General features: G+C 64.0%; 55 protein-coding genes, 1 tRNA gene and 2 pseudogenes (2 of these 58 running past the window's edge). 27 read left to right on the plus strand and 31 right to left on the minus strand.

Translation table 11 applies throughout. The features are described 5' to 3' along the window. Together AE618_RS22550 and AE618_RS22555 are read left to right on the plus strand one after the other, a co-directional pair. On the plus strand, positions 1–618 hold the 3' portion of the coding sequence (locus AE618_RS22550; RefSeq protein ID WP_054211326.1) for an FAD-dependent oxidoreductase. The gene continues 771 nt to the left of window position 1, outside the view; the window shows 618 of its 1389 coding nt (coding positions 772–1389); its start codon lies off the left edge, out of view; the stop codon is at positions 616–618. After that, positions 618–1847, plus strand: a complete 1230-nt coding sequence (locus AE618_RS22555) for an MFS transporter (RefSeq protein ID WP_054211327.1) — start codon at positions 618–620, stop codon at positions 1845–1847. The genes AE618_RS22550 and AE618_RS22555 overlap by 1 nt, the downstream gene beginning before the upstream one ends. A gap of 139 nt (positions 1848–1986) precedes the next feature. On the opposite strand, the gene AE618_RS22560 is transcribed toward AE618_RS22555, so the two are convergent. Beyond that, the gene (locus AE618_RS22560; RefSeq protein WP_054211328.1) at positions 1987–3393 is read right to left on the minus strand and encodes an ISNCY family transposase; all 1407 of its coding nucleotides are present in this window, start codon (positions 3391–3393) and stop codon (positions 1987–1989) included. Positions 3394–3636: 243 nt separating this feature from the next. Further along, positions 3637–4257: an acyl-homoserine-lactone synthase gene (locus tag AE618_RS22565; protein WP_349236447.1), complete on the minus strand. Its 621-nt coding sequence runs from the start codon at positions 4255–4257 to the stop codon at positions 3637–3639. Positions 4258–4763: 506 nt separating this feature from the next. Between AE618_RS22565 and AE618_RS22570 the strand changes: the two genes are divergently transcribed. The 7 genes from AE618_RS22570 to AE618_RS22605 all read left to right on the plus strand — a co-directional run bounded on the left by AE618_RS22570 (position 4764) and on the right by AE618_RS22605 (position 10855). Then, the gene (locus tag AE618_RS22570; RefSeq protein WP_082365496.1) at positions 4764–6764 is read left to right on the plus strand and encodes a ParB/RepB/Spo0J family partition protein; all 2001 of its coding nucleotides are present in this window, start codon (positions 4764–4766) and stop codon (positions 6762–6764) included. A 299-nt stretch (positions 6765–7063) separates the two neighbouring features. Continuing rightward, a complete protein-coding gene (locus AE618_RS22575; protein WP_054211330.1) occupies positions 7064–7750 on the plus strand; it encodes a ParA family protein in 687 nt (228 codons plus the stop codon). Between the two features lies 1 nt (position 7751). After that, positions 7752–8105, plus strand: a complete 354-nt coding sequence (locus AE618_RS22580) for a hypothetical protein (RefSeq protein ID WP_054211331.1) — start codon at positions 7752–7754, stop codon at positions 8103–8105. 542 nt (positions 8106–8647) lie between these two features. Beyond that, positions 8648–9508 (plus strand): hypothetical protein, encoded by an 861-nt coding sequence (locus tag AE618_RS22590; protein WP_054211333.1) that lies wholly within the window; start codon positions 8648–8650, stop codon positions 9506–9508. Between the two features lie 207 nt (positions 9509–9715). After that, positions 9716–9994: a type II toxin-antitoxin system RelB/DinJ family antitoxin gene (locus tag AE618_RS22595; protein WP_054211334.1), complete on the plus strand. Its 279-nt coding sequence runs from the start codon at positions 9716–9718 to the stop codon at positions 9992–9994. After that, on the plus strand, positions 9966–10286 hold the full coding sequence (locus AE618_RS22600) for a type II toxin-antitoxin system YafQ family toxin (RefSeq protein WP_054211335.1): 321 nt from the start codon (positions 9966–9968) through the stop codon (positions 10284–10286). Before AE618_RS22595 ends, AE618_RS22600 begins: the two co-directional genes overlap by 29 nt. 137 nt (positions 10287–10423) lie before the next feature. After that, complete coding sequence (locus AE618_RS22605; protein ID WP_054211336.1) at positions 10424–10855, plus strand: MucR family transcriptional regulator; 432 nt, start codon at positions 10424–10426, stop codon at positions 10853–10855. A gap of 216 nt (positions 10856–11071) precedes the next feature. Here AE618_RS22605 and AE618_RS22610 read toward each other — a convergent pair whose 3' ends face one another. From AE618_RS22610 to AE618_RS22620, 3 genes are read right to left on the minus strand one after another with little or no spacing between them, the layout of a single operon-like run. After that, the gene (locus AE618_RS22610) at positions 11072–11434 is read right to left on the minus strand and encodes a helix-turn-helix domain-containing protein (protein ID WP_054211337.1); all 363 of its coding nucleotides are present in this window, start codon (positions 11432–11434) and stop codon (positions 11072–11074) included. Next, positions 11427–13121, minus strand: coding sequence for a type IV secretory system conjugative DNA transfer family protein (locus tag AE618_RS22615; RefSeq protein ID WP_054211338.1), 1695 nt, complete (start codon positions 13119–13121; stop codon positions 11427–11429). Before AE618_RS22615 ends, AE618_RS22610 begins: the two co-directional genes overlap by 8 nt. Continuing rightward, complete coding sequence (locus AE618_RS22620; RefSeq protein ID WP_054211339.1) at positions 13121–13450, minus strand: hypothetical protein; 330 nt, start codon at positions 13448–13450, stop codon at positions 13121–13123. Before AE618_RS22620 ends, AE618_RS22615 begins: the two co-directional genes overlap by 1 nt. A gap of 265 nt (positions 13451–13715) precedes the next feature. Between AE618_RS22620 and traA the strand changes: the two genes are divergently transcribed. From traA to AE618_RS22660, 9 genes are all read left to right on the plus strand, one after another. Beyond that, positions 13716–16874, plus strand: a complete 3159-nt coding sequence (gene traA, locus AE618_RS22625) for a Ti-type conjugative transfer relaxase TraA (protein ID WP_054211340.1) — start codon at positions 13716–13718, stop codon at positions 16872–16874. Beyond that, the gene (locus AE618_RS22630) at positions 16840–17352 is read left to right on the plus strand and encodes a DUF6118 family protein (RefSeq protein ID WP_156330439.1); all 513 of its coding nucleotides are present in this window, start codon (positions 16840–16842) and stop codon (positions 17350–17352) included. The genes traA and AE618_RS22630 overlap by 35 nt, the downstream gene beginning before the upstream one ends. Before the next feature lie 72 nt (positions 17353–17424). Continuing rightward, the gene (locus AE618_RS28175; protein WP_156330440.1) at positions 17425–17598 is read left to right on the plus strand and encodes a hypothetical protein; all 174 of its coding nucleotides are present in this window, start codon (positions 17425–17427) and stop codon (positions 17596–17598) included. Further along, positions 17595–18059, plus strand: coding sequence for a hypothetical protein (locus AE618_RS22635; protein WP_054211342.1), 465 nt, complete (start codon positions 17595–17597; stop codon positions 18057–18059). Before AE618_RS28175 ends, AE618_RS22635 begins: the two co-directional genes overlap by 4 nt. A 5-nt stretch (positions 18060–18064) precedes the next feature. Further along, positions 18065–18484 carry a very short patch repair endonuclease gene (locus AE618_RS27545; RefSeq protein ID WP_082365497.1) on the plus strand — a complete coding sequence of 140 codons (420 nt, stop codon included), beginning with the start codon at positions 18065–18067 and terminating at the stop codon, positions 18482–18484. Beyond that, a complete protein-coding gene (locus AE618_RS22645) occupies positions 18481–19647 on the plus strand; it encodes a DNA cytosine methyltransferase (RefSeq protein WP_248310984.1) in 1167 nt (388 codons plus the stop codon). The genes AE618_RS27545 and AE618_RS22645 overlap by 4 nt, the downstream gene beginning before the upstream one ends. Continuing rightward, complete coding sequence (locus tag AE618_RS22650) at positions 19644–20483, plus strand: Eco29kI family restriction endonuclease (RefSeq protein WP_054211344.1); 840 nt, start codon at positions 19644–19646, stop codon at positions 20481–20483. The genes AE618_RS22645 and AE618_RS22650 overlap by 4 nt, the downstream gene beginning before the upstream one ends. Positions 20484–20551: 68 nt before the next feature. Beyond that, positions 20552–22645: an AAA family ATPase gene (locus AE618_RS22655; protein ID WP_054211345.1), complete on the plus strand. Its 2094-nt coding sequence runs from the start codon at positions 20552–20554 to the stop codon at positions 22643–22645. A gap of 154 nt (positions 22646–22799) precedes the next feature. Further along, positions 22800–23357, plus strand: a complete 558-nt coding sequence (locus AE618_RS22660) for a recombinase family protein (RefSeq protein ID WP_054211346.1) — start codon at positions 22800–22802, stop codon at positions 23355–23357. Positions 23358–23423: 66 nt separating this feature from the next. On the opposite strand, the gene AE618_RS22665 is transcribed toward AE618_RS22660, so the two are convergent. Beyond that, positions 23424–23840, minus strand: coding sequence for a MerR family transcriptional regulator (locus tag AE618_RS22665; RefSeq protein ID WP_054211347.1), 417 nt, complete (start codon positions 23838–23840; stop codon positions 23424–23426). A gap of 78 nt (positions 23841–23918) precedes the next feature. Here AE618_RS22665 and AE618_RS22670 point away from each other — a divergent pair, with 78 nt between their 5' ends. Genes AE618_RS22670 through merB form a run of 5 tightly spaced genes read left to right on the plus strand, consistent with a single transcriptional unit; the run spans position 23919 to position 27195 of the window. Then, entirely contained in the window at positions 23919–24320 is a 402-nt protein-coding gene (locus tag AE618_RS22670) for a mercuric transporter MerT family protein (protein ID WP_054211391.1), read from the plus strand. Positions 24321–24351: 31 nt separating this feature from the next. After that, entirely contained in the window at positions 24352–24690 is a 339-nt protein-coding gene (locus AE618_RS22675) for a cation transporter (RefSeq protein WP_054211348.1), read from the plus strand. 16 nt (positions 24691–24706) lie between these two features. After that, on the plus strand, positions 24707–24967 hold the full coding sequence (gene merF / locus AE618_RS22680) for a mercury resistance system transport protein MerF (protein WP_054211349.1): 261 nt from the start codon (positions 24707–24709) through the stop codon (positions 24965–24967). Then, positions 24964–26400, plus strand: coding sequence for a mercury(II) reductase (gene merA, locus AE618_RS22685; protein ID WP_054211350.1), 1437 nt, complete (start codon positions 24964–24966; stop codon positions 26398–26400). The genes merF and merA overlap by 4 nt, the downstream gene beginning before the upstream one ends. A gap of 27 nt (positions 26401–26427) precedes the next feature. After that, entirely contained in the window at positions 26428–27195 is a 768-nt protein-coding gene (gene merB / locus AE618_RS22690; RefSeq protein ID WP_054211351.1) for an organomercurial lyase, read from the plus strand. A 53-nt stretch (positions 27196–27248) separates the two neighbouring features. Here merB and AE618_RS22695 read toward each other — a convergent pair whose 3' ends face one another. Next, positions 27249–28595: a dihydrolipoyl dehydrogenase family protein gene (locus AE618_RS22695; RefSeq protein ID WP_054211352.1), complete on the minus strand. Its 1347-nt coding sequence runs from the start codon at positions 28593–28595 to the stop codon at positions 27249–27251. 710 nt (positions 28596–29305) lie between these two features. On the opposite strand from AE618_RS22695, the gene AE618_RS22700 reads away from it, so the two are divergent. Beyond that, a complete protein-coding gene (locus AE618_RS22700) occupies positions 29306–29755 on the plus strand; it encodes a hypothetical protein (RefSeq protein WP_054211353.1) in 450 nt (149 codons plus the stop codon). Positions 29756–29771: 16 nt separating this feature from the next. On the opposite strand, the pseudogene AE618_RS22705 reads toward AE618_RS22700, so the two are convergent. The 14 genes and pseudogenes from AE618_RS22705 to AE618_RS29100 form a co-directional block, all read right to left on the minus strand. Then, positions 29772–30359, minus strand: a pseudogene (locus AE618_RS22705) (IS5 family transposase); the annotation flags it as partial. 18 nt (positions 30360–30377) lie between these two features. Beyond that, positions 30378–30791, minus strand: a pseudogene (locus AE618_RS29095) (ATP-binding protein); the annotation flags it as partial. Between the two features lie 261 nt (positions 30792–31052). Further along, the gene (locus AE618_RS22710) at positions 31053–31409 is read right to left on the minus strand and encodes a Mu transposase domain-containing protein (RefSeq protein WP_054211354.1); all 357 of its coding nucleotides are present in this window, start codon (positions 31407–31409) and stop codon (positions 31053–31055) included. A gap of 313 nt (positions 31410–31722) precedes the next feature. Then, positions 31723–32532, minus strand: a complete 810-nt coding sequence (locus tag AE618_RS22715) for a sulfite exporter TauE/SafE family protein (RefSeq protein ID WP_054211355.1) — start codon at positions 32530–32532, stop codon at positions 31723–31725. A gap of 60 nt (positions 32533–32592) precedes the next feature. Beyond that, complete coding sequence (locus AE618_RS22720) at positions 32593–32949, minus strand: winged helix-turn-helix domain-containing protein (RefSeq protein ID WP_054211356.1); 357 nt, start codon at positions 32947–32949, stop codon at positions 32593–32595. A 60-nt stretch (positions 32950–33009) separates the two neighbouring features. After that, positions 33010–33348 carry a YnfA family protein gene (locus AE618_RS22725; protein WP_054211357.1) on the minus strand — a complete coding sequence of 113 codons (339 nt, stop codon included), beginning with the start codon at positions 33346–33348 and terminating at the stop codon, positions 33010–33012. Positions 33349–33496: 148 nt separating this feature from the next. Further along, the gene (locus AE618_RS22730) at positions 33497–34903 is read right to left on the minus strand and encodes an ISNCY family transposase (protein WP_054211358.1); all 1407 of its coding nucleotides are present in this window, start codon (positions 34901–34903) and stop codon (positions 33497–33499) included. 104 nt (positions 34904–35007) lie between these two features. After that, positions 35008–35856 carry an MBL fold metallo-hydrolase gene (locus AE618_RS22735; protein WP_054211359.1) on the minus strand — a complete coding sequence of 283 codons (849 nt, stop codon included), beginning with the start codon at positions 35854–35856 and terminating at the stop codon, positions 35008–35010. A gap of 13 nt (positions 35857–35869) precedes the next feature. Next, positions 35870–36670 (minus strand): TatD family hydrolase, encoded by an 801-nt coding sequence (locus AE618_RS22740; protein ID WP_054211360.1) that lies wholly within the window; start codon positions 36668–36670, stop codon positions 35870–35872. Beyond that, positions 36670–38232 (minus strand): methionine--tRNA ligase, encoded by a 1563-nt coding sequence (metG, locus tag AE618_RS22745; protein ID WP_054211361.1) that lies wholly within the window; start codon positions 38230–38232, stop codon positions 36670–36672. The genes AE618_RS22740 and metG overlap by 1 nt, the downstream gene beginning before the upstream one ends. A gap of 20 nt (positions 38233–38252) precedes the next feature. Further along, complete coding sequence (locus AE618_RS22750) at positions 38253–39323, minus strand: DNA polymerase III subunit delta' (RefSeq protein WP_054211362.1); 1071 nt, start codon at positions 39321–39323, stop codon at positions 38253–38255. 86 nt (positions 39324–39409) lie between these two features. Next, positions 39410–40072: a dTMP kinase gene (gene tmk, locus AE618_RS22755; protein ID WP_432704522.1), complete on the minus strand. Its 663-nt coding sequence runs from the start codon at positions 40070–40072 to the stop codon at positions 39410–39412. After that, entirely contained in the window at positions 40069–41310 is a 1242-nt protein-coding gene (locus AE618_RS22760) for a D-alanyl-D-alanine carboxypeptidase family protein (RefSeq protein WP_082365498.1), read from the minus strand. The genes tmk and AE618_RS22760 overlap by 4 nt, the downstream gene beginning before the upstream one ends. 48 nt (positions 41311–41358) lie before the next feature. Continuing rightward, on the minus strand, positions 41359–42570 hold the full coding sequence (locus AE618_RS29100; RefSeq protein WP_282568527.1) for a septal ring lytic transglycosylase RlpA family protein: 1212 nt from the start codon (positions 42568–42570) through the stop codon (positions 41359–41361). A gap of 411 nt (positions 42571–42981) precedes the next feature. Here AE618_RS29100 and AE618_RS22770 point away from each other — a divergent pair. After that, positions 42982–43071 (plus strand) — tRNA-Ser (locus tag AE618_RS22770). A 220-nt stretch (positions 43072–43291) separates the two neighbouring features. Here AE618_RS22770 and AE618_RS22775 read toward each other — a convergent pair. Then, positions 43292–44158, minus strand: coding sequence for an NAD(P)-dependent oxidoreductase (locus AE618_RS22775; RefSeq protein ID WP_054211365.1), 867 nt, complete (start codon positions 44156–44158; stop codon positions 43292–43294). Next, the gene (locus tag AE618_RS22780; RefSeq protein ID WP_054211366.1) at positions 44158–44781 is read right to left on the minus strand and encodes an FMN-dependent NADH-azoreductase; all 624 of its coding nucleotides are present in this window, start codon (positions 44779–44781) and stop codon (positions 44158–44160) included. Before AE618_RS22780 ends, AE618_RS22775 begins: the two co-directional genes overlap by 1 nt. Positions 44782–44933: 152 nt before the next feature. On the opposite strand from AE618_RS22780, the gene AE618_RS22785 reads away from it, so the two are divergent. Beyond that, positions 44934–45848 carry a LysR family transcriptional regulator gene (locus AE618_RS22785; RefSeq protein WP_054211367.1) on the plus strand — a complete coding sequence of 305 codons (915 nt, stop codon included), beginning with the start codon at positions 44934–44936 and terminating at the stop codon, positions 45846–45848. 152 nt (positions 45849–46000) lie between these two features. Here AE618_RS22785 and AE618_RS22790 read toward each other — a convergent pair whose 3' ends face one another. The 8 genes from AE618_RS22790 to AE618_RS22825 form a co-directional block, all read right to left on the minus strand. After that, positions 46001–47167, minus strand: coding sequence for an NAD(P)/FAD-dependent oxidoreductase (locus AE618_RS22790; RefSeq protein WP_054211394.1), 1167 nt, complete (start codon positions 47165–47167; stop codon positions 46001–46003). Between the two features lie 26 nt (positions 47168–47193). Further along, positions 47194–48825 carry an NAD(P)/FAD-dependent oxidoreductase gene (locus tag AE618_RS22795; RefSeq protein WP_054211368.1) on the minus strand — a complete coding sequence of 544 codons (1632 nt, stop codon included), beginning with the start codon at positions 48823–48825 and terminating at the stop codon, positions 47194–47196. A 104-nt stretch (positions 48826–48929) separates the two neighbouring features. After that, positions 48930–49682, minus strand: coding sequence for an amino acid ABC transporter ATP-binding protein (locus AE618_RS22800; RefSeq protein WP_054211369.1), 753 nt, complete (start codon positions 49680–49682; stop codon positions 48930–48932). A 6-nt stretch (positions 49683–49688) separates the two neighbouring features. Continuing rightward, positions 49689–50543: an amino acid ABC transporter permease gene (locus AE618_RS22805; protein WP_082365499.1), complete on the minus strand. Its 855-nt coding sequence runs from the start codon at positions 50541–50543 to the stop codon at positions 49689–49691. Then, positions 50540–51280 carry an amino acid ABC transporter permease gene (locus tag AE618_RS22810; protein ID WP_054211370.1) on the minus strand — a complete coding sequence of 247 codons (741 nt, stop codon included), beginning with the start codon at positions 51278–51280 and terminating at the stop codon, positions 50540–50542. Before AE618_RS22810 ends, AE618_RS22805 begins: the two co-directional genes overlap by 4 nt. A gap of 127 nt (positions 51281–51407) precedes the next feature. Continuing rightward, positions 51408–52241 (minus strand): transporter substrate-binding domain-containing protein, encoded by an 834-nt coding sequence (locus AE618_RS22815; RefSeq protein WP_054211371.1) that lies wholly within the window; start codon positions 52239–52241, stop codon positions 51408–51410. A 288-nt stretch (positions 52242–52529) separates the two neighbouring features. After that, a complete protein-coding gene (locus AE618_RS22820) occupies positions 52530–54449 on the minus strand; it encodes a hybrid sensor histidine kinase/response regulator (protein WP_054211372.1) in 1920 nt (639 codons plus the stop codon). 32 nt (positions 54450–54481) lie between these two features. Beyond that, complete coding sequence (locus tag AE618_RS22825) at positions 54482–55375, minus strand: Crp/Fnr family transcriptional regulator (RefSeq protein WP_248310985.1); 894 nt, start codon at positions 55373–55375, stop codon at positions 54482–54484. 2 nt (positions 55376–55377) lie between these two features. Here AE618_RS22825 and AE618_RS22830 point away from each other — a divergent pair, with 2 nt between their 5' ends. Next, positions 55378–56082, plus strand: the 5' portion of a protein-coding gene (locus AE618_RS22830) for a response regulator (protein WP_054211374.1). The gene runs 24 nt beyond the window's last position; the window shows 705 of its 729 coding nt (coding positions 1–705); the start codon lies at positions 55378–55380; the stop codon falls past the right edge of the window.

Consider the following 56082-nt stretch of genomic DNA (forward strand, 5'->3'; position numbering starts at 1 on the left):
GCGCGCCTCGTCGAGAGCGGCTTCGTCTCGGCCGAAACGTCATTCCGTTTGGAGCGGATCGAGACGCAAGGCGGCGAACTCCACCTCTCCAGCGATGATGGCCGCACCATAGGGGCCGACGAACTCATCGTCGCCACGGGTTTCAGGCCGAAGCTCGGCCTCCTGCGCGAGCTGCGGGTCCAGCTCGACCCGGCGCTGGAATGCACCCCGGCGCTGGCGCCGCTGATCGACCCCAACAAGCATTCCTGCGGCACCGTCCGCCCCCATGGCGCGGCGGAACTCGCCCATCCCGAGGCAGGCTTCTACATCGCCGGGATGAAATCCTACGGGCGCGCGCCGACCTTTCTGCTCGCCACCGGCCATGAGCAGGTCCGCTCGATCGTGGCGGAGATCGCGGGCGATCGGGAAGCCGCGCGGCGCGTTGAGCTTGTCTTGCCGGAAACCGGCGTCTGCAGTGCGACGCCTGGCGGGACGACAGGTGCGGCGGCAGGATGCTGCGGCGGGCCGGCTCCGGCTGCCGCCGAGGCCTGCTGCGCCGATGATGCGCTGGCGAAGAATGCCGGCAAGCCGGGCTGCGGCTGCGGCACGAGGATCATAAGCGAGGCCGTCGCAGTCTGATGTCGCTCCCTTCAATCGCGACGCCGGCCCTTGGTGGAACCGGCGGCCTGCCTCTCATCCCCGCGCTCGGCGTCACCCAGGTGATCGGCTATGGAGCGCTCTTCTATGCCTTCGCCGTTCTGGCGCCGCACATAACCGAGAGCTTCGGCTGGGCACCGGAATGGACCTATGGCGGCTTTGCTGCCGGTCTTCTGGCGGGCGGGTTGGTGGCGCCGCTGTCCGGCCGCATGATCGACAGCTACGGCACCCGCCTGGTCATGAGCATCGGTTCGGCACTGGCCGGCGTGGCATTGCTGGCGCTGGCGGAGGCGAGGGGGCCGATCAGCTATTTCGCGGCGATGATCGCGCTCGAAATGGTCTCCACGATGGTGCTCTACGACGCCGCCTTTGCCGCTCTGACGCAGGCGCGAGGTGCCAATGCGCGTCGCGCCATCAGCAAGCTCACCCTGATCGGCGGCTTCGCCTCGACCCTGTTCTGGCCGCTGACGACGGTGCTGCTGGGTCAGTTCGACTGGCGCGAGATCTATCGTATCTACGCCATCATGCAGTTCGCGGTCTGCGTTCCGCTGCACCTGTTCCTGCTGCCCGGTCGCGTGCGTCGTGCAGTCGGCGTCGCGCCGGCCCCATCGGCGGGCGAGGTCGCTCCCGACACTTATCTCCATGGCGAGGCGCGGCAATCCGCCTTTCTGCTGCTGGCGCTGGCCTTTTCTCTGCAGGGATTCGTCGTCTCGGCGATGTCGGTCCATATGCTGACGCTGCTGCAGGGGCTGGGCCTGAGCGCGGCGGTCGCGGTCGGGATCGGGGCGATGGTCGGCCCGTCGCAGGTCGCCGGCCGGCTCGTCGAGATGCTGTTCGGCACCGGGCTTCAGCCCGTGACCACCGCCTGGGTCTCGGCCGTGCTGATGCCGCTGGGTCTGATGTTCCTGCTGGTGGGCGGCATGACGGCGACGCTCGCCGGGCTGTTTGCGATCGCCTATGGCATCAGCATGGGCCTGGGGTCGATCGTGCGCGGAACCGTGCCGCTGCAACTGTTCGGACCGGCCGGCTATGGCGCGATGCTGGGCAAGCTCTCCGCGCCGGGCCTGATCATCAAGGCCGCGGCGCCGCTCGTCTTTGCGGTCCTGATCGAGCGCGCGGGGCAGGTGCCGAGCCTGCTGCTGCTGATCGTGCTTTCGACGCTCGCGGCGGTGGCACTGTATGCCCTGGCCCGGAAGGTTGCGCGCGGCTGACAGCCTGGATTGCTTCGGTGCGCTCGCTAGGACGACAGGCGGCAGGGACGACCCAGGATCATATCCCAGCCTCCGCATCTCCTGTTGCAACCGTTTTGAAATGTCTCAGGCTGCAGCAAGTTAGAAATGTCTCAGGGCGCTACGGAGCCTCTGCCGGGGCTGCGGAGAGCCCATGTTTCGCAGCAGCGCCGGCAGAGGCGGGGCGATTGGCGGCTTTCGCCGCGACATGACGGTCGACGAAGGAAATCCGGCCTCGACGCCCCTTCGGTCGAGGCGCATAGCCCCCGGCTTCGCTGTGCGTCTTGGGCGGCACCGGTTTGATCTCGTCCTGGCGCGCTTTCACCCAGGCCAGGGCCTCCGAGAGGCGCTTGTTCTCGACGATCGCCGTGTGCGTGACGCGCTGTTTCTTGTCGAAGACGCGATACGCCAGAGTGACGCCTTTCCAACGCACCTCGAACCGACCGTCGGGAAACTCGTAGGTCTCGACGTATTTGCCGATCAGACCAGCCGTCAACGGCGTCTCGTCCAGAATAATCCGCTTGCTGTCGTAGGACAGGGCGAGTTGCTGAGTGACATAGCGCTGCTCTCGCCAAGCCAGAATCGTATCGAGCTCCTCGGGGTTACGTTCTATCGGGCGATGAAGATCGTTCGGTCGAGCTGGAGCTGAAGCAAAGCGCTCGTTGAAGCGCCCGATAAACGCTGGAAGGTAGGCGTTGGCCGCCTCGATCGTCGATATCCCTTCGAGCCGCAGCTCCTTCACGAGACGGTCCTGCAGCGTGCGGTTCACGCGTTCCACCCGCCCTTTGGCTTGGCTCGAGTTCGCACACAGGATCTCGATGCTAAGCTCGCTCAGAGCGCGCCCGAACTGCGTCATGCCCTGACCACCCTGAGCCTGAGGCTTCGACACGCGAAAGATCGAGTGCTTGTCAGAATAGAAGGCGAGGGGTCGCCCATGGCTCGCCAGATAGCCCTTCAACGCCTCGAAATATGCAAAAGCGCTCTCAGATTGCACGAATCGAAGCGCAACCAGGCGACCTGTCGCATCGTCGATGAAGACGATCAGCGTGCAGCGCGGACCGCGATCCTCAAACCAGCGGTGTTCGCTCCCGTCGATCTGGACCAGCTCGCCAAAGTGTTCGCGGCGGACGCGAGGCTGGTGAAACTGGCGCCGCTGCTTGCGCGAGAGCCACAGGCCTTCCGCGGTCATCCACTTGCGGAGCGTCTCTCGTGAGACCGCCAGGCCGTGCCGTTCGAGTAGCATCTGGCTCGCAAGAGTTGGTCCGAAATCGCGATAGTTCTCCGCGACATAGGCGATCGCCATCTGGCGGACATGCGGCGCTAGCAAACGATTGGAGGGCCGGCCGCGGGCATGATGGCGAAGGCCGGCCGCACCATCATCTGCGAACCGAAGTGCCAGCCGGTGCGCCTGGCGTCGCGTGACGCCCATCACCTCGGCCGCCGCCGTTACCGTCAATCGGCCCGCCATAACCGATGCCAGCACTTCGGCGCGGCGAAGCTCTCTCTCGCTCATCTCGACCCAGCCCATGCCAGACTCCCACGCTCAACGCCGAGGGGGAGTGTGACATTCCTAGTTTGCCACGATGAGACATTTTAACTTTGCGCCTACAATTGCCGAGCTGATAATGGGATTTATGGAACCAAATTCCAAGTCATCCTGGAACACTCGCACAGTAAAAACGCCCTGACTTCACGGGCAGAGCGTTTTTTATTTGCGCGGCTCAATATTCGGGCCGACGATCTGCGCAGTGCGGCACGCGTATATCTCCGATCAATGCCGGGTGGCAAGGACGGGAACAACCAGTCCCCCATTTGTCCGAATCGCCTCCAGCGCTGCGGGTTCGATCGGCAGTAGACCGGCGACGGCGACCGTTACTCCAAGCTTGCGGGGTTTACCGAGCCGATCGAGCGGCCAGCCCGCGCGCCGCAAAATTCTCTCCATGCGTACGTCAGTGACAGTCGCGATGGCTCGCAGGTCACGAGCCCTCCCCCACTCCAGCATTGCAGCAAACAGCATGAAGGTGGCCTGCCTTAAACCACCTTCGGTGATCGTGTCCGTCGCGGTTGTATCGACGCAAAAGCGAGAGCTTTCCGCAATCAAGTTGCAGCTCGGCGCGCTGCCGCCGTCGAGGAGCTCCGGGAACGTGTCGGCAAGCATGTTGGGTCCGGTGGTCGGAAGCAGACGGACAGAGCCCAGCACTGAATTCCCCTCCTTCACGATCAGATAGCTGGCGTCGAGAGCGTCATATCGATCCATCTCGAGGTCGCCAGTCAAGGAAACGGCCCATTCGAGTCGGTCCTTGAAAACCTTCCGTCTCAATCGGTGCATGCCCATCAACAGTCCTACATTCGCACCGCTATTGGCTCGATTCAGCTCCAAAACCTGCATCATGATCTCCGGATATAGAATGGGGCGCGGTCTGGTAGTTCCCGAATGGGGCAATCTTGGGCCGTGGTGCGCGAAGAACTCGCGTCATGCGCGTCTCGGCTTCGCCGTGACCGGGCTCTACTCGGGGCCGAAGCCCCTCCCCGAGCCGCCGATCGGCGTCTCGGCCTTCGGTGACGATCCCTCGCGCGGGCCGGCGCCAGGCGCCGGCAGGAGCCGCGCCGCCGGCGCGATGATGGTGCCTCGAGGGAAGAGAGGCGCGCGGCCCTCTCTCCCCAGCAAGAGCCAAATCGGGTCTCCCCATCCTTCCGCGCCGCAAGCGGCTTGTGCAGGACGCGGCCGAGGATCCGCGTGCCGCGGCCCTTCGCCCGGCGCGTTGCGCGTGGGCGATCCCCCTCCCGATTTGGCTCTTGCCCCCCTCTCTCCCCGCTGCTCGCCGCGAAGGCAGAGGTGCAGGCGGACCTGCACCCTGCCGGGTGACGGGCCTTCGGCCTCAACAAGGAGAGACCACCATGACCACGACGATCGCCGCCACCGCCATTGGCACGCTCACGACTGCCATCCAGCACATCGCCCTATCTAAGCTGGTCCCGAGCAAGGCCAATGTCCGCAAGGTCAATTCGACGGCCGGAATCGGCGAGTTGGCCGACAGCATCGAGGCGCACGGCCTGATCCAGAACCTCACCGTCAGGAAGGCGGCGAAGGGGCAGAAGTTCGAGGTCGTCGCCGGCGCGCGGCGGCTGGCGGCGCTCCGGTTGCTGGCAAAGGAGGGCCGGTTCGACAAGGACATCGACATTCCCTGCAATGTGCTGGCCGCCGAGCGCGATGCCGAAATCTCCTTGGCCGAAAACACCCAGCGTGAGGCCATGCATGTCGTGGACGAGGTCTTGGCCTATCAGCGCCTTGTTGAGGACGGTCTGCCGGCAGACGCCATCGCCAGCCGGTTCGGCCAGTCCGTGGTCACCGTGCGGCAGCGCTTGAAGCTGGCCAGCCTGTCACCGCAGATTCTGGAGGCGATGCGGGCTGACGAGATCACGATCGAGCAGGCCCGCGCGCTGGCGATCACCGACGACCATGGCGCCCAGGAAGCGGCATGGTTTGGCCGCGACGGCTGGAGCCGCAGCCCCAGCAATCTGCGCGCGGCGCTGACCAACGAGCATCTGCGCAGCACCGACCGGCTGGCGCGGTTCATCGGGCTGGAGGCCTATGGGGCTGCCGGCGGCGCGGTCCTGCGTGATCTGTTCTTCGAGAACGAGGCGACGTTCCTGACCGACCGGCCCTTGGCGATGCGGCTCGCGGCCGAGAGGCTGCAAGCGGTCGCGGATGCGGTTCGGGCTGAGGGGTGGAACTGGACGGAAGTTTGCATCGAGGCCGACAGCATCCACCACGCCGGATATGGCCGTATCCATCCGCAGCGTCGCGGTCACACCGAGGCCGAGCAGGCCGAGCTTGCGACGCTTGGCGAGAGCTACGACGCCTTGGCCGAGCAGATCGAGGCCGATGCCGAGGGCGATGCGCAGATCGCCGCCGACGAGGCGCGGCTTTCCGAGATCGAGCAGCGTATTGAGGCGATCAGGATGGCGACCGAAAGCTACATCGCCGACGAGCAGGCTTTGGCCGGATGCATGGTGGCGATCGGCTATGACGGATCGCTGCAGGTGACGCGCGGCCTCGTCAGGGCGGAGGACCGCGCCGCGCTCGACCGGCTGCGTCGTAGCGACGACGCTCATGACGATGGCGACGAGGCCCCTGCCCTCCCCTCCCCGCTCGAAACCACCGAGCCGAGCGGATATTCCGCAACGGTCATCGAGGAACTCACAGCGATCCGCACGGCGGCCCTTCGCGTCGAGCTGGCGCAGCGGCCCAAAATCGCAATGGCGGCGATGCTGCATCCACTTGTACTGGCCTGCTTCTATGGTCGCCATCATGGCCTGCACATGCATTCGGCTGTCGAGATCAGGGGTGAGCGCAAGGCGCTGGACCTCAGCATCAGGCAGCCCGAAGCCTGCCGGGCGCTGTCCAGTTGGACCGAGATCGTCGATGCTTGGGGCTACCGGCTTCCCGGTGATCAGGCCGACCTGTGGCAATGGCTGATCGACCAGCCGATCGAGACGCTGACGGACCTGTTGGCGGTGGTGTCGGCGGCGAACCTCAACGCCGTCACGGCGCGCCACGAGATCAGCCGGGGGCGGATCGCACAAGCCAACCAGATCGCCCGAGCCGTCAAGCTCGACATGCGCTTATGGTGGAGCCCGGAGCAGGAGTTCCTGTCGCGCCTGGCGAAATCCACCATCGCCGGTATCCTGCGCCAGGCCGGGTGCTCCGAGGATGCCGCCAAGGGCATCGAGCGCAGCCCCAAGCCCGAGGCCGTCGCTCAGGCCGAGCGCGAATTGGACGGCAAGGGCTGGCTCCCCTCTCCGCTCATGATGCCAGCGGCGGTTCAGGTCGACGAGCGGGATGATCGCGGCGATGACGCTGGCGCTGGCGAGGTCATGCGAATGGCGGCCGAATAACGCCCGGCTGCGCCAGTCGACCCTATGATGGAACAGCCGCCCGGGCCTCGCGCTCGGGCGGTATTCGCGCGCGGGGACTGCCCCTGCGCGGGATCGACCCGCCCAGGACCAGATCAGGGGCGCCCCAAAGCCCCGCCCCTCATGCTCCCCTCCCAGCCCGAGGATAAGCGCCGCCAGAACCGGCTCAGGTATCGGCTAGCTAGTTGATAGCTAGCCAGTAGCTAGCCGATACTATTTAATGGTTGGTAGCTATCTGTTAGCTACTCGATATTTAAGGTGCGCAAACGGAGGATTCGCCCATGCCAACGATCGCATTTGCCAACCCAAAGGGGGGAGCGGGTAAGACCACGGCCGCTCTTCTGCTTGCATCTGAATTGGCGGCAAAGGGTGCCAAAGTCACCATAATCGATGCCGATCCCGAAAGATGGATATCGCAATGGGGTGCATTGAAGGGGAAGCCCGACAACATTCAGATCATTGGAAACGCTACCGAAGATACGATTGTAGATCAGATCGATGATGCCTCGCGCGATTCTCAATTTGTTGTGGTCGATCTCGAAGGCACCGCCAGTTTGATGGTTGCCAATACGATCGGAATGGCCGATCTCGTCATTATTCCTACCCAAGGTTCGGCAATGGATGCAAAGGGCGGGGCGAAAACAATTCGGCTTATTAGGAATCAGGAACGGATGGCCCGTCGCCGAATTGCACACAGTGTTCTCCTAACCCGGACAAGCGCTGCGGTGACCTCACGCTCCCTCCGCAACGTCCAAGAACAGCTTGCGAAGAGCGGGGTCGATGTGTTCATCACGCCAATCGTCGAGCGCGCGGCATTTCGAGATATATTTGATTTTGGCGGAACCCTGGCGTCGCTTGATCCTCGGAACGTCAGCAACCTCGAAAAAGCCCGCGAGAACGCGCGCGAGTTTGCGGGCGAGGTGATCGCAAAGCTGAAACAGTCAACTCAGGACGAGAAGGTGGCCTGACATGACCAATGAGCGCCCGGACTTGGGGTTTGGCGGAGAGTTGGATGAGTTCGATCCCAAGGCATGGGACTCGGCCGCCACGAAGAAAAGTGTTTCGAGGCCACCCAAGGAAGCCACTATGCAAATGGCCGAGGCTGTCGGGTTCAAAAGCCGCGAACCGAAATTGGCAGCGACGGTCGATCGCAAAATCGATCGGCGGCGGCGCACGGGGCGCAACGCGCAGTTCAATTTGAAAGCTAGACCCGAGACCATTGAGGCCTTCTGCCGGATCGCGGACCGCAAGGGATGGGGCCTCGGTGAAACGCTCGAAGAAGCGGTGCTGTTGCTTGAGCGCGAGCTTTCCGGTGTGAAATAGGCTGTCAATTTTCTGGGTTGCCAGAATCGGACGACTCACACATCGTCACTAGTGCTTTGAGGGTGATTTGGTGTCCGCCTCGCTTCAAAAATCCGCGCCTCGCATGGCCGCCATTCGATCTCGGCGGCATGAAGCAGGATTCTACGAGACGACTGTCTTTGTCCACGAGCTTGCTCGCGAGGCGATGGACAAGGCGATAGCGACGGGACAGTTCAAGTCGCGCAGGGAAGCCATGGAGGCCGTTATCCATGCGGCGTTCATGCCAGAGGGAAGTGCAATCAGTCCGCGCTGACCCCTGAAAAGCGAAAAGGCCCCAGCTTTGGCGAGCTGAAGGCCTTTTGTGACGACTGTGGGAGCCGCCTGTAGAACGGCTCTAAATCTCCCACAGCCGAATCGTTCTGTCAACGCAAACCATTTGGTTTGCGAACGGATTTCTATGTCTTTCGCGCAGGCGAGGGGGTGGGGTCCGATCGTGGACCTGCGCCTGCACGGGATGAGCTTGGAGGGAGGTTTGACGCGGCCCAGCCTTGAAGGAACGGGCCATGTTCGCAGTCGAGATGTTGAGGGTGATCGGGGAGGTGCGCACGCTGTCGCGCCTGGACGAGATCGCCCGGGATCTGTGGAGCGCCTTTGGCGCGGATGCGCTCACGGAGGACCAGGCGCAATCGCTCAGCGAGGCGATCGAGGCGCGCAAGCGCGAGGTAAGGGGGCAGGACCGCGTGGCGGTGCGCGCGCCGACAGTCGCGCTTGAGCGGGCCCTGGACGGGCGCAACAGCATCTTCCCGCCGAAGCGCCGGCCGAAGTCGCCAGATCGCCAGCGTTCGATCGCGCGCCGGCGGCGGCTGGCTGCCTCGGGTCCGCTGCCGCCGCAGATCGCGGCGAAGTTCACCACCGGCCAGCTCGCGGTGATGCGGATCATCGCCGACGAGGTCGAGGGCAGACGCGGGACGTGCGCTTTGACGATCGGCGAGATCGCGGCGCGCGCCGGCGTCTGCATCGCGCTGGCGCGCAACGCCATCCGGATCGCCGAGCGGCTGTTCCTGATCAGCACGCAGTTCCGGAAGAGGGAAGGGCGCCCGCATCTGCCCTCGGTCATCCGGATCATCAGCCAAGCCTGGAACGCCTGGCTCATCATCGGCGGCAAAGTGCGCCGGCACGCCATCAATGCCGAGCGCGAAGCAGGCACGTTACCGTTTCGAGTGCAGACGACGGGCAGCAAATCCTCGCGAAAGATAGGGTCTAGAAAATTAGGCCCCACGGGCACCGATCTATACAGATCGGCTTCTTCTCTAAGCGGACGACCGCAAACGGAGGCGCGCAAAGACCCTCCGGGCGGCCTCCGGCCGTCGCCTAAAGGCGATCAGCGCAGCCTCGCGGCCGACTTCAAGCTCAATTTTGCTTGATCAGAACAAACGGCACTGTCGCAATTGGCTTTTCGAAAAAGCCAAGTGATTTCGGTCGAGTTTGTCGTTTTTGAGGGTGGAAGGCATGCGCCGAGTGCATGTTGTCGTTCGATATGACGATCGTCGTGATGGAGACTGCTGTCAGCAGCCTGCCTTGATAGCGTTGCTCATCTGAGCTACAGACATGCCTTGAAAGAGGAGGCTGTCATGGCTGCAACCGCATTTGTTCGGGCCCGCATCGACGAAGGTTTGAAGGACGAGGCCGCCGCGGTGCTGGCGGAGATGGGCCTCACCGTGTCCGACGTCGTCCGGATGACGCTAACCCGGATCGCCAAGGATCGCGCCTTGCCGCTGGAGTTGAAGGTTCCCAATGCCGAGACGCGCGCGGCCATGGAAGAGTCCCGCGTGCTGATGAAGCAGCGTCGCGCCCGTTTCGCCACCGCCCAGGAACTGTTCGATGCCCTCGACCAAGAAGCCGGCCAGTAGTAAGCGGGCTTCTCTGCCTAGATCGGCAGATTATGCGAAAAGCTTCCTCAAGGATTGGGAGCGTCTGTCGCGCTCGGGCCGATACGACATGGTTCAACTGAAAGAAGCGATGATGCTCCTCATCGCCAATGATAATCCCCTTGGACCGGAATGGCTCGATCATGCCTTGAAAGGCGATTGGGCGGATCATCGCGAGTGCCACATAGGCGGCGATTTTCTCCTGATCTATCAGCTCGACAGCAATTTCATTAACTTCGTCCGCGCCGGTACGCATTCCGAGCTGTTTGGCTGATACCTTGACTGGCCGGGCAACCGGTCTCTCTTTCATTGCCATGGAGTGACGGTTCGGCCTGCCCAGCGTGCCGCTGGCGTTACCGCGCCAGATTCTATTTGTTTTCTCCCTACCGATTTTCGAAGTCAGGAATCCTGATGTCAGACCAGAACGAAGATTTAATCGCGCTGACCGCGTCGATCGTGTCGGCCTACGTGGCACGCAACAACGTGCCGGTGGGCGACCTGGCTAGCGTCATCGCAAGCACCCATGCCGCGCTCGCAGGGCTCGGGGGACCGCCGGCACCCGTCGCTGCCGAGCCGCTGGTCCCGGCCGTACCTATCCGCAAATCGGTGACGCCCGATGCGATCATCTGCCTGGAGGACGGGCGGGCGTTCAAGACGCTCAAGCGTCATTTGAGCACGAGCTACGGCATGACCCCGGATCAGTACCGGGCGAAATGGAGCCTGCCGGCCGACTATCCGATGGTCGCGCCGAACTATGCGGAATCGCGCTCTGCGATGGCGAAGTCGATCGGGCTGGGCCGGAAGGCCGGTGTGGTTGTCCGGCGGACGAAGGCGAAGATCTGAGACCAGCTCACGGTTGGTTGTCGCCAATGAAGCTCTTCCCGAACCAAGCAAAAGCCTATTTGGCTTGGTTGTCGCGAGATTCGTCGTTGGAGTTCCAAGAGATATCAGTTCTCGCGGCTTTGCCGCGACGGCCCGGAGGCGAACGCGCTTTGCCATAGCGCCGTAGCGAGCCGGAGGGCCGCATGTATGAGTTCCCGGCGCTGGCGCCGGGTCCGATCACGTCCTTGGTGTCATCGCCGCCGCGATTCTGCCATCGGCGGTCTTTCGGTCCGCCAGCGCGGCCTTGAGTTCATCATAATCGATCCCGACGCGCTTCGCCGCGCGCCGGAGTTCTGCGTCCGTCAAGCCGACCAGTTCGAACAGGGACTGATCGAGCCGTTCGGCGACCTTTTCGATCGTCCGCAGCGTCGGGTTTCCCCGTCCGCGCAGGAGGTCGAAATAAGTCCCCCGCCCAACGCCGAGTTTTTCGATGAAGCCCTCGGCATTTGGGCTCTGCGCCTCGAGCTGCTGCAGACGGATCGCGATGATCTGCGCGAGGACCGAATGCTCGCCCTCGCGGGGGTTGCGCGCATCAGGCATGGTCGAACAGGCCTTCGAACTCGCGGTCGGCGAAATATCGCAGCTTGCCGGCGATGATGGGCCGCTGGTTGGCGATGAAGAGCATCTGGGCAGTCGAGTGCATGTTGCGGACCTCGTCGGGTGTCATGAGCGGGCGGGCGACGTGCTGCTCGCCATAGGAGATTCCGGATTTTTCGGAATCGAGCGCGCGGCTCATGGTCTGGAAGACGACAGTCTCCTGGCCGGTGAGGTCGGAGACGAGGCGGGCGCTGTCATGGTCATTGACGCCAAAAACCTGGAGGACGCCGGCGTTCGACAGGAAGGTGCCGGCGCGGCGACCGTAGGTGGCGCGGAGCTGATGGACGTCCTGGAGAATGGGCCAGAGCTGGACGCCGTAGCCGGCCATGAGGCCCATGGCGCGCTCGATGGGCGCGAGGTTGCCGAGGGCCGCGAACTCGTCGAGCAGGTACAGGACTGGCGCGGCCACGGCGACTTGCCCAGCCGGCGCGACCTGTGAGCCTGACGGGGCAGGGGAGGGCGCACGCGCCATGTCCGACAGGCTGCGCGTCACCATGAGGCGCAGCCAGCGCGAATAGGTCGCGAGCCGATCGGGCGGCAGAACCAGGAAGACGGTGGCGGTGCGGCGCTTGAGATCGGCGAAAGAAAAGTGGCTCCTCTCAAGCACGGCCGTCATGCGCGGCGAGTCGAGGAAGTGGGTATGGCGCTGCGCGGCCGAAAGGACGCCTGCGGCCTCGCGATCGGATTTGCCGAGATGGCGGTTGGCGGCGCGCGCGACGAGGCCGCCAGCCGCGGTCGATGCCTGCATGCGCTTGAGCAGGGCGGTGAAGGCTTCGGGCGCGAGGGTGAGGCATTCGCGTAGGGTCGCGAGGTTGCGCCGCTTGCGGGGTTCGTCAGCGGCGATCGACAGGATGATCCCGCCGATCAGGGCTTTGGCTTCCTCGTTCCAGTGCGCCTCGCCGGCTTCGCCTGGCGCATCGAACACGAGTGCGTCGGCAAGCGTGGCTGCTTCCTCGGCGACATCGATGTCGTCGGGGTCGAGATGCTGCAGCGGATTGAAGGCGGCCGAGGCGATGCCGGTGACGCCGAAGGGATCGAGCACATGGACTTTTCCGAAGCGGTCCCGCGCTCGCTCCGTCACCCTGGCGTTCTCGCCCTTGGGGTCGATGCAGATGACGGAGCGATCCGCGGTCAGCAGGTTCGGGATGATGGTGCCGACGCCCTTGCCGGTGCGGGTCGGCGCCATCGTGAGAAGATGGGCCGGCCCGTCATAGCGCATCAGCCTTTTGGTGATGGGATCGCGCCCGATCAGCAGGCCGCTTTGGCCGCGCGTCAGCGACGACACCTCATTGTCGTTGGCGAAGCGTGCCGAGCCATGGGTCGCGTCGTCGTCGACCATGCCAAAATTCTCGACCATCGGCTTCATCACGAAGCGCGCCAGCGTCATCAGGCCAAGCAGGCAGGCGAGGAGATTGCCGGCAAGGTGGAGCCAGGTCCGGGCCATGCCGATCGCGTCCATGGCGAGATGGACGCCGAAGAGCAGCGCGAGCGTGACGATGCCGGCGATGGCTCCGACTTTCGCGACATAGTGGATCGCGGCAAGCGGCCCGAAGACAATGCTGCCTAGCGCCCAGAGCGGATCGCGCCAGGCGGCGCGCAGCATGTTCACGAAAGCAATGCGCGCCAGCATCAGGCACGCTCACCCGCAGCGGCAGAGCCACCAGCAGCCTGAAACGCCACAGCAGCCTTCTCGTCGGCCGACAGCGCGATCAGCTCAGGGAACAGCGTCCGGTCGCCCTCGCGGGTGAGAAACCCCGGCAGCTCGCGCTTGAGCCAGGCCCGCAGCCGATCGACGAACTCGGCATCCTTGCTGGTCTCGAGCCGCTGCAGCACGAGCGCGCCGAGCAGCACCTTTCGGCGGGTGTCATTGGCGCGCTCCTGGCGGCCGAGCCTGGCCTGCAGGGTTTTGCGCTGGGCATCGAGCTGGGCCAGCCGCTCCTCGATCGATCGTCTCGCCATAGGGGCGTCTCCATCAGGGTAAGCGCCCGATTCTAACGGCGACACCCTGACGAGCCAACCCCGGGCGCAAAGATTGGAACGGTTCGAGCCAAACCAGCGCGACCGGACATGCCAATCCCGTCGCCGGTCGTCCTGGCACAAAGCGTGCCGCAGGCGGACCACGAGAAGCGTCAGGAGCGGAGCGAATGATGCTTTAAGTGCGCACTTACGAGTTGTTGCACAACTCAGAGCTTGATACCGTTATCGCTAACCAGGGTTTCGTGAATTGGCAATCTACCATCTCAGCATGAAGCTGATCAGCCGTGGCTCTGGCCGTAGCGCGGTCGCGGCTGCGGCGTATCGCGCCGGGGAACGCCTGACGAACGAGCGCGACGGCATCACGCACGACTTCACCCGGCGCGACGGCGTCGAGCATTCCGAAATCGTCTTGCCGCGTGGATCGGAGGCGGATTGGGCCTTGGATCGCTCGGCCTTGTGGAATGCGGCCGAGGCGGCCGAGACCCGGAAAGACGCACGGGTGGCGCGGGAGTTCGAGATCGCCTTGCCGCATGAGTTGAGCGCGGAAGAGCGGCTTGAGGCGACGCGGAGCTTTGCGCAAGGGTTGGCGGATCGCTATGGGACGGCGGTGGATTTTGCGATCCACTCGCCGCATGGCGCTACGGATGTGCGCAATCACCATGCCCATCTGATGATGACGGTTCGGGCTGTCGGCTCCGAGGAGTTTTTGGGCAAGACCTCGATCGAGCGGGAGAACAAGTGGCTTCTGTCGCAGCGGCTGCCGACCTCGTCGATGCAGATGCGCGAGATCCGCCAGTCCTGGGAACAGGTCGCCAATGAGCGGCTTGCGGCTGCGGGGCTTGATGTGCGGATCGATCATCGCTCGCATCAGGAGCGCGGGCTGGAGATCGAGCCGACCGAGCATATGGGGGTGTTCGCCACCCAGATGGAGCGGCGCGGGGTCGAGGTGTCGCGGACCAGGCTCGACGGAGATGCGGCGCGGCGCAATGCCGATCTGATCTCGGAGAAGCCCGAGCAGGTTCTGACGCTGATCACCGGCGAGAAGAGCGTGTTCGATCGGCATGATGTTGCTAGGGCGCTGCATCGCTCGATCGACCAGCCCGAGGCGTTCCAGACGGCATTTGCGAAGGTGATGGCGTCGGATGCCCTGGTCGAGCTTCAGGCCGAGCGGGTCGATCAGAACGGCGAGATCACTCTGGCGAAATATTCGACGAAGGAAATGGTGTCGCTTGAGCGCGGCATGGCTGACGGGGCGATGCGGATGAGCGAGGCGCGCTCGCATGGTGTCGATGGCGCGCATGTCGATGCGGCGTTGGCTGTGCAGGATGCTGCGATCCGGCGCGGGGTTGCGGCTGATACGGCCGGGCAGGTGGCGCGCGGCGCTTTGTCGGAATCCGATCGGGATGTTGCGATCGACCGGGCCGGCCTGAGCGACGAGCAGCGGCGGGCGGTGGAGCATGTCACCGGCGGTGAGCGGATCGCGGCCGTGGTCGGGTTGGCGGGCGCCGGCAAGAGCACGATGCTGGCGGCGGCGCGCGATGCCTGGGAGCGGCAGGGATATGCCGTCCATGGCGCGGCGTTGTCGGGCAAGGCGGCCGAGGGGCTGGAGGAGGCGTCAAGGATATCGTCGCGGACGCTGGCGTCGTGGGAGCATGGCTGGAAAGCCGGTCGCTCCGAGCTGGGGCCAAAAGACGTCATGGTGATCGACGAGGCTGGCATGGTAGGATCGCGTCAGCTTGCGCGCTTCGTCGCCGAGGCGGAGCGCACGGGTGCGAAGCTGGTCATGGTCGGGGATCAGGAGCAGTTGCAGGCGATCGGGGCCGGCGCGCCCTTCCGCGCGATCGCGAAGCGGATCGGGTTCGCCGAGTTGCAGGACATCCGCCGGCAGCGCGAGGACTGGCAGCGTGAGGCGTCGGGCGATTTTGCCCGCCACAGGACGGGCGATGGGTTGTTCGCTTACGCCGAGCGTGGCGGGGTGCGGTTCAGCGAGACGCGTGCTGAGGCGCGGGCGGCGATCGTCGCCGACTACATGGCCGATGCGGCCGAGCGGCCGGAGGGCTCGCGCGTCGCGATGGCGCACCGGCGGGTGGATGTCCGGGCGCTCAATGCCGACATCCGCGCGGCGCGGCAGGAGGCCGGTGAGCTGGCGCGCGGGGAGGGGGAGCAGGGTGCCCTTGGACGCGAGCATGTGTTCGAGACCAATGACGGCAAGCGGTCGTTCGCGCCTGGCGACCGGATCGTGTTCCTGGAGAACAATCGCGAGCTCGGCGTGAAGAACGGGATGCTCGGGACGGTGTCGTCGGTGGAGGACGGCCGGATCGCGGCGGCGCTCGATGGCAAGGGGCGCAATGGCGAGGATCGGACGGTGACGGTCTCGACAAGCAACTATGCCGCGTTCGATCACGGCTACGCAACCACGATCCACAAAACTCAAGGGTCGACGGTCGATCGCGCCTTCGTCATGGCGTCGGGGACGATGGACCGGCATCTCACCTATGTGTCGATGACGCGCCATCGCGATCAGGCGACGCTGTATGCCGGCAAGGACGAGTTCAAGAACGGGATGGAGTCGCTTGCGGCCCGGCTCGGCCGCGACGGGTCGAAGGAAACCACGCTCGACTACGCGCAAGACTTTGCCGAGCGGCGCGGCATCGCCGAGCGGTTCGGGGTGCGCAGCGAGATCGAGGTCGAGCGCGCCGCCGACGGCCGGGCTCGACAGCGCGAGGGCGTCGAAAGACAACGCGCAGATCTCGCGCGTGATTCCGGGGCGAAGGATCCCCCTGCCGATCGGCGTGGTGATCGTGGTCAGCGGCAGGAGCGCGTTGCCGGCGAGGAGGGGCCTCAGCGAGCTGGTCCGACCACGGAGACGCCGGCGGCGAAGCGCAGCATGTTCGCCGGGCTCAAACTCGGGGCAGGGCGTGGCGATCCCCAGGAGGGTCGCGATGCGGCGTCAGGGCAGCAGGGCCGCATGAGCCCGAGCGAACCGACCTCGGGCTCCGCTGACGCGCGGGTGCAGCTTCTGGCCGCCGTCGAGAATTATGCAAAGGCCTATCAGGATGCCGCGCGTATGCGGGCTGCCGATTTGCCCGTCCTCGAGCATCAGAAATTGGCGCTTCGGACAGCTGGATCCGCGATGGACAAGGCTCGGCCGGGCTCGACGCAGGAGATGGCCTCCGTTCTCGAACATGAGAGCCTGAGCCAGCGCGCGATGGCCGAGCTGAGCGGGCCGGCGCTCGCCGCGCAGCTCGTCGCTGGCATGGATCGCGAGAGGCAGCGCCAGGTGCAGCGGGAAGTGGCTGCGCGGGGCATAGAGCCAGACGGTGGTAGTCTGGACCGGTCGGACGCGGCGCGCGAGCCCGATGCTGCGAAACATGTCCGCGAGCGCGACAAGGGCATGGAGCGGTGAGCGTGAGATGAGCGATCAGCACGAGCCGGGCGAGGATGACGCGGCGCGGGCGTTTGAGGCGCTGCGGGCGGAGGTTGCGACATTGCGCCAGGCCGTCGAAGCGCTGCCGGCAATCGTAGAAGGCGCGACGCGCGCGACCGATTACACGCCGACGCTTGGCGCCGTCGCGAAGGTGCTGACCCAAGTCGAGGCCCGCATCGTCGCGATCCAGAACCATCCCGCGTTAAAGATGACGCCCGAGCAGCATGGCCGGGCGATCGGGCGCGCCGGAGCCGACGCATTCGCCGATGCCGCACGGTTGATGCGCGATGAGGCCGATGCGATGAAGCGCGAGCGGCAGCATCTGGCGGGAATTGCGGGGGAAGTGCTGACGCGGCAGGCTCAACGGCGGCAGCTGCTGTGGTTCTGTGCTGCAGCATGTGCTGTGGGACTGTCGATCGTTCCGCTGATACGCGCCTTGGCGACGCATTGGCTTTGAAATCGTTGTCCGGCGTCGGCGGCCTTGAGAAGTTTTTGGGTTATAGATCAACCGAAACAAGGAAACTTTGCCATGACCAGCGAGACCGGAAAACCAATCTTCACCAATGACGGCCTCAGCTCCGAGCTTCTCAAAAAAGGCCTAAGCTCCGGAAATCTGCAAACAGCGCTGGCGACACCGGCTCCCGTGGCTTCCACCACGACCGCGCAACCCGCAGCGACCGCTCAGGCCTCGACCAAGAAGTGAGCACCGAGACCGATTTCTACTCCGCGTTAGGCCAGTGCGTCTCGGCCGCCGCGGGCGTGTTCGGTCTGGGGTTCATTGGCTGGCAGATCATGGTCGCGCGGCGGACGGCCGACTTGCAGGCCCTGCAAACATTTCTGCGTGACGCCAAGGATCACGAGGCTGCGCTGATCAAAGCGAGCGACCAGCCTGAAAAAGATCAGGCGTTTATCGAGTACCTGAATTTCCTCGAAACCTACGCCACCGCGCTGAACGGGAAGCTCTTTCCAGCAACCAGCCGTGAGATCGTGAACGACAAGATTACCGACGCGCTTGTCGTCATTTCCGATTCAACGGAATGGCATCCGAAGTTGGCGGCGGCGATCACCAGTCATACGACCTTCGTGGCCTTGCGGCGGTTCATGGAACGCAATCGAAAGGCGATGAAGGCGGTTCGCGAGACCCGCACGAACATGGCAGCCTAGGCGCAATGGCCGACACGCTGTCGCCCGCGCAGCGCAGCGAGCGGATGAGCCTGATCCGCGGCAAGGACACCCGCCCCGCGCTGGTGGTTCGGCGGATGCTCCACCGGCTGGGCTATCGCTTCCGGCTTCATCGCCGCGACCTGCCCGGAAAGCCCGACATTGTGCTTCCGCGGCACCATGCCGTGATATTCGTGCACGGTTGTTTCTGGCATCAACACCCCGATCCGGCCTGCCGTCTTGCCAGGCAACCCAAGACCCGCATTGACTTCTGGCAAGCGAAATTCGCGGCGAATCAGTCGCGGGATCTGCGTACAATTTCAGCGTTAGAAGCGAACGGCTGGCGCGTTCTGGTTGTCTGGCAGTGCGAATTAAGAGATAAAGAACAATTAGAGAACAAACTAAGGGAATTTCTAGCGGACCGATGATGCGCGCAATCGAACTCTTCGCCGGTGCTGGCGGCCTTGGAATCGGCGTGAGCCAGGCAGGCTTCAAGCCCGAGGCCGTCGTGGAATGGGACCGCTGGTGCTGCGACACCATCCGGGAGAACCAGGCCCGCGGCGTCGCCGCGGTCGCGAATTGGCCGACGCCCACCGAGGGCGACGTCAAGAAGGTCGATTTCGAGAAATACGAGGGCAAGATCCAGCTGGTGACGGGCGGGCCGCCCTGCCAGCCGTTCTCGCTTGGCGGCAAGCATCGCGCCCAGGACGATTCCCGCGACATGTGGCCGGAAGCGGTCCGCGTCGTCCGCGAATCCAAGCCCGAGGCGTTCATCTTCGAGAACGTGAAGGGCCTGACCCGCGCGAGCTTCGCGAGCTATCTGGCCTACATCGAGCTGCAGCTGACCTACCCCGAGCTGGTCCGCCGCGGTGACCAGAACTGGGAAGACCACCTGGGCCGTCTGGAGCGGCATCACACCAGCCGTCGCCGCGGCGACGCCGGGCTGACCTACCAGGTGGTGCACAGGGTTCTCAACGCCGCCAACTACGGCGTGCCGCAGAAGCGCGAGCGCGTCGTGTTCGTGGGGTTCCGCAGCGGTCTCGGCATCGAGTGGTCATTCCCGAAAGAGACGCACTCCAAGGAAGCTCTGCTTTGGGACAAAGGCGCCGCGGGTACCTATTGGGACCGCCACCGGGTCGCTAGGAAGGACCGCGTCCTGACGACCAAAGGGGCGCCGATCCTGCTGCCCTGGCGCACGGTGCGCGACGCGATCGGCGACCTGCCCGATCCGGAGTTCCGCCCCCGCCAGGCCGCGGAGATCTCGAACCACAGATTCCAGGGCGGAGCCCGCTCCTACCCCGGCCATACCGGCAGTCCGATGGACGAGCCCGCCAAGACCCTGAAGGCTGGGGTGCATGGCGTGCCGGGCGGCGAGAACATGGTGGTCCGGCCGGACGGTAGCCTGCGCTATTTCAGTGTCCGCGAGAGCGCCCGCCTGCAGACCTTCCCGGATGATTTCGTGTTCCATGGCTCCTGGTCGGAGGCCATGCGCCAGCTCGGCAACGCCGTGCCGGTGGATCTCGCCAGCATCATCGCCAGCCATGTGCGCACGCACTTGGTCGCGGCCTCCGGAGCTACCCGCCAGAAATGAGCAAATCTCCCGTTTCCGCGACCAATCTTCTGGTCGCCAAACTTCGTCAGGATCTGTCGGACATCGTCGCCCAGGCCAGGGCAACCGAACTCAGCCCGCGTAGCCGCAGCAAGCTCAACTCCGAGATCGAGCGCGCGGCGGGCGAGCTAACCGCGCTGCTCGCGGAACTTGATCCGATCAAACGCCCGAAAGACGTTTTCGACCCGGGGAACCCCCGCACCATCGGCTTCTTCATCGCGCTGGCGATGACCGCGCAACCACGCCATCCGTTGGATGCTTTCGAGCCACGGTACGGTTCGGGGATCTACGCCTTGTATTACACGGGGGATTTCGCGCCTTACGCGCCCATCAGCAAGACCGAGACCCCGATTTACGTCGGACAGGCCGCGCCAGGCTCGCATGATGCCCGCACGCCGGTCGAACAAGGCGCCCGTCTGGCCGCTCGGCTCAACGAGCACCGGAAGACTATTCTGAAAGCCTCGGAATCGCTCGATATCGCCGACTTCGAGTGCCGCGCGCTGGCCGTTCAGACCGGATGGGAAACGCCGGCCGAGGATTACCTTATCCGGCTGTTCAAGCCGATCTGGAACAAGGAAACGAAGATCGTCCAAGGCTTCGGCAAGCATGGCGACGCGCCGACGACCAGGACCAACCGGGTTTCATCCTGGGACGTGCTGCATCAAGGCCGCGCGGCGGCCGGGCACGGCGTGAACCCGGTTCAGAAGGAGCTGGCGACGTTGCACACCGAGCTGGCCGAGCATTTCCGCGACGTACCCTCCTTCGGAACCTTGGAAGAGGTCATCAGCGGCTTCATTGATGGCTTGCGACAGTCTTAGGTCAAAAATCGATCGGCGCCATACAGCCTATCTCAAGATGAATAAGAACAAATGAAAGAAGGGATGTCATGGCTGATTATCAAGTTAAGATTGAGAATTGCAACAGCATCGATCGCGCCGACATAACCCTTAAACAAGGTAGTCTAAACATAAAATACGGGCCCAATGGGCTCGGAAAGAGCACTATCGCCAAGGCGATAGTGAGTCAGGCTCGCAATGACGGCAGTTTGGCAGAGTTGGCGCCGTTTAAGGGGCGCGGTAAGGCTGGAGCCGGTCAACCTAAAGTCAGCGGCATTGAGGGTATAAATTCTGCCCTCGTATTCGACGAAGAGTATGTGAATCAATTTGCTTTTCAGCAGGATGAGGTCGTCAAAAATAGCTTCGACATATTCATCAAGACGCCCGAATATTCGAAGACAATGCTCGAGATCGAAGAGCTATTCGCGGGAATTAAGAAGGCCTTTGCCGACAATGCCGAGATCGAGCAAACTACAAAAGACCTGAAGGAATTGCGTGACGCTTTCGGTAAAACGAATGCTGATGGCTCGATTCCTAAGTCGAGCAAGATGTTAAAAGCTTATGGCTCTGGCAATAAGATTGAGAACATACCTGAAACCCTCAAGCCCTTTGCATCATTCATCAAAAGCCCGGACCCTTCGAAATGGATTGGGTGGCAGATCAAGGGCAATGAGTTCCTCAAACTGGGTGACACCTGCCCATACTGCTCAACGAGCTTGCCGGACGGGGCGCAGAAAGACATTCCCCTCGCTGTCGCCAAGGAATACGATGCTACCGCCATCGGGCATCTGAATACGCTGAAAGCGGTTATCGAGCGGCTCGGGAAGTATTTCAGCGCTAAGTGCCAGGAAAATCTCGAAAAAATTACGAAGGCGAAGCTTGAATTAACGGCACCAGAAAAGAGTTTTTTGAGCGGTCTGAAAAATGACATTGATTCTCTGATCATAATGCTTGAAGGGCTCCGCAATATTTCTTTCTTTTCTCTTCGTGACGTTGAGAAGATTGCCGACAAAATCCAGCTTTTGAAAATTGATCTCGGCATGACCGAGAAGTTGGATTCGGCTGAAACTCGCAAAGTCACCGATCCCATCAATGTTCAGCTGGAAGAACTCATCAAGCAGGTTGGCGTTCTTCAAGGAAGCATCAATAAGCACAAAGCAAGAATCAAAAAGGCTATTGAAGAAAATCAGGAGTGTATAAACAGCTTCCTGAAATCAGCCGGTTACAAATATACGGTCGTCATTATAAGCGAACCCGATTCGTATAAAATGAAGCTCCTTCACAAGGATCTGGCGGACCACATCGACACGGCATCAAAACATCTGAGCTATGGCGAGAAAAATGCGTTTGCTCTCGTTCTCTTCATGCACCAAGTGATAAGCGAGAATCCGGATATAATCATTTTGGACGACCCGATTTCATCTTTCGACAAAAACAAGAAATTTGCGATTCTTTATGAGCTGTTCAAGGGAAAGGCCAGCCTTAGAGATCGCACTACCCTGATGCTCACTCATGACATTGAGCCAGCGATCGATGTGATCAAGAGCACGGCCAAGGTTTTTGAAGGGTCTCACCCCTCCGCGACTTTCCTTTCGTCGCGTGCGGGGGTTGTGACCGAAGTGCCGATCAAGTCGAATGATATCCATACGTTCGCGAAGATCTGCACCGAGATCGTCAGCGCCCCCGGAGACAATCTGATCAAGTCGATTTATCTCAGGCGGTTTTACGAGATTATGGATAATACGGGCCTCGAATATAATCTTTTGGCAAGCCTATTCAAGAAACGGGCCGTCCCGACCATTCAATCAGCTACAGAGAACCGCGATATGACAGCGGAAGAGAAGCTGACGGCTGAAACAGAAATCAAGAAACGTATTCCCGATTTTGATTACGACGCATTGGTAGGCGTCGTAAACGATGATGCCGCAATGAAGACTAAGTTTGCAGCGACGAATGTCGGGTATGAAAAGATCCAGCTTTTCCGTATCATTCGAGGCAAGCACGAGGACAACGTCATTACGAAGTTCATAAATGAGTCGTATCACATTGAAAATGAGTACGTGATGCAGCTCAATCCGCACAAATTCGAGAGCGTTCCTGAGTATGTGGTCGAAGAATGCGTCAGGTTACTTGATGCTGCCTGATGCGCTGCTGGGTTGAGTCAAAACAGGACGGGACCGTGGCGGCATCCCGTCTGGCGCTTATGCATAAATCAAGAATTATGCACAGTCACCTCGACGCAATGATTTCAGCGGCTTACGCTGTGCATATTATGTGTGCGCAATGTGAGCCCGTTTCATGCCCTTCACCTATGGCTACGCCCGGGTCTCAACCGATGGCCAGACGCTCGACGCCCAGGTCGCGCAACTTGAGGCCGCCGGCGCATCCCGGTTGTTCAAAGAGAAGGTTTCGGGAGCCAAGCGCGACAGGGTGCAGCTCGACAAGATGCTCGGCACGCTGAACGCCGGCGACGTCGTAATCGTGACGCGCCTCGACCGCCTCGCGCGATCAACGCGCGACCTTCTCAACATCCTTGGCGTCGTCGCCGACAAAGGCGCTGCGTTTCGATCGCTTGGCGATGACTGGGCGGACACGACCACCGCCCACGGTCGGCTGATGTTGACAGTGCTGGGCGGCCTGGCGGAATTCGAGCGCGAGCTGATCCGCTCCCGCACCGGCGAGGGACGCGCCCGCGCCAAGGCTCGAGGCGTGAAGCTCGGCCGGCGGTTCAAGCTCACACCGCACCAACGCGAAGAGGCGGCCCGCCGCCGTGATGCCGGCGAGGAATCGATGACCGAGATCGCCAGGAGCTACAATGTTTCGCACTCGACGATTTCACGATTGAGGGCGAGATGAGATAGGGGCGCGGCAAATCGCTTGAGCGAAAGCGGGATGCCCGCCGCGGTCATGCTGACGTTTGCGTCACTCGCTGAGAGCATCGAGGATCGGGCAGCGCGGGGCGTCGCCGCCCTCGCAAAGCGCGGCCGTTTTGGCGAGGGTTCTTTCCATCCGGCGCAGATCGGCGATCTTGCCCCGGATGCTGCCCAAATGTGACAGGGCCGCCGCCTTGACCTCGCCGCAGGCGTGACCGTCCTTTGCTAGTCCAAGCAGGTTGCGGATCTCGTCGATGGAGAACCCCAGCTCGCGGCTGCGCCGGATAAAAGTCAGCGTCTTGACCTCGGCCGTTCCATAAGCTCGGCGACCGCCTTCGGTGCGCGGCGGCGCCGCGAGCATTCCGATCCGCTCGTAGTACCGAATCGTCTCGACATTCACATTGGCCAGGCGCGCCAGCTCTCCACTGGTGAAAGAAACGGCTCTCGAAGGCGTGATCGCACACATCGAAAATTCCCTTGCTCCTGTAGCGACTACAGGAGGCACGGTAGCATGATCGGCCGAAAGGGACAGGAAATGCGCACGATGACTCGCTCCAGAACAGCGGTATCAGAGCCTCAGTCAGACCAAGACGCCGCGCCAAGAGCCGGTAACGGCCTGCTGGCGGCTGGCGGTATCATCGCTGCGCTCGGCGCTTCGACCTGCTGCATCCTGCCGCTCGTGCTCTTCAGCCTCGGCGTGAGCGGGGCTTGGATCGGCAATCTGACCGCGCTCGCGCCCTATCAGCCCGTCTTCTTCGCCGCGGCGCTGGTGTTTCTCGGATTCGGATTCTGGCGCGTCTATCACCGGCCAGCATCGGACTGCGCGGATGGGAGCGCCTGCGCCACGCCGGCATCAACCCGCATGACGAAGATCAGCCTCTGGGCGGCGACCGTGCTCGTCCTGGGGGCCGTCAGTTTTCCCTACACCGCGCCCTTGTTCCTTTGATTCCGGATTTCACCCTTCCAGGAGACCAGACATGAAGACCCTGTTTCGCAGTGTCGTGGCCGCTGCCGCCTTGACCATCTCCGGGGCCGCTTTAGCCGCGCCGCGCACCGCCACGCTCGAGGTGCAGAATGTTACCTGCGTGACCTGCGCGCCGATCGTGAAGAAGACGTTGTCTCGTATCTCCGGCGTCAGCCAGGTCTCGATCATCGAACACGGCGGCATGGCCACCGCAACCGTCACCTTCGATGACGATAAGGCGACGGCGGTAGCGCTGGCCCAGGCCGTCACCAATGCGGGCTTTCCCGCGACCGTCAAGGACGTGAAGAGCGCGCAGTCGTCTGCGCCGCTATCCACCGCCCTGGCGCGTTGATCCCGAGCTGATCGACATGAAGGACCGTACCCTGATCCAAGCAGGCGCCATCAGCACGGTCGTCGCGGCCATCTGCTGCGCCACTCCCATTCTCGCGATCTCGTTCGGGCTGGTCGGGCTTTCGGCGTGGGCGGCCAAGGCGGACTACGCTTTGGTCCCGATCCTGATCGCCTCGATCGGGCTGGTCGGCGTCGGACTTTACCGGCGAAAAGTATCCGCCTCGGCGGCTGTCGACTGCTGCCAGACCGACCGAAACACAAGAAAGTTGACGTCATGAGTGATTGCTGCGCCACAGGCGCAAAGAATGGCAACGATCGCTACGATCTCGTCGTGGTCGGAGCTGGCTCGGCCGGGTTCTCTGCGGCGATCACCGCGGCCGAGCAAGGAGCGCAGGTCGCCCTGATCGGTCACGGCACGATTGGGGGTAGCTGCGTCAACGTCGGCTGCGTGCCCTCAAAGGCGCTGATCCGGGCCGCCGAAGCGGTGCATCATGCCAACGCTGCTGCCACGAAATTTGCCGGCATCGCGGCGCAGGCCCATGTGGTCGATTGGAAAGCGCAGATCGCCCAGAAGGACGCTCTGGTCGCCGGCCTACGCCAGGCGAAGTACACCGATCTCCTGCCGGCCTATAACAACGTGGCGTATCACGAGGGCCGCGCGCGCTTGGTCGAAGGCGGCGTCGAGGCCGGCGGCCAGCGCTTTGCCAGCGATCGGATCATCATTGCGACAGGGACGCGGCCGGCGCTGCCCACAATCCCCGGCATCGCGGATGTGGATCCTCTCGACAGCACTGCGGCGCTTGAGCTGACCGAGCTGCCGCGCTCCATGATCGTGTTGGGTGGAGGCTACATAGGCGTCGAACTTGCCCAGACCTTTGCCCGCGTCGGCGTCGAGGTAACGCTCGTTTTCCGGAGCCGCTTGCTCCCGGAGGCGGAGCCGGAGATCGGCTCGGCGCTCACTGGCTATCTTGAGGACGAGGGCGTCACGGTGATCGGCGGCTTGGCCTACGAGTCCGTTCGCCGCACGCAGGATGGGGTCATGCTCACGGTCGTTCGTGACGGGCGGCCCGAGACGATCTCAGCCGAGCGGCTCCTCGTCGCGACCGGGCGCTCGCCCAACACCGAAGACATGGGGCTGGCCGAAGTCGGGGTTGTCCAGACACCCACGGGCGCCATCCTGGTCGATGACCGCATGCGCACTTCCAAGGCCGGCGTCTACGCGGCCGGCGACGTCACCGGAAAGGACCAGTTCGTCTACATGGCAGCTTATGGCGCAAAGCTCGCCGCGAAGAACGCGCTCAACAGCGACAGCCTGCGCTACGACAATTCCTCGATGCCGGCCGTGGTGTTCACCGACCCGCAGATCGGCAGCGTCGGGCTTACCGAGGCACGGGCGCGGGCCGCCGGATACGACGTGCGCACCTCGGTGCTCTCACTCGACAACGTGCCGCGCGCGCTCGCCGCCCGCGACACCCGGGGGTTGATCAAGCTGGTGGCGGATCGCGGCACCCGAAAGCTGCTGGGAGGGCACATCCTGGCGCCAGAAGGAGCCGACAGCATCCAGACGGCGGCGATCGCGATCCGGTGCGGGCTCACGATCGACGATCTTACCGACGCCATCTTCCCATACCTGACGACCGTCGAGGGCCTCAAGCTCGCGGCCCAGACATTCGATCGCGATGTCAGCAAGCTGTCCTGCTGCGCGGGATAGCTGCCCAAACGGTGGCGAGTACGAGACATGTTGACCAGCAATCGAACAGAGACGGCCGTCGAGATCAGGCCGGGTGTGGATCGTCCCGACTGGTCAGTCGTGACGACGCCAGCGGCGCGCGCTGCGCTCGGCGGCCGCACGGCTGCTCGAGCGGGACTGCTCGATATGTGGTCGCATGCGCTCGAGGCGGCCGAAGACCTGGTGTGGCGTGCGACTCTGCGCATTTACGGCGATAGCGGTCGTCCGCCCCGCATTGACGAAATCGCCGATGGGGCGAACCTCTCGGAGGATCGAGTCCGGGCCTTGCTGCGCAAGCTGCAACTGCGCGACCTTATAGGCCTTGAGCCCGGTACGGACACGATCCGGTACGCCTATCCGTTCACGCAGGCGGAGACGGGTCACTTGGTGTGGCTCAAGGGGAAGGTTATGTATGCCCTTTGCGCCATCGACGCTCTTGGCGTCGGGGCCATGTATCGCGCTGATGCCCCGGTGCAGTCGACCTGCCGTATGTGCAGCGAGATGATCCGAGTGGAAACCAGCGATGAAAGCCGCGCCCTCCTAAGGGTGTCACCATCGGACGCGGTCGTTTGGTACGACTTCGCCTATGGCGGAGATGCGGCAGCCAGTTCATGCTGCCCCACGATCGCGTTCTTCTGCTCCAGCCAACACCTGCAGGGCTGGCTTGATGAACAGATGCCGCGCCGGCAGGGCGTCAGCTTGGCGATGAACGAGGCTCTTGAGGTCGGCCGCGCGATCTTCGGTCCGATTCTCCGGGAGCCCTCGTCGGAAATTTAGGCCGGACACAGGGGGCAGCTCGTCGCCATGCTAAAGCTGGTCGGCAGCCTCGGTCAAAGCATGTAGCCAATGTCCGACGCCCCCGTGGGATAGGCGAACATCGTGCTTTTGATGGCTTCTGCCGTGATCCCCTGCCGGATGGCCAGCGCAAAGAGATTGATGACTTCATCAGCGTGCGGCCCAACCAGATGCGCGCCAAGAATTCGATCTGTCTTGTCCTCTACCATGACCTTGAACGCATAAGTTGGTTCGGCCGCCTGTCGCGCTGTAAACCATTCCGACGCCGTCTGGTGCTGCGTACGGAACCTGAGCCCCTGCGCGCGCGCGTCCCGCTCGCTGAGGCCGACGGCTGCAATGGGCGGAATCGTAAAGGCCACACTCGGCACGCCAAGGTAGTTGGGTGTTTGCGCGGTGCCGTTCAAAAGATTGGCCGCGACGATCTTGGCCTCATGACTCGACACCGGGGTCAAGGGCGGGCCCATCTGAGCCGCGTCGCCGGCTGCGTAAACTGCTGGGTTCGACACGCTCTGAAGGAACTCGTTCAGCTTCAGCCGCCCTTTGTGATGGGCCAACCCGCCAGCGTCCAGATCAAGCGATTCAAGCGCAGGGGCCCGTCCTGCAGAATGGACCACAAGATCGGCTTTGAGAGTCCGGGGTTGCCCGTCCGACGTGGCCTGGACAACGAAACCGGAGCCATCCTTCTCGATTGCATTGACCGCTGTATCGACATTCACATCGATGCCGATCTCGCGGAATTTCGCCATCAGCACTTCGACCAGATCTGGATCGAAATTGGGCAGCATGCGCGGGCCCCGTTGGAAGATCGTGACTTCGGCGCCGGCCCGCGCTGCGATATGTGAGAATTCCGCCGCGATAAAGCCTCCCCCAACCAGAACGATCCGCTTGGGGAGCTGCTCCAGCGCAAGAAAATCCTCGCTCGTGGTAAGGTGCTCTTCGCCGGGAATGCCGAGCCGTATGGGCTCCGCTCCCGCTGCAATCACGATGTGCCGCGCCTCGAGGGTCTCACCGCCAACCTGAACGGTGTTTCGGCCCGTGAATCGGGCGCGACCGTGGAATGTTTCGATCCCTTTTTCCGCATAGCGCTGCTCGTTTTTCGCGGGGACCGGATCGGTAAAGCTGCGCTTGAACGCGATCAGCTCTGGCCAATTGAGGCGCACCTCACCTTCAGGCCCTTTGCCCCTCATACGCCGGACATGATCGATGGCAGTGGCACCGCCGATCAACATTTTCTTGGGATCGCATCCGCGCAGCGCACAGGTCCCGCCGAACGGACGAAAATCGATGACCGCGACCTTCCAGCCGGCAGCGGCTGTCCGCTGGCTCGCCACCATTGCTGAAGTGCCGGTTCCGATGATCACAAGATCATATGCCTTGGCCATTTTGGCCCTCCGCTTTCCGCTGGACGGTGCAGCCTTCGTTGCGCGGGCAGGTTGCGCAGCCACGCTTGAGAGCCTAACCCGAAAAGACTTCAGCAGTTTCAGCCGGTTGCGATTCCGTCAGGCTGCGAGAGTTGATGGAGGCCACGATGTCCTAGCCCAAAACCACTCGACGTGATCATGCACGCGGAGGGCCGCCGCGGTCGCAGCAAGGCTGAAAGGACCGCGAGAGCCGGGCGAACCTGGTCGTGTGGGTGGAGGTCGACGAGCGATATCGGCGCGCCATCCCGTCGGCAGGCATGATCGCCGTCCGAGGCTTGGTGCAGCGCGAAGGCGAGGTCGTTCATCTGGTGGCGCCCGAGGTTATCGATCTCTCGGCCGCGCTTGCCAGCGTCGGCACCCGCGGGGCAACGTCCGCTACCGGGACGGCTTCCCTCCCCTCACATTGGCTCCTGCTGGTCTTGAGGCGGAGTCGATCAGGGTTAGAAGGGATTTCCGCTAGAACTCGGACCATAAAGGGGTGGCATCGCCTGGTCGGTGGGATGCGAAATCCACGGCGCGCGGCAGAAATTGCCGCAGTGACGGGCAGATTGTTCCACCACTCCACCGCCGCGCCAGCGCCAAATCCCCGGCCTTAGCCCTCCGCGTGTGAATGGTCAGGCTGGCGTAAGGATTGCTTAGCAAGTTTCGGGAACAACCGTGGGAGTAAGTGCATGACTACTATCGGATCGACGTCATATTCCGCCGTCACAAGCCGCTATGCCGCCGTTGAGCGGTCACAATCCAGCACCTTTGCCGATCAGATAGGGCAGGAAACAGCTTCGACGACAGGGCCTCAGTCGGGCAAGCTGGCAACTTTGTCGGCCGAGTTGAAGGAGCTTCAAAGGCAGCAAGTGAACATGTCCAACAGGGACTATCTCTTGGCCAACCTTACGCTGAAGGAGCAGGTTTCCACTGAAAGGCTCAATGCAGGGGAAGGGCTTGATGTGATCGGCGTGCGGTTTGAAGGTCGGATCTTCAATCTGGCAGGCAAGGCATTTGGGCCTAGGTCTTTGGATTTCGCCAAGATTTCCTATAGCGACATGGTGCAGCTTGTAGAACCCGAAGATAAGCTGGGCGGCAATCTGGCGCAGCATCAGACCAGTATTGATATTCAGCTTTAGTGCCCGACTCAAACCTCTACGAGGGATAGCAATACCTTGCGAGGCGGCGGGTCAGGAGCCTGAGGTTTGCGACGAGGATCCAGGCCTCGGCGCTGGCGATGGTTCTCTCGACGTCCTTTGCGAGCCTGCGGCAGCGGCCGAGCCAGGCGAAGGTCCGCTCAACCACCCATCTTCGCGGCAGGACTTCGAAGCCCTGCGCATGATCGGAGCGCTTGATGATCTGGAGGGTCCATCGTCCAATCTTGCGGAGGCGCCCCTTGAGTTTCTCGCCGCCATATCCGCCATCGGCGAAGACGTGACGCAGCCAGGGATAGCGGTGGCGAACGGAGTTCAGCACCTCGACGGCACCGTCCCGATCCTGGATATCGGCGCCGTGGACGACGAGCCCGACCACAAGGCCGAGCGTGTCCGTCAGGATGTGTCGCTTGCGGCCCTTGATCTTCTTGCCAGCGTCGAAGCCCCGGACGCCGCCGCTGTCGGTGGTCTTGACGCTCTGGCTGTCGATGTGTCCAGCGACATTCAGAACTGCCCCCTTTTCGTCACGAAAAACTGACCCCCATGCCAATTGCTTTTCGCGGAGCCGATAGCTGTCTCCGCGGATGGTGATGACGTGGCTGTGGTGGAGCAGCCGATCGAGGATGGCGGTCGCGACGACGGGATCGCCGAAGACCGAGCCCCATTCACCGACGGCGCGGTTTGAGGTCACGAGCATGGCGCCGCGCTCATAGCGGCGGCTGACGAGCTGGAAGAACAGATGCGCGGCGTCGAGCTCGAACGGAAGATAGCCGAGCTCGTCGACGATCAGCAGCTTGGGCTTGGCGTAGTGGGTCAGCTTCTCCTCGAGCCGCCCTTCGCCATGGGCCTTGGCCAGTTGCGCGACCAGCGTCGTCGCCGGCGTGAACAGGACCGAGTAGCCGGTGACGATGGCTTCGCGCCCAAGCGCAACCGCCAGATGGGTCTTGCCCACGCCCGGCGGGCCCAGGAGCAGCACCGCCTCGCCGCTGGCGATGAAGCGGCCCGTGGCGATCTCGCGGATCTGCGCCTTGTCGAGGGACGGCTGGGCCCCGAAGTCGACAGCCGGTGAGGTCGCGCACGAAGGGGAAGCGCGCCAGGCCGCAGGACATGTCGATCCGGCGCTGGTCGCGGCGTGCGACCTCGCGCTCGCAAAACAGCGTCAGCGCCTCCCGGATCGTGAGTTCTCGGTGGCCGGCCTTGCCGATCAGGCTGTCGAGCTGATCGCGCAGCGCCGTCAGCTTCAACCGGCCGAGCAAGGCGGTCAGATGATCATGGTCGTTCATCAGAAGCCTCCCCCGACAACCGCCTCATACTCCGCCAGCGGACGCAGCAACGCAGCCGGCGCGGGCGGCGATCTCGGCGGCGCCAGGTGAACCGGCCGCTCGCGCGTTCCCACAAGTCCGGCCAGGTGGGCATCGTCGACGATCCGGCCATGGCGCCCCTTTAACTCGGCATGGACGGCCACCTCGCGCCCGCCATGGTGGATGCGCACGATCTCGTTGCCGACGGTGACCCGGACGCGCTCGCCGATCAGCCGCCACGGCACCGAATAGGCATTGCCGTCGATCGCCACTGCGCAATAGGCGCCGACGCTGCGCATCAGCTCGCGATGCGTCGTGAACGGCGGAATGCCCCTCACGGGTCTGAGGGCCCCGGCCTCCTCGCGCAGGAAGCGATCGATCGGTGCCTCGCCCCGCCAGAACGAGCGGCACGACGCAGCAAGATGAGGCGATCAACGCCGCCGTTCCAGCCAAGGCCGCAAAGCCTGCGAGCAAAGTTGGCGATCGGGCAGGCTGCTCTCGTTTCGCTGCGGGTTTGGCCATGGTGCCACCTGTCATGCGTGCGCCTGCTTATTCGGTAGCATCCCGCACCGATATCTATGCGAATTAAGCGGAATCATAATCACAGGGTGCGAGGCCATCGTGGCCGGCCTCGCCCTTCGGCGGTGGGTTTCAGGCGTGCCGCCAGACCTTCACGGCCGAGATGAGCAGGATCACGGCAAGGGTTGGTAGCAGGAAACCACTCGGCACGAGGCCGAGGAGCTGCCCGCCGATAAACGTGCCGATGATCGAGCCCGCCGCCATCACGAGCAGGAATTGCCGATTGCGCCCCAGAACGGAAAAGCTCTGGTCGCGGCTATAGCGCGTGAATCCGACGATCATCGTGGGCAGGGACACAGCGAGCGAGAGACTGCCCGCCAGCTTGATATCGGCCCCGAACAACAAGACGAGCGTCGGAATCAACAGCTCCCCACCGGCGACGCCGAGCAGTGAGGCGACAACGCCGATTCCGAAGCCCGCAAGGATACCGGCAACGAGCTGCGCCGATCCGGTCAGCAATGGCTTGCCTGCCGCCGCATCATGACCGGCCACCAACACGATCGCGATCGCGACGAGCAAGACGGCGATCACCTTGTAGAGGGTTTCCGATTTTAGGCGCGTTGCCCACCCTGCCCCGAACCACGCGCCGAGCAGGCTTCCGGCGAGCAGGTTCAGGATGATCGGCCAGTTCGCGGCGATCGTTGCGAAGGGCACCGTCGCGGCGCGGAAGGGCAGCGCGGTCGCGACGACGACGAGGCTCATGGCCTTGTTCAGGATCACGGCTTCCAAAGCCCCGAAGCGAAATGCGCCGATCAGCAGCGGCAAGCGAAATTCCGCCCCGCCCAGACCGATCAATCCACCCAAGGCCCCGATGACTGCGCCGCCAGTGAAGGCCGCAGGGGCATTGCGCGAGGTCTTTTCGGGTGCGGCGGCATCTGACATTGGCGGCCTTTGAGCGATATAGCTCACTGGCTATATCGACTCTAGGTAATGCCTGCCAGCTCAAACCTTGGGCGGCGCGGCGAGCGCGGCCAGCTCCTTCAGCTCATCGAGGGCGGCGGCGCGCATTTTGTCTTCGAGGCTGCGATAGAGCTGCAAGACGGTGCGGCCAGTGTCGGTTAGGGATGCCCCGCCGCCCGTGCGCCCGCCCTTTACCGACACCACCAGAGGCTCGGCAAAGGTGCTGTTCAACGTGTCGATGAGATACCACGCCCGCTTGTAGCTCATGCCCATGGCGCGGCTTGCGGCCGAGATCGAGCCGGTTTCCGCGATCCCTTGCAGCAGGGCGGCTTTGCCCGACCCCAGAAGCGTTTCAGGGGCGAGCGACAGGCGCAGGCTCACATGGGGGAAGGTTCGCATGGTGTTTTCTAGCGGTCGCGCGAGGGTGCGTCACGCTCATCCGCAGTGCGTTGAAACGGCTTACCCGCCGCGCGGGCCAAAGAGAATGACTGCCGCCGCGACCAATGCGAGCCCCGTTCCGGTCAAATCCCATTTGTCGGGCGGGTGCCCTTCAGCCAGCCACAACCACAGCACTGAGGCGGCGATATAGACGCCCCCATAGGCGGCATAGGCGCGGCCTGCATGGTTGCTCGGGGCGAGTGTCAGCAGATATGCGAAGGCGATCAGGGCGGGGATTCCGGCCACGATCCAAAACGGCGATTTGCCCATGCGCAACCATGCCCAGAAGGCAAAGCAGCCCACTATTTCGGCCACCGCCGCACCTGCGTAGATGAGGGCCGTTGAGAGATACACGGGCATGCTGACCTCAGATTAGGACAATGAAGCTGACCTAATTGTGCCATGGAGCACCGTGACTTGCCAGCCCGCCCTCTCGCGTGCGCGAGATTGCTGTTGCAACCGTTTTGAAATGTCTCAGGCTGCAGCAAGTTAGAAATGTCTCAGGGCGCTACGGAGCCTCTGCCGGGGCTGCGGAGAGCCCATGTTTCGCAGCAGCGCCGGCAGAGGCGGGGCGATTGGCGGCTTTCGCCGCGACATGACGGTCGACGAAGGAAATCCGGCCTCGACGCCCCTTCGGTCGAGGCGCATAGCCCCCGGCTTCGCTGTGCGTCTTGGGCGGCACCGGTTTGATCTCGTCCTGGCGCGCTTTCACCCAGGCCAGGGCCTCCGAGAGGCGCTTGTTCTCGACGATCGCCGTGTGCGTGACGCGCTGTTTCTTGTCGAAGACGCGATACGCCAGAGTGACGCCTTTCCAACGCACCTCGAACCGACCGTCGGGAAACTCGTAGGTCTCGACGTATTTGCCGATCAGACCAGCCGTCAACGGCGTCTCGTCCAGAATAATCCGCTTGCTGTCGTAGGACAGGGCGAGTTGCTGAGTGACATAGCGCTGCTCTCGCCAAGCCAGAATCGTATCGAGCTCCTCGGGGTTACGTTCTATCGGGCGATGAAGATCGTTCGGTCGAGCGAGATGTGACGGAAGGCGCGCTTTGAGGCGCCCGATAATCGCTGGACGGTAGGCGTTCGCCGCCACGATCGTCGATATCCCTTCGTGCCGCCGCTCCTTCACGAGACGGTCCTGCAGCGTGCGGTTCACGCGTTCCACCCGCCCTTTGGCTTGGCTCGAGTTCCCGCACAGGATCTCGATGCTAAGCTCGCTCAGAGCGCGCCCGAACTGCGTCATGCCCTGATCAACCTGAGCCTGAGGCTTCGGCACGCGAAAGATCGATTGCTTGTCAGAATAGAAGGCGAGGGGTCGCCCATGGCTCGACAGATGGCCCTTCAGCGGCGCGAAATATGCAAAAGCGCTCTCAGAGTGCACGAAGCGGAGCGCAACCAGGCGACCTGTCGCATCGTCGATGAAGACGATCAGCGTGCAGCGCGGACCGCGATCCTCAAACCAGCGGTGTTCGCTCCCGTCGATCTGGACCAGCTCGCCAAAGTGTTCGCGGCGGACGCGAGGCTGGTGAAACTGGCGCCGCTGCTTGCGCGAGAGCCACAGGCCTTCCGCGGTCATCCACTTGCGGAGCGTCTCTCGTGAGACCGCCAGGCCGTGCCGTTCGAGTAGCATCTGGCTCGCAAGAGTTGGTCCGAAATCGCGATAGTTCTCCGCGACATAGGCGATCGCCATCTGGCGGACATGCGGCGCTAGCAAACGATTGGAGGGCCGGCCGCGGGCATGATGGCGAAGGCCGGCCGCACCATCATCTGCGAACCGAAGTGCCAGCCGGTGCGCCTGGCGTCGCGTGACGCCCATCACCTCGGCCGCCGCCGTTACCGTCAATCGGCCCGCCATAACCGATGCCAGCACTTCGGCGCGGCGAAGCTCTCTCTCGCTCATCTCGACCCAGCCCATGCCAGACTCCCACGCTCAACGCCGAGGGGGAGTGTGACATTCCTAGTTTGCCACGATGAGACATTTTAACTTTGCGCCTACATCTCCGATTCGCATAAGGTATATTATGGAACCAAAACCGATGCCGTCCTGGGCATGGCACCGTCGACGGGAAGGCAGAACGGGATCCGCAAGCCATCGAACGCCACATCGACATCGTCAGGCAACATGCTGCGAAGCCTGGCATAATCGAGGTCGGAGTGCAGATCCGTCATGATCGTCCGACGCGGCTTCAGCTCCGCAATCGTCGCCAGCGCCTGCGTGAGATTGAAGTGGCTTGGATGCGGTGCCTCGCGCAGGCAGTCGAGGATTAGGATGTCGAGCCCCGCCAGCGCCGCCTTGGCCTGTGGCGGGATCAGGCTGACATCGGGCACATAAGCGACGTCGCCGAACCGAAAGCCCAGCGCCTCGTAGTTGGGCCCGTGCTCGACGGCGATCGGCAGCGCGACGATCTCGCCGCCGGCGCCCTGGACGGCCACGGGCGTGCCATTCGCCAGGGGCCGCAGCTCGAGGATCGGCGGGTAGATGCTACCGGGCGGCGTCTCGAACAGATAGGCGAAGCGCGAGACCAGCGAGCGCGTGGTCAGCACATCGGCATGGACGACGATGCGGCGCCGGTTGTGCAGCACGAGCGAGCGCAGATCGTCAATGCCATGGGTATGGTCGGCATGGTCGTGGCTGAACAGCACGGCGTCGAGATCCGGCACCTCGGCGTCGAGCAGCTGCTCGCGCAGATCCGGCGAGGTATCGACGAGGAGCCGAGTCGTGCCGGCCTCTTGGACACGTTCGACCAGGATCGAGCAGCGCCTCCGCCGGTTCTTCGGCTCGGACGGGTCGCAGGCGCCCCAGCCAGTCCCGGGCTTGGGCACGCCGCCGGAAGAGCCGCAACCGAGAATCGTCAGTGTCAGGGTCATGTCCGGGCGTGCCTCAGGCGACCTGAGCGACGGGCACGGTATGGTCCATCTTCCAGTAGCAGCGGCGCGCATTCGCGGTCGTCAGGGCTGCGATCTCCTCGAAAGACACGCCGATCGCATCGCCGAGAATCTTCGCGGTTTCAACGACGTAGGACGGCTCGTTGCGCTTGCCTCTGAACGGCACGGGCGCAAGATAGGGCGCATCGGTCTCGACCAGCAGGCGCTCTTTCGGCACCATCCGGGCGATCCGACGCAATTCCTCCGAGGTCTTGAAGGTCAGGATGCCCGAGAACGAGACGTAGAGGCCGAGTTCGACGCCAGCCATTGCGAGCGCCTCGCCAGCGGTGAAGCAGTGCAGGATGGCAGGGAAGGCGCCCTTCCCCATTTCCTCGCGCAGGATCGCGATCATGTCGTCATCGGCCTGGCGGGCATGGATGACGAGCGGCAATTGGGTGATGCGGGCTGCGGCGATGTGGACGCGCAACCCTTGCGCCTGCGCCTCGCGCGGGCTCTTGTCGTAGTGGTAATCGAGCCCCGCCTCGCCGATGGCGACGCAGCGCGGATGGGCTGACAGCGCGACGAGCTGCTCGGCGGTGACGTCCAATTCCTCATGCGCACCATGGGGATGCGTGCCGACGCTGCACCAGACCGATGGGAAGCGCTCGGCGATGGCCGCATAGGCTGGGAAGCGCGCGACGCGGGTCGAGATCGTGACCATGCGCCCCACGCCGGCGGCTTCGGCCCGGGCGACGTAAGCTTCGAGTTCCTCGGCGAAATCCGGGAAATCGAGATGGCAATGCGTGTCGATCAGCATCAGGCGGCCTCGCCGCCTTCGGGCTCGACATAGCGCGGGAAGATGCCGCTCGGCGCCGGCAGAGCGGTGCCGGAGGCCAAACGACCGCCCTCGCTCAGCGCGGCGAAGCTGCGCGCCTCTGCCGGGACGCCGAGCAGATCCAACAGCTTGGCCATTGCCGCCGGCATCACCGGCTGGACCAGGATCGCGACCTGCCTGATCACCTCGGCCGTGACGTAGAGCACGGTGTCGCGCCGCGCCGGATCGGTCTTGGACAGGCGCCAGGGCTCGTTGGCGGCAAAATAGCGGTTGGCCTCCGCCACCACGGCCCAGATGTCGGCCAGCACGACATGCAGCGCGAAGTCGGTCATCGCCGCGCGCGCCTTGGCGAGCGCGCCGTCGGCCAGCGCCAGCATCGCCTCGTCGCTCTCGGTCAGCGCGCCGCGTGCCGGCACCCTGCCCTCGCAGTTCTTCGCGATCATCGACAGCGAGCGCTGCGCGAGATTGCCGATATCATTGGCGAGGTCGGCGTTGATCCGGCCGATGATCGCCTCATGGCTGTAATGGCCGTCCTGCCCGAACGAGACCTCGCGCAGGAAGAAATAGCGCAGTTGGTCGACGCCATAGGTGTCGGCGAGCTCGAAGGGATCGACGACATTGCCGAGCGACTTCGACATCTTCTCGCCGCCCTTGGCCAAGAGGAAGCCATGGCCGAAGACCCGCTTGGGGAGCGGCAGGCCGGCCGACATCAAGAAGGCCGGCCAGTAGACCGTGTGAAAGCGCAGGATGTCCTTGCCGATGATGTGGACATCGGCCGGCCAGTAGTGCGCGCGCGGGCTGTCGGGATCGGGGAAGCCCGTGCCGGTCACGTAGTTGTTGAGCGCATCGACCCAGACATACATCACATGCTTCGGGTCGCCCGGCACGGGCAGGCCCCAGTCGAAGGTGGTGCGGCTGATCGAGAGATCCTCGAGCCCGCCCTTCACGAAGGAGACGACCTCGTTCCTGCGCGTCTGCGGCGAGACGAAGTCCGGCACGTCCTCGTAAAGCTTCAGAAGGCGGTCCTGATAGGATTTGAGGCGGAAGAAATAGCTCTCCTCCTCGACCCACTCGACCGGCGTGCCCTGCCCGCCCAGCCGTGTGCCGTCCGGCTGGAGGGTGGTTTCCTCCTCGCCATAGAACGCCTCGTCGCGGATCGAGTACCAGCCGGCATATTTCGACAGGTAGATGTCGCCATTGGCCTCCATCCGCCGCCACAGCTCCTGAGTCGAGGGCAGATGGTCGGCATCGGTGGTGCGGATGAAGCGGTCGAAGGAGCAGCCCAGCCGCTGCTCCATCTCATGGAAGCGCGTGGCGATGCCGTCGACGAAATCCTTCGGCGACAGCCCGTTCTGCTCCGCGGTGCGCTGCACCTTCTGGCCATGCTCGTCCGTGCCGGTCATCGCGAAGACGTCGTAGCCGTCGAGCCGCTTGAAGCGCGCGATCGCGTCGGAGGCCACCATCTCATAGGCGTGGCCGATATGCGGCGGACCGTTGGTGTAGTGGATCGCGGTCGTCAGGTAGAATTTCGGGGCCGTGGCCATCGTCGATCCGGAGGTTCGCTTCACGCTGCGCGCGAGCGGGCGACCGCATCCGACAGATCATGAAACATGGTCATCACGAGCGGGCGGCGGTCGAGGTTGTAGGTCTCGACATCGCGGGCCGCACGGCCAAGCTTGTCCCATACCTCCGCCAGCGGTGCAAGACGCGCCGATTGCGCTGCAGCATGCGCGTGGAGATGGTCCGAGAGCCAGCTCTGCACCGTCTCGATCATCACGGCGAAATCGCTCTCGCCCGCCTTGCCGGCAACATCCTCGGCCAGCGCCATCAGCGCGTTGAGGTCGATGCCCGGCAGCGCGTCGAGACGGGCCCGCACGGCCTCGACCAGCGCCAGCGTCTCGGGGTCGACATAGGTCAGGGCGCGGCGAACCGAGCCGTCGGCAAGCCGTGCGGCCCGCATCAGCGCCGACGCATCGAACGGCCCGCCCAGCCGCTCCAGCGCGATTTCGCCGGCCTGCGCCACCTGCGCCTCGTCGAGCGCCCCGAAGGTCATCAGCCGGCAGCGCGAGCGGATCGTCGGCAGCATCCGGCCCGGCGCATGGGCCACGATCAGGAACAGCGCACGCGGCGGCGGCTCCTCCAGCAGCTTGAGCAGGGCGTTGCCGGCCGAGCGGTCCATGTCCTCGGCCGAATCGACGATGCAGACGCGCCAGCCGCCCTCGGCCGCGCTCGAACCGAAGCGATCGAGCACCCGCCTGACCGCATCGACCGGAATATTGCTGGTGTAGCCCTTGCCGTCCGGCTTCTGGATCCGGCGCAGCAGGTGCAGATCGGGATGCGACTGCGCCATCACCCGCCGCGTCGCCGGATCGTTCTCCGGCATCGCCAGCGAGGTTGCGCCGGCGGCTCGACTGGTGGGGTCGCCCGCCGCCAGCACGAAGCGCGCGGCGCGATAGGCGAAGCTCGCCTTGCCGATGCCTTCCGGGCCGCCGAGCAGCCAGCCATGATGCATCCGGCCCGAGGCCAGCGCAGCGAGAAAGGCCTGCTCCTGCGCGGCGTGCCCGATCAGATCCAGCGTCTCGCGCGGATGCGGCGCGTTCGGCAGGCGGTCGGGTTCGTCGCTGGTCTGGAGCATCGCTCGTCCTTCGTCGCGGATTGGACGTGTTTGGTCCGTGGCGCGCCTCAGGGCAAGAGCCCTCGATGGTGGCAGCCCTCTCAGGCTCAGGCGGTCTGCGGCACCGGGAGGCGCTCGCGGATCACCGCCCAGGCAGCTTGCGCCAGCAGGGCCGGCGGTTGCGCCGCATCGAGGACAACGCAGCGCGCCGGCTCGGCTTCCGCGATCGCGAGATAAGCCTTTCGCAGCCTGCGATGGAAGGCCAGCGTCTCGCTCTCGAAGCGGTCGGTGCCCTCGCCGGGCGCACGGCGGCGCGCCGCCCGGGCGAGACCGATCGTCGGGTCGAGATCGAGGATCAGAGTCAGGTCGGGCATCAGCCCGTCGATTGTCACCGCTTCGAGTTCGGCCAGCAGCCCAGGCTCGATGCGGCCGAGCGCGCCCTGATAGACTCGGGTCGAATCGATGAAGCGGTCGCAGAGCACCCATTCGCCCCGCGCCAGGGCGGGCGCGATCAGCCGGTCGATATGGTCGATCCGCGCCGCCGAGAACATCAGCGCCTCGACGAACGGGCCGTGCTGCTTCACCTGACCGGACAGGATAACCTCGCGGATCGCCTCGGCCTTGGGCGAGCCGCCGGGCTCGCGTGTCAGCGTGACGATCAGGCCGAGAGCTTCGATGCGCTCTTTCAGATTGCGGGCCAGGGTCGATTTCCCGGCGCCCTCGCCGCCTTCGAGCGTGATCAAGCGGCCATGCGGCATGATGCCGGTCAACTCCGGCTCAGGGCCTTGCGGACCCAGCCCGACGCCGCCTCGAGCAGCGCGTCCAGCGCACGGCTCTGCAAGGTGCCGGCCTGCACCGTCTCGGCGGCGTAAAGGGGGATGTCGAGCGTCTTGACCTCGCCGCGCGTGACCAGGAGCCGGGCCACCTCCGCGCCCTCTTGGACCGGCACAGTCAGCGGCCCGCGATAGACGATGCGCGCGTTCAGGCGCTCGCTGCTGCCGCGCGGCAGCAGCAGGGCGACCGGCCCCTTGGCTTTCAGCCCGACGCGCCCTTTCTCGCCGCCGAAGACGCTGGCCTCGCCGACGATGTCGCCGGCCTCGAAGATCTTGCGCGGCTCGAAGGCGCGAAAGCCCCATTCCAGCAGCTTGCGCGCTTCGTTGGCACGGTCGCGCGCGGTCTTGAGGCCGTTGACCACGACGATCAGGCGCTGCCCGTTCTGGACGGCGGAGCCGACGAGCCCAAAACCGGAATCGTCGATATTGCCGGTCTTGAGCCCGTCGGCGCCGATATCCATCGCCAGCAGCGGATTGCGGTTCTGCTGCTTGATCTTGTTCCAGGTGAATTCGCGCTGGCCGAAGATCCTGTAGTGCTCGGGATAGGTCTTGATGATGTGGTCCGACAGCAGGGCCAGTTCGCGCGCCGTGACCTTCTGCAGCGGATCGCCCATGCCGGTGGCGTTGCGGAACACGGATTTCGTCAAGCCGAGCGCCCGGATCCGCTCCGTCATCAGCCGCGCAAATGTTGTCTCGTCGCCGGCGACGGCCTCGGCGAGCGCGATCGAGGCGTCGTTGCCGGATTGGACGATGATGCCGTGCAGGATGTCGGAGAGCTTCACCCGGCTATTGAGCTGCGCGAACATGGTCGAGCCGCCCGAGACGCCGCCGCCCTTGCGCCAGGCGTTCTCGGAAATGCCGATCTCGCTGTCCAGCGTCAGCCGGCCCTGGGCGATCTCCTCGAAGGCGACGAGCGCGGTTGCGATCTTGGCAAGGCTGGCGGGCGACATCAGCTCATCGGCCGCCTTCTCGTAGAGGACGGTGCCGCTGGCGGAATCGAGCAGAACGGCAAAGGGGGCCGGCGACTGGAAGCCCTGGGCGAATGCAGCAGGGGCATGCAGCGCGGCCGTCAGTGCCACAATGGTGAGGAGGCAGACGACTCGAACGCGGATCAACCTGCGCCTGACCGCGCAAACGGCAAAAAACCTGTCAGACCGGTGACCGGAAGCGCTCATACGCGATCAGAAGCAGAGCCGGATGCACCCGGTCAAGCCTCATCCCGGTCAATTCCGCGACAGTGACTGCAGCTGCTGCGGCAGAAGGGCCCGGTTGAGCGGGTGTGACGCGGAGAAGCGCTGCGTCGGCGCGCGCTCGGGAGCTGCAAACAAGCTGGCGACCGTGCCCCGGACCGGCGGCAATGGACTGCGCACCAATGCAGGAACCGGGACGGGCCTTCCGGCGTTGGCAATGGTATCGAGATCGAAGGGACGGCTCGGCGGCAGCTTCACGCCGCGAACCGCAATCCCGCCGGCCGACGAGGTCGAGACCAGCGAAGCCGCGACAGGCGTGCTCGGCGCGATCGTCCGCACTGCCTCCGTGGACGCCGTCGAATAGCTCGCCGGAGCATAGGCCTGTGCGGTGGAGGTCGAAGCGGTCGCATAGGTCTGTGCGACGGGACGGGAGATCGCCGGCTCCGCGGCGGGTTGCGGCTGTGGCTCGTCGAGATCGGCGCTTGCCGAACGTGACGTTCCCACCGCCGCCGCGCTGGCGACCAACGTGCGAGCGCTGGTGCCGGGAATGGCGGCCGGCTGGCCGTCGGTGCGCAGCGTCGCCAGCAGGAGTTTGTCGTCCGACCCGGCGAGCGAGGCCTGGCCGAGATATTCGAGCTTGATCCGCGCAGTGCCGAGATGGCGGAAGGCCAGAGCCTCGGCCGTCTGCTGCGAGACGTCCATGACGCGGCCGCCGTGATAAGGGCCGCGATCGTTGACGCGCACGATGATCGAACGGTTGTTGAGCATGTTCGTCACGCGGGCATAGGCCGGCAGCGGCATGGTCGGATGCGCGGCGGTGATGCCGTGGCGGTCATAGACCTCGCCATTGGCGGTGCGGCGGCCGTGAAAGGCCTCGCCATACCAGGAGGCGGTACCCACAGCCGTGTAGCCGAGCGGCTTGTCATAAGGGGTATAGCGCTTGCCGGCGACGGAGTAGGTCTTGCCGATCAGCTGGCGTCCGCCGCCCTTGGGCACCTCTTCGCCCTCGGCGACGACGCGCGGGCTGGCTGGTCCATATTTGGACTGCGGAAAGGCGCCGATTTCCTTCGACTTGCCGCGACGCGCGACCTGATCATTGGCGCAATTGGCGAGGAAGAGGCCGGCAAGCACGACGCAGCCGAGGCGCGCAGCACTGATCGCGAGACTTCTGGAAGGCGGGGCGAGGCCCGTATCGGTCGAAGCGGAGAGACTGTCCGGTGCCGAAGGGCGAGCGCCTCGCATCATGCCGTCATTCCGCTTTCTGCGCCGAAAACCATGAGGCCGGCCGAGCCGCACAGGCGGCGAAGCCAGAGTTTTCGGTCAATCCGATTAAGGGATCGTTAATGCCGACCGCAGCGACGCGGCAGCGTTAACGGGCTGTTCCCCGCCTGCCCTTGAGCGGGCACAAAGGTGTCGGAAATGCGGCGGCTGTCAACCCTTGGCATGCCGAGGCCACGTTTCGTGAGAGGCGTGGCGGGGCCGCAACGGTTGCCCGAACGGCACCTATCGATAGGGTCGCACAGCCGTTTTGCCTCTAAATCCACCCTCGCGAGCGAGCCTGACGGGCTGTTCGATCCCTGCATCGATCCACCCTCGCCCGCTCCTCGCGGACAGCGCTTGCCAAAACGCCCCATGCGCGGCAATGACTGCGACACCGGAAGGGTGGCCGAGTGGTTTAAGGCAGCGGTCTTGAAAACCGCCGTGGGTGCAAGCCCACCGTGGGTTCGAATCCCACCCCTTCCGCCATTTTCCGCCGAAACTACGCCTGCAGGAGAGCGCAAGGTCGCTTGCTTTAGGTCGCTTGCTTGGAGAGAGGTGTAAAAATGGCGATGTTTGGCTGTGGAAAGTTTGAATCGCTTGCGATCTCTCCGACTATCCAGATGCGTGTCCTTGGATAAGGACCGCCCGCCTTTCGGACCATTTCCCTTCAAGTAAACGGTGCAATTTCCTGCGTGTCCAATTGAGATCAGGACTGCCTGTAGAGTCGGACAACACCGGTGATGTTGTCCGCGCCATGACCTGCATTGATGGCGCGCGCAAAGACGTTTCGCGCGGCTGAAGCCAGGGGCGTGCTGTCGACTGTCTCGGCAATTGATAGAGCGTAGCCCAAATCCTTCTCGACGATCTGGATTGGAAATAGTGGGGGGAATGTATCGAGAAGCATCGCCCCTGCCGCCGCCTTCGCTGCGGGGCTACAGACGGGCGTGGCCGAAACGAGTTCGACCAATCGCGCCGGATCGAAACCCCGATGCCGCACGGCCTCGATCAGTTCGGCGAGCACCGCCACCTGTATTCCGAACAGCGTATTGACGGCGAGCTTGGCGGCGGCGCCTGCGCCGTTCGGTCCTGCATGGAGGACAGAGGCTCCCATGTGCAACAGGACCGCCTCCGTCCGTGACACGGCCTCGGCCACGCCTCCGGCGAGGAAAATGAGCTGCCGGGCATCGGCCTGCGGCCGCGATCCGACCACTGGCGCATCGATGAAGACGATGTTCCGCCTTCTGCATAGCTCTGCAAGCTCTTGTACCCAGTTCACACTCAACGTCGAACAGTCGACTGCGATGGCGCCATCGGGCAGGCCGCCGAGTGCGCCGTCCCTTGCCTCCAGCCAGACGTAACGCGAAGCCGCGTCATCACGCAGCATGCTGAAGACGAAATCGCTGTCCGCCACGGCGGCGCGCGGCGTGAGCGCCGCATCCGCCCCCGTATCGCGCAGTGCCTCCGCCTTCTGCGGATCGCGGTTCCAGACCGTGAGCTCGTGTCCCGCCGCGATGAGATTGCGTGCCATCCGGGAGCCCATGGCTCCAAGCCCTAAGAAAGCGATTTTCGCCATCACGCGGCCTCCAGAGCGGAATTAATTGCCCGTTTTGCGGCATCGACGTTGGCTGCGAGCGTCGCCTCGCCTGCAGTGGTGGCTTCGACGGCCACGAAGGTCACATCCTCGATGCCGAGGAAGCTGAGGAGAAAGCGCAGATAGGGATCGACGAAATTCGCCGCGCTGAACGCCCCGCCGGCGGCATAACCCGAGGCGCCGTAAGCGCAGATGACATAGGCCCGCTTTCCGGTGAGCAGCCCGGAGAATCTGACACCGTCATAGGAAAAGGTGTGTCCGATCCGAACAACCTGATCGATCCACGCCTTCAGCGCCGAGGGAATGGAGAAATTGTACATGGGTACGGTGAGGATCAGAACCTCGGCCGAACGCAACTCTTGGATGAGCTCGTCGGAAAGGGCAGTCGCGTCGTGCAGTTCCGCGGTCATTTGATCGGCCGGTGTATAGTAGCCGGTAATGGTCGGGTTCGAGATATGCGGTAGTGGTGTCGAAGCGAGGTCGCGGCGGGCGATGCGCGTATCGGGCAGCGTTGTGACGAGCCTGGCTTCCAGGTGGTCGCCCACGAGACGGGATATGGAACCGCTGTCGCGGGCGCTGGAATCGATACGGAGGATCCTGGTCATTGGAGCGTTTCCTTCATGATAAGATGAGAAGCGCGCCGCTCAGAAAAGCCGGTCCAGCTCGCGGGCGCCCTGTCGAACAGCCCCAACCTGCACGCGATACAACTGACATTAAATAGCTTGTTGAGAAGCATACTGATGCCTATTTTACATCAATGGAGATGCGCCACGCTTCCCTTCTGATCGAGATTGCGCGATGTGGCTCCTTCGCAGAGGTCGCTCGCGACCGAGAGGTCGACCCCTCATGGGTGTCGCGGACGGTCGCGGCGGTCGAGGAAGAGCTGGGATTCCGGATATTCCAGCGCTCGACGAGACGTGTCGCCCTGACCGAAGCCGGCGACGTCTACTTGCGGCAGGTTCAGGTCTCGATCGCGGCGCTCGATCGCGCGCGCGACGACGCCTTGTCTCTCACGAGGGGGCCGCTCGGCACACTCAGGATGACCTCTACCGTCGCCTTTGGACAGAAGGTCATCGTTCCATTGCTGCCGCGGTTTCGGCAGGAGTTTCCGAACGTCGATATTGAACTGGTGCTGACCGACGTCAACCTCGACCTCGTATCCGAACGGATCGATCTGGCCATCCGTCTCGGGCCGGCGGTTTTTGGCGATGTCGTCGCCGCGAAACTGCAGGACACGCGCTATCGGGTTTGCGCCAGTCCGGAATACCTCAACATGCATGGCCGGCCCCAGCACCCATCCGATCTCTCGCAACGCGACTGCTTGCGTCTTCTTTTGCCGGGATTTCGCAGTCTCTGGCTCTTTCGCAATCTGGATGGAGGGATCGAGAAGGTCGAGGTGAAGGGCGGCGTGATGGCATCGGGTGCGCTCGCGCTGCATGCACTGACGCTTGCCGGTATGGGACCTGCCTTGTTGGCAAACTGGCTGGTGGACGACGATATCGCGGCAAGACGTCTGGTCGATCTGTTTCCAGACCAGCGCGTCACGGCAACCACCTACGAAACCGCGATCTGGATGCTCTATCCGAGCCGTTCATTCCTCCCGAAGAAGGTTCGGGCAATGATCGATTTCCTGAAAGCAGAAGCGACGTCAAACTGGCGGCAATGGGCCTGACCTTTTTTTTGGAGCACCAAGGTCAACAGAAATGGCACCCGTTGCGGCACTGGAGGGCTATAGCGTAGACATAGTGCTCATCATCGTCGGGCGTGGCCCGCCTCGCTTCGACTTAACGCCCCGCCCTGCGCGGCTTGCGCCGGCACGCCAACTCACGCCGCGATCGCCTCTTCTGCCGCCAGTGCCTGCCAGCCCTGCAACTCGCGCCAGTTCGGCTCAAGCTGCGCGAAGCGCGCCAGACTGAACGACGAGATGTCGGCGAAGGAACAGGCCCCGTCGATGACGAGGTCGCGGATGGCGTGGCCGCTGGCGGGCGAGAGGCCGAAGCCGACGCTCGACAGCGTCGCCACCAAGACATTGGTATGCGAGCCGAGCCGGTCGATCACCGGCCTTCCATCGGGCGTGTTCTCGATCACCCCAGCCCAGGAGCGGATGATGCGGGCATGCGCGGCCTTGGGCAGCAGCTCGGCCAGCCTGCGGCCGATATGCCCCATCAGAGGGGTCGAAGGCTTGGCGGGGGCGGCATTGCCGGCGATATCGAGCCATTCATGCGGGCCGCCGCCATAGGCGAGGTTGCCGCGCAGGGTCTGGCGCCCATAGAGGCCGTTTCCATCGACGCCGCCATAAGGCATCAGCGGCAGGGGCTCGGTCACGATCATCTCGCAGCGCGCCGACGCGACCGGCACCTCCTGCCCGAGCATCGCCGACAACCGCCCGGTCTGCGGGCCGGCGGCGAGGACGAGATGGTCGCAGGCGATGAAGCCGCGCTGCGTCTCGACTCCCGTTACTTTGCCGCCATCTGTACGGAACCCGGTCACGGCGCAGTGCCGCATCACGCGCCCGCCATGGTCCTGCATCGCCCAGGCATAGGCTTGCAGGGTGCGGTGGGGATTGGCGTGGCCGCCGAACTTGTAGAAATAGCCGCCGACCATGGTCTCACCGGCAAGCGGCACGAACTCCCTGATCTGCTTGACGTCGAGGATTTCGGATTCGAAGCCCTGCCGCTTCGCGTTCGACAGCGCCCGGCCATAGAGCGCCATCTGGTGCTCGCTGGAGGCCAGACGAATCCGTTTGCCGCTGAACTCGGTAGGGTAGCCGAGCAGTTCGTCCATTTGCGGCCAGAGCCGCTGCTCCTCCAGGAAGAGCGGCGAATGGTGGTGCGAGCAGCCGCCACCATTCCGGCCCGAGGCTTCCCAGCCGATCATGCCCTTCTCGACGACAAGCACATCGACGCCCTCGCGCGCCAGCCACCAGGCGGCGCTGAGGCCCGTGACGCCGCCGCCGACGATGATGACGCTGGCTCCCTTGATCTCGCTCATGGCCATTCTCGCTCGCTCAGGTCTGCTCACTCGCTCGCCACGGGGCCGGACGCGTCGTTGCTCGCGACCGTATAAAGCTCCGGGACCTCCCAGAACGGTCGCCACTGCGCGTGCATGCCGAACCAGGTGTCCCAATGCAGCGCCTGTTCGGGCGCCTCGGGGATCTGGCCCGCCACCGAGAGCGGCAGCGGCCGGACCGGGGTGCGGTAACCCGCAAGCGGAATCGAGGACAGCGGCATCGCCGCGCCCAGCGCCAGCAGCGCCGCGACCTGCTCGCGGCAGCGCCGGCCCTGGCACGGCCCCATGCCGGCGCGGGTCAGGCGCTTGATCTGGTCGGGATTGGGCGGTTCCGCGCCGAGCAGCGCCGAAAGCGAGCGGTCGTTGCGGCGCTCGTTTTGCCAGTCGAGATAGCGCGGCGGGCGGACCTCGAGGATCTCGCGGGCCGTGACCTCCTCGCATTGGCAGACATGGAACTCGGCGCGGGCCTCGATCACGCTGGCGCGGACCCAGGCCAGGCGATAGGCGCCGATGTCGTGGTTCGGCAAGTCGGGCAGAACTCGCAGCGGCGGCGGCGCGCCACCACCGATGCCGAGGTTTTTGACGATCGCCGCGACCGCCCGACGGCCTTCGGCCTCGGCGACGGCGCGATCCACTGTCTTCGAGGGCCAGATGCCGGCGCCATCGCCAACCGCGAAGACGTCGGGCAGGCTGGTACGCTGGTCGGCGTCGACAAGCGGGGCATAGCCGCCGCGCTCCGGCTGGAATGCGATCTCGCAGCCGAGCGCGTCTAGCAGATCGATCACGGGCGTCGCGCCGACGGCGAGGATGATGCCGTCGCAGGCGATCGCGCGTTCGTGGCCGGTGGCACGGCCATTCGCATCGACAATGCCGACGAGCGCTGCCTCGACCGCGTCCCCGCCAGCAGCTTCGCGCACGACATGACCGCTCAGGATCTCTGTGCCGCCCTCGATCAGCGTGGCGATCAGCGCGGCAGGGGCAAGCGTCTCGGCCGCCTGCTCGACCATCGCCACGATCTCGACCCCGGCCTCGCGAAGCGAAAGCGCCGCCGTCACGGCGTCCGTCGAAGAGCCGAGGATTACGACCTGGCGCGGCGCGAGCGCGCCATAGCGCGAGGCCAGGGAGACCGCGGCCGTCGCCCCCATCACGCCTGGCTTCTCCCAGCCGGGGAAGCCCAGCCCCATGTCGCGGCGTCCAGCGGCGACCACGACATGGTCGGCCTGGAGCATCCAGCACCGCTCCTCGTCGTTCAGCCCGGCGACGAGGCCCGGCAGCCAGGTCACCGAGGGGCCGTTGGCGTAGAGGCCCCAGCAGGTCGTGCCCAGCCTGACATCGACGCCGGCCTCGAAGGCGATCTCGATCTGCGGCTCGGAGCCGATGAAGGCCTCAAGCATGGCGTTGCGGTTGCGTGCCAGCCCCGACATGCCCTGCCCATAATGCAAAGGCACTTCGTCGCCCATGGTCGTGAAGGAGACCGGATTCTCGTCGACGAGCACGACCGAGAGCCCCTGCCCGGCCGCCTCGATCGCGGCTGCGAGCCCGGCTGGCCCGGCGCCGATGACGAGCAGCTGCGTGCGCGCCTCGACATGCAGCGCCTTGCCGGCGACGGATCTCGGATCGGGGGTGACGGTCGAGGCCATGGCAGGTTCGCCTTGCTAGTAAGAGCGATAGTCTTCCGCGCCGGCTTCGCGGCCGGCTGTCGTTTTGCGACAGCAGCCAGCTGATATGCGACACGGCGTCGGCGTCAGAGCACCTTGTCGAGAAAGGCCTTCGTGCGCTCCTGGCGCGGTGCGCCGAAGAGATCGGAGGGCGTGCCGTGCTCGACGATCAGCCCGCCATCGGTGAAGTAGACATGGTCGGCGACCTCGCGGGCGAAACCCATCTCATGGGTGACGAGGATGCAGGTCATGCCTTCGGCGGCGAGATCCTGGATCGTCACCAGAACTTCCTTCTTGGTTTCCGGATCGAGCGCGGCGGTGACCTCGTCGAACAGCATGACCTTGGGGTTCATCGCCAGCGAGCGCGCGATCGCGACGCGCTGCTGCTGACCGCCCGACAATTCGCCGGGATAGCTCGCGAGCTTGTCGGAGAGGCCGACCTTGGCGAGCAGCCGGCGCGCCCTCTCCTCGACCTCGGCCTTGTCCTGTTTGAGCACATGGATTGGCGCCATCATGACGTTCTGCAGCGCGCTCTTGTGGGGAAACAGATTGTACTGCTGGAAGACGATGCCGACATCGCGGCGCAAGCTCAGCTTGTCGAGGCGCGGATCGTTGACCTCGCGACCGGCCACCGTGATCGAGCCCTTGCTGATCGGCACGAGCCCGTTGATGCAGCGCAGCAGCGTCGACTTGCCCGAACCGGATGGGCCGATGATGCAGACCGTCTCGCCACGCCGAACGGTGAGGCCGACATCCTTGAGGACCTTGAACGTCCCGAAGGATTTCTCGACGCCCGCGATCACGACGACAGGCTCACCCAGTTGATGCCGGCTCGCCATATCCGTCTAGACCTTCACGTTGAAACGGCGTTCGAGCGCCATGGTCGCCCGCGCGATCGGGTAGCAATAGGCGAAGAACATCAGCAGCAGCAGGGTGTACATCGGGATCATCAGCTCGGGCCGGCTCTCGGCGACGAGCGCCGCGCGGGTGATCGTCAGCCCATCCTGGATGCCGACAACGGAGATCAGCGTCGTTGCCATGGTCAGGATCGCATAGAGGTTCATCCAAGGTGGGATCATCCGCTTGAACGCCTGTGGCAGGATGATCATCCACATCGTCTGCCGGCGGGTGAAGGCCAGCGCCTCGGCCGATTCCCACTGGCCCGCCGGGATCGAGCGGATGCCGCCGCGCACGATCTCCGAGACATTGGCCGCGACCGGCAGCGCCAGCCCGATGACCGCCTTGACCCAGGCCGGAAAGGCGATGCTCAGGCTGAAAAGCCTGAACTCGAACGGTAAAAGAAACATCGCGTAGAACAGCAGAACCAGCCAGGGCGCGTTGCGGAAGAACTGGGTCAGGCCCCAGGCGGCCTGTCGCACCGGCGCCAGCAGGGATACCTGCGCGATGCCGACCAGCACGCCCACAAGCGTGCCCAGCGCCATCGAGAGGAAGCTGATCAGGATGTTGAACAGGAAGCCCTGGAAGATCAGCGGGGCCCAGCGCAGCAGCACCGTAAAGGCGCCCTCCCCGGCCGGCCGTGCCGCGACCTGCGCCAGAGCCAGCGACGCACCGAACAGAATGGCAAAGGCGGCCAGCGTCCCACCGCCGAGCAGAACGGGCGCGGCGAGGCCCGAGGGCGCGATCGGACCCGCCGCGCGATAGGGCAGCAGGACGGGAAGGTCGTTCGCTGCCGGTCTCATGTCGAGTAACCGGGGATGCGCATCGCGCGCTCCCAGCGGCCCATCACGAAGACGAGCACGGCGACGAGTAGCACATAGGTCACCAGCAAGACGTTCATCATCTCACGGACGTTGAACATCTCCGACCAGATCTGCGATGCCGCATAGAGCAATTCGGGGACGCCGATCGCATAGGCCAAGGTCGTCGTTTTCACGAGGTTGACGAGGTTGTTGTTGAGCGCAGGCAGGCAGATTCGGAAGGCGAGCGGCAGCACGACATGGATGTAGAGCTGCAGCCGCGTATAGCCGAGGGATTCGGCCGCCTCGATGGTGGTCGATGGCACCGCCTCGATGCCCGCCCGGAAGATTTCGACATTGAAGGCACCCGCAAACAGCGAGAGCGCGATGATCGCCCAACCGGTTCCCGATATCAGCGGCGACTGCCCGCCGAAACCATCCGACACCGTCGGCAGCAGTCCGCCGACGGCGAAGTAGAAGAATGAGAGCTGCACCAGCGGCGGCGTGTTGCGGAAGAACTGGACATAGGCGCGCACGAGCAGACGCCCGGGCCGCGAGGCGCTGCCGGCAATCCAGACGCCGAGCAGGCCGAGCAGCAGCGAGGCGAGGATGGCGACCACGCAGATATAGCTCGTCGTCCACAGCCCCGTCAGGAAGCGCGAGCGATCGAAAGCATCGTAGAAGACCGAGAAGTTCAGCCCCTGCGTCTGGTTTAGGCGCTCGAAGAAGGCGGCGATCATCGGAGGAAGCCCTGAAGACGAGCCGTCATGGCCGGGTTGGACCCGACCATCTCGGAAACCAGCGCCTTCTCGTCATGAGATTCTCGGATCTCCGCTGCGCTGCGTCCGAGAATGACGCGCCGCACGCTTAAGACGCCGCCTTCAGCTTCTTGTTGGTCTCGATCAGGTAGGGGCTCTGCTTGATGCCCCATTTGGTCTCGAGATCGAGCAGCTTGCCACTCTTGTGCCAGTCGACCGACATGTCCTTGACGAGCTTGCCGAAGGGACCATCCATGTCTTCCAGCCGGATGCCGATGGCCCAGAGCTGCGGGTCCTCCGAGACCAGCGGCATCTCGTAATTCGCCCATTTGGCGTCGCCGCCGGACAGCGTCGAGACGATCAGCGTGTCGTCGAAAAGGAAGGCGACGCAGTTGTTGCCCTGCAGCGCGTTCAACGCATCCGGCACGGAGGGGAACACCACGAGTTCCGGCGCATACATCTGCGTGACGCGGCGGTTGTAATAGGCGCCCTGCACGGCGCAGACCTTTCTGCCCTTGAGGTCTTCCCATTTTTTCAGGCCGGCGCTCTTGGGGGCCATGACGTTGGTCGCGCCGGCATAGTAGTTCGGCTCGACCATGCCGACGATCTTGCGGCGCTCGGCGGTGTCGCCCATCGTCGCGATGACCATGTCGATCCGCCCCTGTTTCAGGAACTCCATCCGGTTGGCGGCGATCACCGGCAGCATCTCGAGCTTGACGCCGATCTTGTCGGCGATCGCCTGGGCGAGATCGATCTCGAGCCCGACGATCTTGCCCGACGGCTCGAGGAAGCCCCAGGGCTTGTAGTCGTTCTTGACGCCCACGGAGAGGACGCCCTTCTCCTTGATTTTCGCCAGCGAATCCTGGGCCGCGGCAGGCAGGGCGGCAAGGGTCGCAGCGCAGGCCAGCGCCAGGCTGGACGCAAGAATGGCAAGACGGTTCATGTCGGTCGATCCCCTCGTTTTTGTGATCGTTAGAGTTCCAACGCATCCCCTCCGCGATGTGTTGGAATACGACATGTTCTAGCCTGCAAGCGACAAAATCACGGGCTGCGCCCCGTTCGCATGCCGGTATCGCGAGGACGCGTCGGAGCGATGGTCGCCAGTTTCATTCACAAGGTGATGAGCGGGATGCTTGGGGAAAGGCGACGAGCATGCACAAGGCTCGCGCTCTGTCAGGGGCAAGATCGAAGCCGCCTGTTCGTCAGCGCCGCGGAATCGATGGTGGCGACGTCAAGCCGGCGCGTCGAGCAGTTCGCGCAGGCGCAGGGCCAACTGCCTGGCGGTATACGGCTTTTTCAGCCAGCTCCCCTCCGCGGACAGCTCGCGACCGGCGAGGCTTGGTTCCGCAAAGCCCGAGGTGAAAAGGATCTTGAGGTCCGGCCGCAGGGCTCTCGCCGTCTTGGCCAGCTCATCGCCGGTCATGCCGCCGGGCATGACGATGTCCGTGAAGAGCAGCTTCACCTCGGGGCGAGCCGCCAGCAGTCGCAGCGCCTCCGCTCCGGTCCCTGCCTCGATGACCCCGTAGCCGATATCCGCCAGCCTCGCGACGGCGACGCGGCGGACGCGCGCATCGTCCTCGACGACGAGGATCGTCTCGCTTCCCCGGGGCGCGGAGGACAGGCCGTCGTCGTCCGCCACGGCCGCATCCTCTTGTGACCGCCCAGCGCTGACGACGGGCAGGAACAGCCGCACGCTCGTGCCCTGGCCGGGCTCGCTGTAAAGCTGGACATGTCCGCCGGACTGCTTGGCGAAGCCATAGACCATGCTGAGGCCAAGGCCGGTTCCGGCGCCGACCTCCTTGGTGGTGAAGAACGGCTCGAAGGCGCGCTCACGGACTTCGGCCGGCATGCCCTCGCCGGTGTCGGTGACGGCGATCAGCAGATAGCTGCCGGTGCGGACTCCAGGATACATGCTCGCATAGTCGGCATCGAGCCGGGACGCCGAGACCTCGACGGTGAGGCGCCCGCCGCGCGGCATGGCATCGCGGGCATTCAGAGCCAGGTTGAGCAACGCGTTCTGCAGCTGCGAGGCATCGACGAGGGCCTGGTTCACCGAGCCGGTGACGACGGTGCGCAGTTCGATGGCCTCGCCGAGCGTCCGGCGCAGGAGGCCGGAGAAATTCGACACGAGCTGGCCGACATCGGCGTGCCTGGGATTGAGCGGCTGGCGCCTGCCGAAAGCCAGCAATTGCCCCGTCAGCTTAGCGCCATCGTCGACGGCCTCCTGCGCCTCGCGAAGCAGGCCGCGCAGTTTCTCGTCCTGAAGGCGCTTTTCGACCATCTCCAGGTTGCCGCTGATGACGGTGAGCAGGTTGTTGAAATCATGCGCGATGCCACCGCTCAGCTGCCCGACGGCCTCCATCTTCTGGGCCTGGCGCAGTTCCTCCTCGATCCTGTGCCGGCTGGTCAGGTCGCGGATGAAGCCGGTGAAGATGCGATTGCCGTTGGCGATCGCCTCGCCGATCGCCAGTTCCATCGGAAAGCGGGTGCCGTCCTTCTTGAGGCCCGTGACCACACGGCCGTAGCCGATGATGCGCCGCTCGCCCGTCGTCAGGTAGCGCGACAGGTAGCCGTCATGGGCATTGCGGTCCGGCTGCGGCATCAGGAGCCGGACGTTCTGACCTGTGGCCTCGCTGGTCGCATAGCCGAACAACTGCTCCGCCGCGGTGCTGAACGAGGTGATCGTGCCGAATTCATCGATCACCACCATGGCTTCGGGCACGGTATTCAGGATCGAGCGCAGATGTGCTTCGCGGGCGATGAGATCGGCCTGCACGTGCTTGAGGGCACCGACGTCGATATTGCTCTCGACGATGACGAAGCCGGCCTGCCCTTCCGACGTCACCACGACCCATCGGCTGGCCACGTGGATCGCATGGCCGTCCTTGTGCCGATGCGTTAATTCTCCCGTCCAGAGAGCGTGCTCCCGCAGCTGAGCGCGGATGTCTTCGATCGGAATGGGAAAGACGGTCGCGAGGAGTTCGTGCGCCACCGTTCCGACGGCTTCTTCGCGGGTCCAGCCGTAGAGCTCTTCGCACCCGCTGGTCCAGCGGCTGATCACGCTGTCGAAATCCTGGACGATGAGGTTGGCGCTGTCGAGAACGCGTACGATCTCATCCAGGCTGTGCTCGCTGGTGACCTTGGACTTCATTGGCGCCGCCACCCCATGGAGCGCAACGCTTATCAGTTGGGCCAGACGGCCCGCCGCACCGAATCCGCGCTCGCCACGTGCTTATCCTCATCATCGGCCTCGCCGGCAAGGAGTGCGAGCTTTCCAAGTTTGCAGACGGTGACGGCGTGGCGGCCACATGGCGCGATGACGCCGCTCGCGATCAGTTTCGTCATAGTCCGCGACACCGTTTCGATGGTCAGGCCGAGATAATCTGCCATGTCGAGGCGGGTCATCGGAATTTCGATCACCGGTGCGGCCTGCCTGTTGCCCGACAGCCTCCGTGCGATGATGAGCAGAAAGCTGGCGACCCGCTCTTCCGCGCTCTTGCGCGCGAGCAGGACCATCTGATCCTGCGCGGCGGCCATCTCGTCGCAGAGGCGCGCAAAGAGCTGGGGGCGAAGCTCGGGCGAGTGGTTGATCTCGTCCTGGAAGCGGGTCCGCCCGAAACGCCTCAGCTTCGTCGTGGTCACGGCCTCGGCGGTGTAGAGATAATGATCCTTGAGGGAAACGCCGAGCAGGTCGCCGGGATAGATGAAGCCGGTGATCACGCGGCGGCCCTCACTGATGATCTTGAAGACGCGCAGGACGCCTTCGACCACCTCGAAGACGTGGCTGGCCGGGTCGCCCTCCCAGAAGACTGCGGTGCCGCCTTCAAACTTTTCGACAGCCTGCCTGCTGAACAGGGTCTGCAGGCTCGGCACAGTCCGGGGTGCGTCAGCGAAATCACTGACATCGACATCCCGCTGTGACATAGTGATTTCCGAAAACATGGGCGCCTCTCTACGGCTATCGATGTAGAGAATTGACCCAATCCCGGTCACGCAGAGACGATACCAGCGTAACAATCGGTGTAATTTTGTGACCGATTGTAACAGCCCGAGTGCAATGATCCGCCTGAATCCCAACCATGGTTGAATCGCAGAATCGTAACGAGCACATCCTCGTGGTCGACGACGACTCGCGCATTCGTCAGATGCTCGTTCATTATTTCGAGGACGAGGGTTACCGCATCACCGCGGTCGCCGGCGGCCAGGCCATGCGGGACTGCCTGCAGAAAACCCCGATCGACATCATCCTCCTCGATCTCGTTCTGCCGGGAGGGGAGGATGGCCTGGCGCTGGCCCGCGAGATCCGCTCACGGTCCGACGTGCCGATCATCATGCTCACAGGACGCGATGACGTGGTCGACCGGATCGTCGGTCTCGAGGTCGGTGCCGACGACTATATTGCAAAGCCGTTCCACCTTCGGGAGGTCCTCGCCCGTCTGAAGACGGTGCTGCGCCGGCGGCAGCCGGCAGCGCCTGCGCATGGCGCAGATGGCGAGACCATCGATTTCGAGGGTTGGCGCCTCGACCTGGCCCGGCGCCAGCTGGTGACGGCGGAGGGTACGGACATCATGCTCACGACCGGCGAGTTCGAGATGCTGGCGGTGCTGGCCAGGCATCCCGGGCGCGTCTTTTCGCGCGACGTGCTGATGGATCTCACGCATGGACGTAGGCTGGAGGCCTTCGACCGGACGATCGATGCGCAGATTGCACGGTTGCGAAAGAAGGTCGAGCGCGATCCCAAAAACCCGTCGCTGATCAAATCGGTGCGCGGCGTCGGCTATGTC

This window comes from Allobosea vaviloviae (assembly GCF_001298265.1).
Taxonomy (GTDB): domain Bacteria; phylum Pseudomonadota; class Alphaproteobacteria; order Rhizobiales; family Beijerinckiaceae; genus Allobosea; species Allobosea vaviloviae_B.

Bases quoted from the DNA above. Each gene is read 5' to 3' on its own strand.
- AE618_RS22740 (WP_054211360.1), bottom strand. From the start codon at position 36,670: ATGCTGATCGACACGCATTGCCATCTCGATTTCCCGGATTTCGCCGAG.
- merA (WP_054211350.1), top strand. From the start codon at position 24,964: ATGAGTGATTGCTGCGCCACAGGCGCAAAGAATGGCAACGATCGCTAC.
- AE618_RS22590 (WP_054211333.1), top strand. From the start codon at position 8,648: ATGTTCGCAGTCGAGATGTTGAGGGTGATCGGGGAGGTGCGCACGCTG.
- AE618_RS22650 (WP_054211344.1), top strand. From the start codon at position 19,644: ATGAGCAAATCTCCCGTTTCCGCGACCAATCTTCTGGTCGCCAAACTT.
- AE618_RS29100 (WP_282568527.1), bottom strand. From the start codon at position 42,570: ATGATGCGAGGCGCTCGCCCTTCGGCACCGGACAGTCTCTCCGCTTCG.
- AE618_RS22655 (WP_054211345.1), top strand. From the start codon at position 20,552: ATGGCTGATTATCAAGTTAAGATTGAGAATTGCAACAGCATCGATCGC.
- AE618_RS22675 (WP_054211348.1), top strand. From the start codon at position 24,352: ATGAAGACCCTGTTTCGCAGTGTCGTGGCCGCTGCCGCCTTGACCATC.
- AE618_RS22645 (WP_248310984.1), top strand. From the start codon at position 18,481: ATGATGCGCGCAATCGAACTCTTCGCCGGTGCTGGCGGCCTTGGAATC.
- AE618_RS22810 (WP_054211370.1), bottom strand. From the start codon at position 51,280: ATGATCGCCGCCTTCTTCGAGCGCCTAAACCAGACGCAGGGGCTGAAC.
- AE618_RS22800 (WP_054211369.1), bottom strand. From the start codon at position 49,682: ATGGCGAGCCGGCATCAACTGGGTGAGCCTGTCGTCGTGATCGCGGGC.
- AE618_RS22785 (WP_054211367.1), top strand. From the start codon at position 44,934: ATGGAGATGCGCCACGCTTCCCTTCTGATCGAGATTGCGCGATGTGGC.
- AE618_RS22600 (WP_054211335.1), top strand. From the start codon at position 9,966: ATGCCCTCGACCAAGAAGCCGGCCAGTAGTAAGCGGGCTTCTCTGCCT.
- AE618_RS22615 (WP_054211338.1), bottom strand. From the start codon at position 13,121: ATGCTGGCGCGCATTGCTTTCGTGAACATGCTGCGCGCCGCCTGGCGC.
- merB (WP_054211351.1), top strand. From the start codon at position 26,428: ATGTTGACCAGCAATCGAACAGAGACGGCCGTCGAGATCAGGCCGGGT.
- AE618_RS22730 (WP_054211358.1), bottom strand. From the start codon at position 34,903: ATGGGCTGGGTCGAGATGAGCGAGAGAGAGCTTCGCCGCGCCGAAGTG.
- AE618_RS28175 (WP_156330440.1), top strand. From the start codon at position 17,425: ATGACCAGCGAGACCGGAAAACCAATCTTCACCAATGACGGCCTCAGC.
- AE618_RS22580 (WP_054211331.1), top strand. From the start codon at position 7,752: ATGACCAATGAGCGCCCGGACTTGGGGTTTGGCGGAGAGTTGGATGAG.
- AE618_RS22805 (WP_082365499.1), bottom strand. From the start codon at position 50,543: ATGAGACCGGCAGCGAACGACCTTCCCGTCCTGCTGCCCTATCGCGCG.
- AE618_RS22700 (WP_054211353.1), top strand. From the start codon at position 29,306: ATGACTACTATCGGATCGACGTCATATTCCGCCGTCACAAGCCGCTAT.
- AE618_RS22610 (WP_054211337.1), bottom strand. From the start codon at position 11,434: ATGCCTGATGCGCGCAACCCCCGCGAGGGCGAGCATTCGGTCCTCGCG.
- metG (WP_054211361.1), bottom strand. From the start codon at position 38,232: ATGGCCACGGCCCCGAAATTCTACCTGACGACCGCGATCCACTACACC.
- AE618_RS22665 (WP_054211347.1), bottom strand. From the start codon at position 23,840: ATGTGTGCGATCACGCCTTCGAGAGCCGTTTCTTTCACCAGTGGAGAG.
- AE618_RS22775 (WP_054211365.1), bottom strand. From the start codon at position 44,158: ATGGCGAAAATCGCTTTCTTAGGGCTTGGAGCCATGGGCTCCCGGATG.
- AE618_RS22605 (WP_054211336.1), top strand. From the start codon at position 10,424: ATGTCAGACCAGAACGAAGATTTAATCGCGCTGACCGCGTCGATCGTG.
- AE618_RS22670 (WP_054211391.1), top strand. From the start codon at position 23,919: ATGACTCGCTCCAGAACAGCGGTATCAGAGCCTCAGTCAGACCAAGAC.
- AE618_RS22780 (WP_054211366.1), bottom strand. From the start codon at position 44,781: ATGACCAGGATCCTCCGTATCGATTCCAGCGCCCGCGACAGCGGTTCC.
- AE618_RS22760 (WP_082365498.1), bottom strand. From the start codon at position 41,310: ATGAGCGCTTCCGGTCACCGGTCTGACAGGTTTTTTGCCGTTTGCGCG.
- AE618_RS22595 (WP_054211334.1), top strand. From the start codon at position 9,716: ATGGCTGCAACCGCATTTGTTCGGGCCCGCATCGACGAAGGTTTGAAG.
- AE618_RS22795 (WP_054211368.1), bottom strand. From the start codon at position 48,825: ATGGCCTCGACCGTCACCCCCGATCCGAGATCCGTCGCCGGCAAGGCG.
- AE618_RS22570 (WP_082365496.1), top strand. From the start codon at position 4,764: ATGACCACGACGATCGCCGCCACCGCCATTGGCACGCTCACGACTGCC.
- AE618_RS22715 (WP_054211355.1), bottom strand. From the start codon at position 32,532: ATGTCAGATGCCGCCGCACCCGAAAAGACCTCGCGCAATGCCCCTGCG.
- AE618_RS22620 (WP_054211339.1), bottom strand. From the start codon at position 13,450: ATGGCGAGACGATCGATCGAGGAGCGGCTGGCCCAGCTCGATGCCCAG.
- AE618_RS22555 (WP_054211327.1), top strand. From the start codon at position 618: ATGTCGCTCCCTTCAATCGCGACGCCGGCCCTTGGTGGAACCGGCGGC.
- AE618_RS22695 (WP_054211352.1), bottom strand. From the start codon at position 28,595: ATGGCCAAGGCATATGATCTTGTGATCATCGGAACCGGCACTTCAGCA.
- AE618_RS22660 (WP_054211346.1), top strand. From the start codon at position 22,800: ATGCCCTTCACCTATGGCTACGCCCGGGTCTCAACCGATGGCCAGACG.
- AE618_RS22820 (WP_054211372.1), bottom strand. From the start codon at position 54,449: ATGAAGTCCAAGGTCACCAGCGAGCACAGCCTGGATGAGATCGTACGC.
- AE618_RS22815 (WP_054211371.1), bottom strand. From the start codon at position 52,241: ATGAACCGTCTTGCCATTCTTGCGTCCAGCCTGGCGCTGGCCTGCGCT.
- AE618_RS22790 (WP_054211394.1), bottom strand. From the start codon at position 47,167: ATGAGCGAGATCAAGGGAGCCAGCGTCATCATCGTCGGCGGCGGCGTC.
- AE618_RS27545 (WP_082365497.1), top strand. From the start codon at position 18,065: ATGGCCGACACGCTGTCGCCCGCGCAGCGCAGCGAGCGGATGAGCCTG.
- AE618_RS22750 (WP_054211362.1), bottom strand. From the start codon at position 39,323: ATGCTCCAGACCAGCGACGAACCCGACCGCCTGCCGAACGCGCCGCAT.
- AE618_RS22720 (WP_054211356.1), bottom strand. From the start codon at position 32,949: ATGCGAACCTTCCCCCATGTGAGCCTGCGCCTGTCGCTCGCCCCTGAA.
- AE618_RS22560 (WP_054211328.1), bottom strand. From the start codon at position 3,393: ATGGGCTGGGTCGAGATGAGCGAGAGAGAGCTTCGCCGCGCCGAAGTG.
- merF (WP_054211349.1), top strand. From the start codon at position 24,707: ATGAAGGACCGTACCCTGATCCAAGCAGGCGCCATCAGCACGGTCGTC.
- AE618_RS22630 (WP_156330439.1), top strand. From the start codon at position 16,840: ATGTCCGCGAGCGCGACAAGGGCATGGAGCGGTGAGCGTGAGATGAGC.
- AE618_RS22725 (WP_054211357.1), bottom strand. From the start codon at position 33,348: ATGCCCGTGTATCTCTCAACGGCCCTCATCTACGCAGGTGCGGCGGTG.
- AE618_RS22575 (WP_054211330.1), top strand. From the start codon at position 7,064: ATGCCAACGATCGCATTTGCCAACCCAAAGGGGGGAGCGGGTAAGACC.
- AE618_RS22565 (WP_349236447.1), bottom strand. From the start codon at position 4,257: ATGATGCAGGTTTTGGAGCTGAATCGAGCCAATAGCGGTGCGAATGTA.
- AE618_RS22735 (WP_054211359.1), bottom strand. From the start codon at position 35,856: ATGACCCTGACACTGACGATTCTCGGTTGCGGCTCTTCCGGCGGCGTG.